Genomic DNA, 57671 nt, shown 5'->3' with positions numbered 1-57671 from the left:
GAGACGCGTTCGTCGACGCGATCGGGTGGCTCGCGACACGCGGGGCCATCGCGTTGGCCGACGGTGACGCGAGCGGCTGGGCGAACAACCCGTCCGCGGGCGAGGCGCTCTACGACATCGACCGTCCCGTCGTCGTTGCCATGTTCAGGCCGCCCCGCGCCGTGCAGCATCTGCGATCGATTCGCGGTTTGCTGGCCGGCTCGGACGCCGCGATCGACCCCGAGGAATCCGATGCGGGACAGACCGATTCCGGGCGTGAGGCAGATCCGAAGGAAACGCTGCGTGCGGTACGCCGTGCGTTGGTGGAGCAACCGGTGGTCTATTTCGACGATGTCGACCCGGACGGCCGCACGGCCCTCGCCGCGTCGCGCACCGTTGCCGACGTCGAGTTGCTGACCGGCCTCGTCGCCGAGCGTCGCGCCGAGGGAGTGGCCCTCATCGACACCTCGGGACGACTCTCGGACTACCGATTCCCCAGCACCGGAACCATTGCCCAGGTCGCATTGCTGATCGCGGGCGAGATCTCGGACCGGGTGATCGATCCGGATGCACCCGCGCTGGCGACCTACCCCCTTCCCGACGGTGACGCCCTGATCGAGCAGTTGGACGGTGCAATTCCCGACGGTGGAGTCTTCGGTGATCTCGCAGAATTCGGGTTCGGTTCCGATGCAGGGACATTAGACGATGCGGTGGGCAAGAAGCAGTATCCGCTGATCGAGGACAGTTGGTTGGTCTCGGTGGTCGACGATCTCGTCGAACGGTTCGGTCGTACGTTCGCCGCGCAGTGGCAGACCGATCGCGACGGCCTGCGGCTCCGAGCGATCGCGATGCTGCATCGACTTCGATTGATACACAGCGTGTCCGGCGGCGTGCTGGTGCTGCCGGTGATCGCGCGCTACCGCGACGTGATGGTCAGCGTGCGCGATCGGACCCCGCAGGATTCGCTGTTCGGTACCGAACAGTCCCCCAGTACCGACCAGTCAAGCAGCACCGATCCGTCCGAAGTAGAGGCTTGAGTAGATGACCGCACACTCGTCACGTTTCCGGCCGACGCGAGCAGGGATCGTCAACCTGTGGGACTACCGTGATCAGGAGTTCTCCTTCGCCGACGGTCGTCTGGTGTTGCGTGGGCCCAACGGTTCCGGCAAGACCAAGGCTCTCGAAGTGCTGTTCCCGTTCGTCCTCGACGGTCGTATCGAACCGCGCCGGCTCAATCCGTTCGCCGGAGAAGAGCGGACGATGAAGTCGAATCTTCTCTACCGAGGGCAGGAAAGCGCGCACTCGTACGTATGGATGGAGTTCGGCCGCGGGTCACGCGAGGACCCCGAATCGGTGACGGTCGGAATCGGTATGCGGGCGAGCCGCCACAACGACAAGGTGACCCGCTGGTACTTCGTGGCCGACGGCCGAGTGGGCGTCGACTTCTCGTTGTTGGGATCCGACGACCGTCCGTTGACGAAGAAGCAACTTGCGGAGCAGCTGGGCACCGACGCGTTGACCGATCGCCCGGTGGACTATCGCGCCGCGATCGACGCCCGCATGTTCGGGCTCGGGGCGCAGCGCTACGACCAGTTGATCAATCTCATTCTGACACTTCGCCGTCCACAGTTGGCCAAGAACCTCGACCCGAAGGGGCTCTCGCAGGCGTTGACCGACGGCCTGCGTCCGTTGGACGAGCAGCTGGTGCTCGAAGCAGCGCGCTCCTTCAGCGACATGGAAGAGGTGGGCCGGGCGCTCGAAGGACTGGCGCAGGCCGATCACGCCGCCAAGAACTTCGTCTCGGTGTACTCCAAATACCTTCGGGTGCAGACCCGTTCGGATGTCGAGCAGGTCTCGCGCCGGCTCGAGGCGGTCACGCATGCGACCACCGCACACTTCGCCGCTGCCGCTCTGAGGGACCGACGTCTGCTCGAACGTGCGGCTGCGGAAACCCGATTCGACGAGGCCGAACGCGCACTGGATCAGGCCGTCGCAGACCGCGAGACCCTACAGCGCTCGAGCGCGTACGAGGGCAAGCAGCAACTCGACGATCTGGCCGAATCCGCTGCGAAACTGGAGATCTCGACCGCCCAGCAGGCCGACCGCGCCCGCAAGGCTCGAGTAGAACTGGAGCAGCGCACCACCGAAGCGGCTCGGGCCGATTCCGCACACCGGGATTCCGTTGCCGGGGTCACCCGCGCCGAGGAGGAACTGCAGACTGCAGCCGAGGACGCGGGGATCGTCTGGACACCACTGCCGGGAACGGCCCGTAGCGACCAGATCAGCACCGCGCTGCGTGGCCACGCCGAGGAACGCGACGGCGACGTGCGGGCGGTTCGCGAGGCGCTGGGAACCGTCGAGAAGGCGTCGACGGAACGCGCTCGTGCAGAGAAGTCCGCGTCGAAGGCCAGAGAGATGCTCGAGGCCGCGTCGGCTGCGGTCACCGAGGCCGAGGCGACCGTGGACCTGGAGAAGGCGCAGGTCGCTTCGGGACTGCGAGCCTGGTGGTCGAACAATTCGGCGCTCTACTCTGCTGCGGGCATCACCTCCGCCGCGTTCGAGGCCCTCGACGCGGCGTTGGCACACGTCGGCGACGACGACGCCCCGAGCCTGGAATCGGTGCTGGCCGAACAGACCGCGGACGGTATCGACGCGCTTCGTGCCCGGCAGGCACAGGCCCGCGTGAACGTATCGACCCGCACGGCCGAGCTGAACGCGCTGCGCGACGAACTGTCCCTGGTGCGGGCCCAGCACGATGACGCGCCGCCGCCGTTCGCCGCGCGGACCGACTCGCGTGCGGATCTGTCGGGAGCGCCACTGTGGCAGCTGGTTCGGTTCGCGGATTCGGTCTCCCCTGCCGACGCCGCCGGAATCGAATCCGCGCTGCAGGCGGCGAATCTGCTCGACGGCTGGATCCATCCGATCGCGGATTTACCCGTCGACTCGAACTCGGAGCAGTATCTGTCGCCGCTGCCGGAGGCCTCGAGGCCGACCGGGACCACGTTGGCGTCCGTCCTCGAACCCGAGCCCGGCACCGCCGTATCGGAATCGCGCATACTCGACGTGCTGAATTCGGTTGCACTGCAACAGGACCAGAGCGCAGTCTCCGGCGGTGCCGTCTCGGTGGGCGTCGACGGTCGGTACTGGCAGGGTGTGCAGCAGGGTCGCCACACCAAGGCCGATGCCGAGTACATCGGTGCGACGGCGCGGGCTCGTCGGCGTGAGCAACGCATCGCCGAGCTCGGTGCCGCGATCGATACCGCAACGGCCGCGCTGGAGACCGCGACGGCCGACGAACGATCTGCGCGCGAATCGGTGCAGGCACTGGGTGCGGCCGCCAAGCAGCTCCCCCGGGTCTCGGCCATCGTGAGAGCGCAACGCGCCGTCACCGCTGCCGCTGGAGCGCTACGCACCTCCACGGAGGGTGCTGCCGCGGCGGACCGTGAGTTCGACCAGGCGATCGCAGACCTGTCGGCGAAGGAGAAGCAGCTGCGCACCGTCGCCGTGGCTCACCGCACCCCCCACATCGGTCGCGACATCGATGCCCTCGCCGCTGCGATTCGTCATTTCGAGCATCAGGGCTCGGTGGTGATCCGCAAGCGTGGCGATCACACGCGCGAAGCAGAACGCGCCCGCGAAGCAACCAACCGGCTCGAAGAGGCGACCGGCCTGGCCGAGGAGCTCGCCGAGGAAGCGGCGATAGCCGAAGAGAACTACCGACAGCAGGTGCAACGGCTCGAGCTCCTGAGCGAGAAGCTCGGTGCCACCGCCGAACAGATCGACACCGATCTCGAGAACGCACGCGAACGCATCGAGAAATGCCGCGCCGAGCAGCGGGCCGCGCGCAAAGCGGACAAGGAAGCCGGCGAAGCGATCGGCAAGGCCGAGGGTGCCTGCAACACAGCGCTGGAAAGCCTGCGCGGTGCCGTCACCGAAACCCTGGGCGACGCCGTGCGGCTGGCGCCCTACGCTCGCAAGGACCTGCTCGGCATCCTCGGTGTCCACGAGGCGTACGCCTGGCCGGCCAGTGATTCTGCCTGGTTGACCGTGGAGCAGATTCTGTATCGAGTTCAGCAGGCCGACGGTCCCGACGACGAGGTTCCGGTACTACCGCCGGTCGTGAGCGCACTGCATTCGGCACTCGACGCAGCGACGGCGTCGGTGAAAGTCAGTGACTCGAGCCGCAAGTCGACCCGGACGGCGCTGACGAGTGCGCTGCAGGAGTTCGACTCGCAACTCGCCGCATCGGGTCAGGACTACCGTTTGCAGTGGGATGCGCCGGACGGTTTGACCGTCGTACGAGTTCAGGACGAGCAGGGCTATTCGTCGGTCGGAGATTTCGCCGACCGCATCGGTGCGGCGAGGGCCGATCAGGAGTTGCTGCTGACCGAGCAGGAGCGCCGAATACTCGAAGATGCACTGCTGACCGGCCTGGCGCAGCAGATTCACGAGCGCACCGTCGACGCACGCGAGCTGATCGCCCAGATGTCTGCGGAGATGAAGCAGCGCCGCATGTCGTCGGGCAACACGATCGGTGTGCACTGGGTGCTCGCGGACAACCTCGACGACGGGGCCCGGGCGGTGTCCAAACTGCTCGACCGTGACGCCTCGGCGTTGAACCAGGACGATCTGGCCGCGATGCGCGCCCACTTCGCGTCGGAGATCAGGATCGCTCGCGCGGCGCATCCGGAACGGTCCTACCCCGAGATCCTGTCCATTACACTGGACTATCGCCGCTGGCGCGTGTTCGCCTTCACACTCATCAGCGGCGACGGCAACGAGGATCGTCTCACCGTCGCACGCCACAGTGCGCTCTCGGGCGGTGAGCAATCGGTGTCGCTGCACCTGCCGCTGTTCGCCGCGGCGCACGTGATGCTGTCCTCCGCCGATCCACATTCACCTCGGCTGCTGGCGCTGGACGAGGCGTTCGCCGGTGTCGACGACAACGGCCGCAGCGAATTGCTCGGCCTGAGTGTGCAATTCGATCTCGACCTGTTCATGACCGGATACGACCTGTGGATCACCTACGGGGACGTCCCCGGCTGCGCGCACTACGACCTGGCGCATTCGACGGCCGAGAACACCGTCAGCGCAGCACTTCTGGTGTGGGAGAACGGCGAACTGTTCGCCGAACACGACGGTACCGACCTCGCTGCCGCACTCGGTTCACCGCTGACGCGTCGTGTGCCGACCCGAACCGAAGGTGGGCTGGAGTTTGAACGGTAACAGCGAATGGCGCGGTAGCGCGGAACTGGATGCGTTGCTCGATGCGGCACGAAAGAAGTTGGAGTCCAACTGGCTTCGCGTCGGCGGCAACATCACCGTCGATCTGAGCGACGCCCAGGAGCTGTGGCGTCTGTGCAGCGCGATCTCTCGGTCCAACTCCAGTCTGCATTCTCGGGCGCGCAGCACAAGGCTCGACCTCGAGCGGTTCGACGCATGGTTGAGCCATCCACTCAACGGCGGGCTCGGACTGATCGACACCCTCACGCGGCAGGCCCCGTTGCAGGACAAGAAACGGATCGCCGCCGACAAGGCTCAGGTGCGTGCCGATGCACTCGATCGGGCCAGGGAGGTGCTCGGCGGCGGCACCGACCGAGAATGGATCGAGCACTGGATCGCATCGTTGCTCAACCAGGACGGCACCCTCGGCGGCCGCGTCGCGGTCGACGCGCTCGAGGTGGCCACGAAGGTCCTCGCAATGCTGCCGGTGGACGGAATGGAGCTCACGAAGCTTGCGGACCAGGCATGCGGGGACACCAAGGCGCTCTCGGCCGGCGGTGCCCCGAAACTTGTTCTGGATGCACTGTCGTTGCGCGAGAACGTCCCTCGGCCCGTCGATCCGGTCGGTATCAGGGCGCTGTGGGAGACCGCGGGTGTGTCGGTCGACGCAGTGTCCAGCCGGGTGCTGGTGCTCGGCTACCGAGTCGACGAGACCCACACGGTGGCGGGGTGGCTGAACCAGGCTGCCGACGAGGGCATCCCCTTCCCCGTCACCGTGAACATGCTCATGCGCGGGACGCTCACTAACACCTCATCCACGGTGTTTGTCTGCGAGAACGCCGCCGTGCTCTCTACCGCAGCCCGGATCCTCGGCTCGAACTGCGCGAGCCTGATCTGCACGGACGGCCAACCCTCCGCAGCGGTACACCGACTGCTGGCCTCCCGCGCACCCGGCACCACGATTCGCTGGCGTGCCGACTTCGACTGGGCCGGACTGCACATGGTGAAACGAGCACTCTCCCGGTACGACGCGGTGCCGTGGCGCATGGACGTCGACTCCTATCGACATGCGCTCGACGCACGAAATTCCGAACCGCTGAAGGGCCATCCGACGGACAGTCCGTGGGACACGGAACTGGCTGTCGCCCTGCGTGACTCGGGCCGGGCAGTCATGGAGGAACGACTCGTCCCGGATCTGTTGATGGATCTGCGAGCCGGGGATTCGTCCTAACGCAGCGGAACTCCGAGCAACGCGTCGACTGCATCGGCGAAGGCGGCGGGTGCACCCGCATCCGATCCGCCGCGCTCGACTGCGAAACTCGCCCACGCGTCGAGCGCATCGAGGGCCTTGGGGGTGTCCAGATCGTCGGCCAGATGCTGCCGCAACCGATTGATCACATCGTCGGCCGACGCTGCGTTCTCGAGCGCAGCGGCCCGACGCCACAGTGCGAGCCGAGTGTGAGCCCGTTCGAGAACCTCGTCGGACCACGGCCGATCCTGCCGGTAGTGCCCGGCCAGCAGACCGAGTCGCACGGCTGCGGGGTCGACGTTCTCGGCCCGGAGCTTGGAGACGAACACCAGATTGCCGCGGCTCTTGGACATCTTCTCGCCGTCGAGCCCGATCATTCCGGTGTGCACGTAGTGCCGCGCGAAACGCGGATCACCGGTCGCCGCCTCCGCGTGGGCGGCCGAGAATTCGTGGTGCGGGAAGATGAGATCGCTTCCGCCGCCCTGGATGTCGAAGCCGGTACCGATGCGGTTGAGCGCGATCGCCGCGCATTCGATGTGCCACCCGGGCCTGCCGGGACCCCACGGCGACGGCCACGACGGCTCGCCCGGCCGAACCGCGCGCCAGAGCAACGCATCGAGCGGATCCCCCTTACCGACCCGATCGGGGTCACCTCCGCGTTCGGCGAAGAACGTGTCCATCGTGGCGCGGTCGTAGCCGGACTCGTAACCGAACTGCTCGGTGGCATCGGCACGGAAGTACACATCCGGGTACTCGGCATCGTCGACGACGTACGCGGCACCGGACGCGACGAGCTTGCCCACCAGTTCGACGACCTCGTCGACGGACTCGACGGCGCCGATGTAGTCGCGCGGAGGGAGCACGCGCAGCGCTTCCATGTCGGCACGGAAGAGCTCGATCTCACGCGCTCCCAGATCGCGCCAGTCCTCACCGTCGCGGTCGGCGCGCTCGAACAGTGGGTCGTCGACATCGGTGACGTTCTGGACGTAATGCACGTCCAGGCCCGCGTCTCGCCACAGTCGGTTGATCAGGTCGAACGTCAGATACGTCGCTGCGTGTCCGAGGTGGGTGGCGTCGTACGGGGTAATTCCACAGACGTACATCCGAGCCGTCGAACCCGGGGTGACGGGTCGAACCTGACGGTCTGCGGTATCGAACAATCGAAGCGCTGGACCCTGTCCTGGAATTGTCGGGATCTCCGGGCTCGACCAAGAATGCATGCAACCGAGCCTATCCGAGCCCGATCAGAAGGCGGGCCAGGGTATGGGTCTGCTCGAGCGCGGCTCCGGCATGACCGGCCGCGCGATCAGCGCCTGCGCCCGATCGAGAACCGCGACCGTTTCGGTCAGGGTGATCTTGTCGACCAATCGTGGTGCGATGACCGCGTCGAACGTCTCGACGAACCGCACGACGTCGGTCATCAACGCGTCGTCCACCGCCTGGCCTGCCCACCCCCACAGCACAGTGCGCAGCTTGTTCTCGGCGTGCAGGCAGATACCGTGATCGACTCCGTACACGTAGCCGTCCAGACCTTCGAGGGCGTGCCCGCCCTTGCGATCGGCGTTGTTGAGGATCACGTCGAGAACCGCCATCCGCTGCAGTCGCGGATCGTCGGCGTGGATCAGCGCGATCTCCTCGCCCTCGCCGTCGTACGCCTGCAGTACCGGAATCCATCCAGCCGGTACGAGATCGGGACGGCAGATATCGACGAGGTCGACGCGTCCCTCGGCATGATCGTCGGGCGTATCGATCCACTTCTGCACCATGCCGGGACCGAACGGCCCGTCGCGCAGAACCGTCGGCGGGATGACTCCCCAACCGAGGGCCTCGGAGATTTCGTAGGATGCCACTTCGCGGCCCGCGAGAGTGCCGTCCGGAAAATCCCACAGCGGAACTTCCCCGCGAACGGGTTTGTACACGCACCGCACGGCCGAGTCGCCCTCGCCCGCCTCGCACACCAGCGTGGCGTTGCTGGCCGACACCACCCGACCGACGATCGTCAGGTCGCCGGTCTCCATGGTTTCGCGGCCCTCGAACGGCGGCAGTTCGACGGTCAAGACTCGTCGACCTCGGTCACCGGTCCGAACGTCGCACCGCGGCGGTAGCCGTTGGTTCTGATGCACACGTGTCCCTCGGGGGCCAGTGGCTGTCCGCACAGCGGGCACGGCGCACGGCCGGCCGCGATGACGCGCTCGGACCGCACCGCGAACTCGCGGGCCTGCACCGGAGTGAGGAACACCCGGACGGCATCCGGGCCCTCGTCGGTGTCGTCGAGAACGACCGATTCGTCCACCTCGACTTCGCTGACGGCGAGAAGTTCCACCACGACGGCGTTGGCGTCGGCATCCCAGCCGAGTCCCATCGTTCCGACGCGGAATTCTGTGTCGATCGGAGTCAGCAGCGGACTGGTGTCGACCGAATCGGTCTCCTCGGCCGGAACGTCGGCTCCGAACCGGCGGTGCACTTCTTCGAGTAGCAGCCCCATCCTGTCTGCGAGTACCTGGACCTGCTGCTTCTCCAGCGCGACCGACACCACGCGGGCGTCGTGCACCGCCTGGAGGAAGAACGTTCGGTCGCCCGGTTCCCCAACGGTCCCGGCAACGAAACGATCAGGGGTGCGAAAAACGTGTATGGCGCGCGGCATTGCACCTCCTAACGACTCGAACAGCTCCGCGAAGTGATTCTCGGAACTTTCATTATCGGCCACGGATCGACCGTGGACGGTATTGCTTGCCCTCCAGCCTGCCACCGATAGGGGTGTCAGCGCCGAAAGGGCGCTCTAGCTGCCTGCCCCACCACCGACGACCGCGTCGGAAGAGTCCGCATCGACCGATTCCGGCGTGGCGGGCTCCTCGGCCTTCGGCACGAACGCACTCAGATCGGACCCGGTGTCGTTGGTCCGTAGTACGAACGGCCGCGTCGAGGTGTAGCGGACGACGCTGATCGAGGCCGGGTCGGCGACTATCCGCTGAAAGGAATCGAGGTGGGCCCCCATGGCGTCCGAGAGCACCGACTTGATGACGTCACCGTGCGAGCACGCCACCCACAGCACGTCGCGGCCGTGCTGCGCGGCCAACCGGGCGTCATGTTCACGCACGGCCTGCACCGCGCGTTGCTGCACCGTCGCCAAGCCCTCGCCCTCCGGGAACACCGCAGCCGACGGGTGCTGCTGCACCACCTTCCACAGCGGTTCGGCCAGCAACTCCTTGATCGTCCGGCCGGTCCACTGTCCGTAGTCGACCTCGACCAACCGGTCCTCTACCACCGGCGAGAGCCCGAGCTTGGCCGCCAACGGCTCCACTGTCTGCTCGCACCGCAGTAACGGCGAGCGCACGATCTCGGCCACGGGAAGCTCGCCGAGACGATCCGCCACCGCCTGCGCCTGCTCACGCCCCCGATCATCGAGTTCGACTCCCGCGCTTCGACCCGCGAGCGTGCCTGCGGTGTTCGACGTCGAGCGGCCGTGCCGAAGCAAGATGACTGTCATTGCATCGAGCCTAATGAGGGTGAACCTACGTTGCCGACACGACCCCGCCGGCCAGCAGCCCGAGCACGACGACACCCAGCACGATGCGGTATCCGACGAACCAGTACAGCGAGTGGTTCGCGACGAACTTCAGCAGCCAGGCGATCGAGGCGTAGCCGAGACCGAAGGCGACGATCGTGGCGACCAGCAGCTGCGGGCCCGACGCGGCCAGCCCCGTGCCGACCGGCTCGAAGGCGTCCGGCAGCGAGAAGAGACCGGAGGCGGTGACCGCCGGGATGGCGAGCAGGAACGAGAAGCGCACAGCCGCTTCTCGTTCGAGTCCGAGAAACAGGCCTGCGCTGGTCGTCGCCCCGGAACGGGACACTCCGGGGATCAACGCGAGGCACTGCGCCAGACCCATGACGATGCCGTCGCGGGTGGTCAGCTTCTCGATGGGACGTTCCTTGCGGCCGACCTTCTCCGCGATCGCGATGACGACGGCGAACGCGATCAACATGAACGCGATGAGGTAGAGGTTCCGGGCACCGGTTCGGATCTGATCCTTGAACAGCAGGCCGAGAACGCCGATGGGGATGGTGGCGATGATCACGTACCACCCCATTCGGTAGTCGAGTCCGCGTTCGTCCTTCTGCTTCAGTCCGACGAACCAGGCCTTGACGATTCTGACGATGTCGCGCCAGAAGAACAGCAGCACAGCGGCTTCGGTGCCGAGCTGGGTCACGGCGGTGAAGGACGCGCCCGCATCCTCGTTCCAGAACACGCTGGACACGATGCGCAGGTGCCCGGACGAAGAGATCGGCAGGAATTCGGTGATGCCCTGCACCGCACCGAGGATGATCGCCTGCAGCCACGTCATGTCGATCATGCGGGGCCACCCTCCGAGATGAGCGTCGATGGACTGTCCACTGTCGATGCGCGGCCGCCGGCCTGCCCCCTGAATTCGCGATTCACGGGCACGACCGTACCCGGCGCGGCACGTACGCACCGAGCGGCGCGGCGCACTACTGTGCACTGGCGGCAGTGCAGTTCGACACCGACGATCACACGTAAAAGGACATTCGGCACATATGAAGCAGAGATCGGTCGGCACCAGCGGACTTCGAGTCTCGAGACTCGGCCTCGGCACCCTCGGATGGGGTAGCGGAACCGACGGTGACGACGCCGCAGCACAGTTGTCGGCGTTCGCCGAGGCCGGCGGCACGCTCGTCGACACGTCTCCGGCGTACGGCGACGGACGGGCACAACGAGTACTCGCCGAGTTGCTCGACGACGTCGTCCCGCGGCACGAATTGGTGATCAGCAGCGCAGCGGGCCTGAGTTCACGCTACGGCCGCTATCACGTGGATTGCTCGCGGCGCGGACTGCTCGGCCAACTCGACGCCACGCTGCGCGAACTGGGAACCGACTACCTGGACCTGTGGCAGGTCGCGACCTGGGACCCGATGACTCCGGTCGACGAGGTCGCCGCAACGCTCGACTACGCCGTGACCAGCGGACGGGTTCGCTATACCGGAGCCCGCGGATACCTCGGCTGGCAACTGGCGACGGCAGCGGGCGCAGCCGGTACCGGGCGCATCGTGGCCACTCAGGCCGAGTACTCACTGCTCGCGCGCGGAATCGAGGACGAACTGGTTCCCGCCGCGCACCACCACGGCATCGGCATCCTCGCGGCGGTACCCCTGGCAGGCGGCGTCCTGACGGGCAAGTACCGCAGCGGAGTACCCGCGGACTCCCGCGGGGCCGACGAGCTGCACGCCGAGGCCGTGCACGCGTACCTGACCGATTCCGCCGTGGGCGTCGTCGACGCGGCCGTCACCGCTGCAGACGGTCTGGCCACCTCTCCCCTGGTGGTCGCACTCGCGTGGGCGCGGGACCGACCGGGAGTGAGCAGCGCGATCGTGGGAGCGCGGGACCTCGCACAATTGATGGGCGCACTGATGGCCGAGGAACTCGAGCTGCCGCCAGCGATCGCGTCGGCTCTGGACGACGTCAGCGCCTGATCACGCACAAACATCGGACAGGCTAACCTTCCGTGGTGACCGTCAACCGTCTCGCCGCCGTGCTCCTCGTCGCCGGAGTCCTGGTCGCCTGCTCGGCGAACACCCCCGGCACCGCATCCTCGGACTCCGTCGGCCCCCGCACCGCCGTCGTCGACGATCCCAATCCGGAACCCGTCGTCGACGATCCGGCGGAGGTGCTTCCCGTGACCGTGACCGGATTCGACGGCGTCCCCGTCACGGTGACGGACAACAGCCGCATCGTCGCCGCCGACCAGTACGGCACGCTGGCCGAGACCGTCTTCGCGCTCGGACTCGGCGACAACCTCGTCGGGCGTGACACCTCGGCTGCATTCCCCGCGGCCGAGAACGTGCCCGACGTCACCCCGACCGGCCATTCGCTGAGCGCCGAGGGAATTCTGGCGCTGTCGCCGACCGTCGTACTGACCGATACCAGCATCGGTCCACGTGCCGTGCAGGATCAGATCCGAGCCGCGGGCATTCCGCTCGTGTACTTCGATCCCACGCGCACTCTGGCCGGCGTCGCCCCTCAGATCGAGGCCGTCGCAGCTGCCCTGGGTGTGCCCGATGCCGGTGCCGCACTCGCCGAACGAACGCACACCGAGATCTCGGCAGCGGAGAACGCCGCACCCGAGTCCTCGGAACCGCCGAAGATCGCGTTTCTGTACATGCGCGGTCCGGCGACCAAGATGCTCGCCGGACCCGGCTCGGGAGCGGATGCACTGATCGAGGCTCTCGGTGCAAGGGACGCCGGTGTCGAATCGGGTCTGACCGAACAATTCGTGCCGGTCACCAGCGAGGCGTTGATCGCCGCGGCACCCGACGTCATTCTGATGATGACCAAGGGCCTGGAATCGATCGGCGGAATCGAGGGGCTCGAGCAGATCCCCGGAATCGCGCAGACCCCAGCAGGCCGAGATCGCCGGGTGGTGGACATGGACGACGGCACCATCCTCAGTTTCGGCCCGAACACCGGAAAGGTGTTGGGCGCACTGTCGAAGGCCGTGTACGACCCGGCGTCATGACCGACCGCGCACTCGCCGAAACGCGCTCGGGCCGAGGGCGGGTTCTTGCAACATTCGGAGCCCTGGTCGTGGCACTGGTGTGTCTGGCCCTGATTTCGGCCGTCGTGGGGCAGGTGCCGACGACACCGCTGGAAGTGTTGGGCAGCCTCGCGCATCGGGTGGGACTCGACATCGGCCCGATGCCCGCACACCCCAGTGGCGAGGTGACGTTGTGGCAGGTCCGATTCCCGCGCCTGACTCTGGCAATCGTCGTCGGCGCGTGTCTGGGGTGCGCGGGTGCGCTGCTCCAGGGGGTGTTCGCCAATCCGTTGGCCGAGCCGGGTGTCGTCGGGGTCTCCTCGGGCGCTGCCGTCGGTGCCAGCTCGGTCATCGTGCTCGGCGGCAGCTTCGCCGGAGTCTGGAGTGTGGCGTTCGCAGCATTCGTCGGCGGGCTCGTCACCACGATCGCCGTGTATTTCCTGGCCCGCAACGCGGGACGCACCGAGGTGGTGACGCTCATCCTCACCGGCGTTGCAGTCAATGCATTCGCCGGCGGTGCCATCGCGTTCTTCACGTTCGTCGCCAGTCCCGCAGCCCGCGATCAGATCGTGTTCTGGCAACTGGGGTCACTCGCGGGCGCGACCTGGCAGTCGGTGGCCGTGGTCGGCCCGCTCGCACTGCTCGGAATCGGAGCTTCCCTGGCGATCGCGCGCCGACTCGACCTGCTTGCGCTCGGAGAGAACGTCGCACGCCATCTGGGAGTAAACGTCGAACGCCTCAGACAGTTCGCCATCGTCGTCGTCGCCCTGCTGGTCGCGTCCGGCGTCGCCTTCACCGGAATCATTCTGTTCGTGGGGCTGGTGGTTCCGCACGCCGTGCGGATGGTGCTCGGTCCCGCCCATCTACTCCTGATCCCGGCCAGCGCCCTCGCCGGCTCCGTCGTGCTGCTCGCTGCCGATCTCGTCACCCGCACCCTCGTCGCGAACGTCGACCTGCCGCTCGGCATGGTGACCTCACTGGCGGGTGCCCCGTTCTTCTTCTGGCTGCTCCGCCGTACCCGTGCTCGCCAGGGCGGCTGGGCGTGACGAAGCGAATCGGCACGGCACGCAACGACATCCCGGTCATCCCGAAACCGGGTTCGAAGACCCTGGTCGCCCGCGGAGTCTCCGCACGGCGCGGGAACGCGACGGTGTTGTCCGACGTCCACCTCGACGTGGTCGCCGGCGAGATACTGGCGCTGGTGGGCCCCAACGGCGCGGGCAAATCCACGCTGCTGTCGGTCATGGCGGGAGACACCGAGCCCAGCGCCGGGTCGGTTCTACTGGACGAGAAGCACCTGAACCGCCTCCGCACGGTCGACGTGGCCAGGCGGCGTGCGGTGCTGCCTCAGCAACACAGCGTCGGGTTCGCGTTCACGGCCGGACAGATCGTTCGAATGGGTCGAGCCCCCTGGGTCGGTACGTCAGCGGCGCGCAACGACGACGACCGCGTCGCCGCAGCCATGTCCGCGTGCGACGTAGCGGACTTCTCTGATCGACCGTTCGCGTCGCTCTCCGGTGGCGAGCAGGCCAGAGTTGCGCTGGCGCGCGTCATAGCCCAGGACACCGCGACGATCATGCTGGACGAGCCCACTGCCGCACTCGACCTGGGACATCAGGAGTCGGTCATGGCTGTGGTGCGCTCACTCGCGGCCGCCGGCCGCGCTGTAGTCGTCGTGCTGCACGATCTCGGCCTCGCGGCGGCCTACGCCGACCGCGTCGCGATCCTGGACTCGGGTGAACTGGTCGCAACCGGTCCGCCGCGGGAGGTGCTCACCGCCGAACGGCTGGCCCGGGTCTACCGACACCCCGTCGACGTGTTCGACCATCCCGTGACGGGCGAACAGCTGGTGGTTCCCCACCGTGTCAGAAACCCTCCAGCACGGAATTGACCCGGTTGAAGAAGGCTCGAACTGCGGTGGTGTCCCGCTGTGACGCATCGGACAGCTGCTGCGCATGGGCGACCGCGTCACGAACCACACCGACGATGCTGCGCTCGTCCGTCAGATCGACCTCGGTGACCGAATGCTCGGCAACCGCCTCGACCTCGGACCGATCCGGTACCGGAGATTGCACATCGGCGCGGTATATCTCCACGTACAGGGTGCTTCGATGCACACGAAACGCGAACGCCCGACCGTCATCGGTGCGTCCGAAGCCGTTCGGGTGCGTTCCCGCGTTCACTTCCTCGACGACGAAGTGTGTTTCCTCGGTTCCCACGTCCACTCCCATGTCGTGTACTCACCTCGCCCGATCACGCTACCGCCTGTTCGGGCGAGACCGAACGACAACCGATCCGGCGCGGTCGATTTCGCCGAGGTCGCTGCACGCTGGTACAGATGTGGCAACGCCTCCACAGGCAGCGTCTTCTCGAGGAAGTAGGTTCGGCCTCATGCGAACACCGTCGGCTCGGTCCGTTCGAGCGGCAGTCGCGTCCGCGCTCGCCGTCGTCACAGTCCTGTCGGTCGGCGGGTGTTCCAGCGACGACGAGAACGCCGACGACATCTCCGTCGACCCCCGACCGCCGGCCGAGTCCCCCGAAGCCACTGTCACCCCCGCCGGAACCGTCAGCGCGTTCGCGCCCGTGGACGCCCTCACGTTCGACCCCGTCACCCGCACCCTCGTGGCGCTGACCGACGCATCGACAACCGTGACCCTGGCCCGAGACGGAGCCGCAGCGCAGACCCAGGTGGTCGATCTGGGCGCCACGGGAGCAGCACTCGTCGCCGGACGGGACTCGACAGTGTTGGTGCCCATGGACGGTTCCGTCGCGAGGATCTCCGTGGTGGACGGACAGCGGACTGCCCTGCCTGTCGACGGCGACGCGCTGTCCGCAGCAGACCTACCCGACGGCACGACGGCTGTCGGGGACGACACCGGAGCGGTCCGTGTACTCGACACGAACGGTGACGTCACCACCACGGTCTCCGGCGGCAGCGTGACCTCTGCCGATGCTCTGGCCAGTACACCGAACGGGGTCTCGGTTCTCGATCGTCGCCAGACGTCGGTGACCGACCTGAATCTGGACGACGGCACACTCGGAGTGGCCTTGCGCGCAGGCGAAGGTGCCGCGGAGATGACCAGCGACGAGTTCGGCCGCTTGCTGGTCACCGATTCGACGGGGACCGAGTTGCTCGTCTTCACCTCGCACGATCTGCTGATGCGGCAACGCTTTCCGGTCGGGTCGCAGCCGTGGGCGATCGCCTACGATGAGCAGTCCGGTGTCGTGTGGGTGACGCTTCCCGCTCTCAACGAGGTGGTGGGGTACACACTCGATACCGGAATTCCGGTCGAGGCCGGGCGGTTGGCCACTGTGCGGCAGCCGAATTCGGTCGCTGTCGACGCCGACACCGGCGACCTGTACGTGGGATCGGCAACCGGTGACGGTCTGCAGCGCATCCCTGCTGCCGGTCGTTGACCCGCGTGGACGCGGGAGTGGAGCCTGCAGGAACGACCCGTACGTACGGAGGAGGCATATGAACGCGCATGACAATTCGGCACCGGGGCGCGCGAAGATGCCCGTCGGATGGGAAGTGTCTGCGTCCGACGATTGGGAGTACGTGCCGTTGCGGCTGCCGCCGGATGTGACCCGGGTGACGGCCTCGATGCGGCTGGCGATTCAGGCGGAGTTCGGCGGCTGGGAACTGTCGCGGGTTCGGCTGTACACCGATGGCAGCAGGCGTGTGTTGCTCAAACGCAAGAAAACCGCGCATCACATCCCCGAGCCCGGAATCTGAGCCCGTCGCAGTACTGTTCGACCGCACGATCGTTGACACCACCGCATGAGTTCGACCGAGCCAGATCGACCGGAGAGAAGACCGTGGGAGACCGTCTGTACCGAGTTCTGTTGCGCCTGATGTTCCTCGTGCCACCGGAGAGGATCCATCACCTGGCGTTTCGGGTGCTCCGCGTCGTCGCCGTCGTGCCGCCGCTCCGCTACCTGGCCGAGAAGGCGTTCGTGGTCGACGATCCACGACTGCGCTCGACGGTGTTCGGCGTCGACTTCCCGGCTCCGCTCGGCCTCGCGGCTGGGTTCGACAAGAATGCCGACGGAATCGACGCATGGGGGCCGATCGGATTCGGTTTCGCCGAGATCGGCACCGTGACAGCGCAGAGCCAGCCGGGCAATCCGACGCCGCGGCTGTTCCGATTGCCTCAGGACCGCGCCATCGTCAACCGCATGGGCTTCAACAACCACGGTGCCGAGCACGCCGCCCAGCGTGTCCGCGCCAGGCGCACGGGTATCCCGATCGGTGCCAACATCGGCAAGACCAAGATCGTGGAGCCGGTGGATGCCGCCGCGGACTACACGGCCAGCGCCCGGCTTCTGGGCCCGTTGGCGGACTTCGTGGTCGTCAACGTCAGCTCCCCCAACACCCCTGGGTTACGTGACCTTCAGGCCGTCGAATCGCTGCGGCCGATCCTCGAGGCGGTTCAGTCCGTGGTGACGGTGCCGGTATTGGTCAAGATCGCCCCGGACCTGTCCGACGAGGACATCGACGCCCTGGCCGATCTGGCCGTCGAACTCGGTCTCGACGGAATCGTGGCCACCAACACGACGATCTCCCGCACCGGGCTGCGCACCGACGCCGACGTGGTCGCCACAGCAGGAGCAGGTGGCCTGTCCGGTGCTCCGCTGGCAGACCGCTCGCTCGAGGTGCTGCGACGTCTCTACCGCCGAGTGGGCACCCGGCTGACGCTGATTTCCGTCGGCGGAATCGAGACCGAGGCGCAGGCGTGGGAACGCATCACCGCGGGCGCGTCACTGGTGCAGGGTTACACCGGGTTCATCTACGGTGGCCCGCTGTGGATCAAGAACATTCACCGGGGACTGGCAACTCGGCTCGAGGAACACGGCTTCGCCACGATCACCGATGCGGTGGGCTCGGCGAACAAGCCCTGAACCGTCGGGTGTCGGAACCGGTGTTCCGACACCCGACGTTCGAGCTCAGGCCTCGTAGATGCCGGTGAGGACCGCACGACCGATGGCGTGCGAGAACAGATTGAAGCCGAGGTACGCCGGGGTGGCCGTCTCGTCCACTTCGAGCCGTTCGACGTCCACCGCGTGAACCACGATGAAGTAGCGGTGCGGGCCGTGGCCTGCGGGTGGAGCAGCACCGATGTAGCGGAACAGGCCGGCGTCATTCTTGAGCGTCACCGCGGTGCTCGGTACCCCGGTCCCGCCGTCGTCGCCCGCGCCCGAGACCAGCGATGTCGTCTCGACGGGGATGTTCGCCACTGCCCAGTGCCAGAAGCCGGATGCCGTCGGCGCGTCGGGGTCGTAGACGGTGACGGCGAAGCTCTTGGTGCCCTCGGGGAATCCGGACCAGGACAGCTGCGGAGAGTTGTCGTGCCCACCGGCTCCCATGATTCCACTGACCTGCTGAGCGGCCAATGTCTGGCCGTCCTCGACGTCCTCGGACGTCAACTCGAAGGATGGTAGGTCCGGAAGCGAGTCGTATGGGTTGTACGCCACGATGGTTCCTTTCGTATCAGCTGTGCAACAAGAAGTGTTCGAGTACCTGTGTACCGAACTCCAACGATTCCACGGGTACTCGTTCGTCGATGCCGTGAAACAACGCCGCGAAATCCAGTTCCGGTGGCAACTTCAGCGGAGCGAAGCCGAAGCAGCGAATTCCGATGCGCGCGAACGCTTTTGCGTCGGTTCCGCCGGACAGCATGTAGGGAACGGTTCGACCGTTCGGGTCGTGTGCCAGGACTGCGTCGTTCATCGCGTCGACGAGATCGCCGTCGAACGTGGTCTCGTACGGTTCGAGTTTCGTGATCCATTCGCGTTCGACGTTCGGGCCGATCAACTCGTCGACCTCCTTCTCGAAGGCCGCCTGCCGCCCCGGCAGCACTCGGCAGTCCACCACTGCCGTCGCCGTCTGCGGAATCACGTTCGCCTTGTAGCCGGCCGAGAGCATCGTCGGGTTCGCGGTGTCGCGAAGGGTCGCTCCGACGATGCGGGCGATGCTGCCGAGTTTGAGCAGGGTGCCGTCGATGTCCGGTGACGTCGGGTCGAAATCGAGACCCGATTCCTCCGAGACAGCCTGCAGAAATTGCGAGACCGATTCGGTGAGCACCAGCGGAAACGTGTGATTGCCCAATTTGGCCACTGCCTCGGCGAGGTACGTCACGGCGTTGTCGTCGTGCAGGAAGGATCCGTGTCCGGCGCGGGCCTTGGCCGTCAGCCGCATCCAGGCCAGGCTCTTCTCCGCCGTCTCGACCATGTAGAGCCGCTTCTCGGTGCCGTCCGGACGAGCGACGGTGAGCGAGAACCCGCCGACCTCACCGACCGCCTCGGTGACGCCCTCGAACAGATCGGGTCGGTTGTCGACCAACCAGTGCGATCCGTACTTGCCGCCCGCCTCCTCGTCCGCCAGGAACGCGAACAGAATGTCGCGGGGTGGGACGGTTCCGTTGGACTTGAACTGGCGGGCCAGCGCGAGAGCCATGCCGACCATGTCCTTCATGTCCACCGCGCCGCGGCCCCACACGTAACCGTCCTCGACGGCCCCGGAGAACGGATGCACGCTCCAGTCGGCGGGTTCGGCCGGTACGACATCCAGGTGTCCGTGGACCAGCAGCGCACCGCGAGAGGAGTCCGCTCCGCGCAGCCACGCGAACACGTTGCCTCGACCCGGGGCACCGGACTCGACGTACTCCGTCTCGTAGCCCACTTCCTCGAGCTTGCTCGCCACCCACTCGGCGCATTCCTTCTCGCCGACGGTCGTGTCGAGCTCCCCCGTGTTCGAGGTATCGAACCGGATGAGGGAACTGACGAGATCCACGACTTCGTCGAGGGCAACGGTGGCGTCGATATCGGTTGTGTTTCCGGGATTGCTCACATCGTTGGGCACACGTCGTTCCTACCACCAGAATCCGCTCCGGGCACCATGAGAAACGGCCTCGAGCATGAACTGACGTGGGGATTTGGGTTATCGGGAACCCGTCGGATAATCTTACGCAGCACACAGCGGCCGGCTGTGAAAGCAACAAAAGAATATGCGGCAGAGGTCGCACTTGTCCGAGTGGCGGAATGGCAGACGCGCTAGCTTGAGGTGCTAGTGTCCTATTAACGGACGTGGGGGTTCAAGTCCCCCCTCGGACACCGTCTGAAAGATGTAGTCAGACAAAGATTTTCACAGATCTGAGTTGAGACAGACGAAACTGACCCTGATTCTTCGGAATCGGGGTCTTTTTCGTTCTGCACTCGCTTTCGTTCGGCTCGAAGGGGCCGATGCTAGGAGACCGACGATGGACGCGATCGACCCGACCGATCTCGAGACGTGCCTGCGCGTGCTGAAGCAGGCCGCAGAGCTGGACAAGAACCATCCGGATTCGATCGCTGTGCAGCGCGCATCCGGTGCCATGTTCAAAGATCTCAAGCGTGCTCGACGCGTCGCGGCGCGCAACGCCGTCAACGCGGCCGACCGTGCCGTCGTCGCCGCCACCGCAACCGGATCCCCGGACCGGATCGACGACGAGACCGCAGGACTGTCCCTGACCTCCCGCGCCGAGGGAGACATCGCAGGCACGTTGATCAAGGCTCGTCCCTGCTATATCTGCAAGCAGCGCTACACCCACGTCGACTCGTTCTATCACCAGCTGTGCCCGGAGTGCGCGACGCTCAATCGAGGCAAGCGCAACGCTCGAACCGATCTGTCCGGCCGGCGGGCGTTGCTGACCGGTGGTCGGGCGAAGATCGGGATGTACATCGCACTTCGACTGCTGCGCGACGGTGCACACACGACCATCACCACCCGATTCCCCAACGATGCCGTGCGTCGCTTCGCCGCGATGGACGACAGTGACCAGTGGCTGCACCGTCTGCGCGTCGTCGGCATCGATCTTCGCGATCCGGCTCAGGTTGTGGCGCTTGCCGATTCGGTCGCGGCCGAGGGACCTCTGGACATCCTGATCAACAACGCCGCACAGACCGTCAAACGCTCCCCCGGTTCCTACAGCGCACTGGCCGATGCGGAGGCCGAACCATTGCCCGCAGCCCTGACCGAGGGCGCAGGACCGGAGCGGATCACGTTCGGCAAGACCAGTGATGCGCACCCCGCGTCACTGGCGAGCTCGTTGCCCGCCACCGCGATCGGCGGCCGATCGACTGCTGCCCTGAGCGCGGACGACGTGGCCTCGCTCGCCATGGTCGCCGGCTCGGTCACGGCCGAGAGGATCGAGAGCGGGCTCGCCATCGATGCCGGCGGCCTGGTACCCGATCTCGCCGAGACCAACAGCTGGATCCACACCGTCGAGCAAGTCGACCCGGTCGAACTGCTCGAGGTGCAGCTCTGCAACTCCGTCGCACCCTTCATCCTGGTCTCGCGGCTACGCACCGCGATGGAGGCCTCGGACGCGCGGCGCAAGTACGTCGTCAACGTCTCGGCCATGGAAGGCCAGTTCGGCCGTGCATACAAGGGGCCGGGCCATCCCCACACCAACATGGCCAAGGCCGCACTGAACATGCTGACGCGCACCAGCGCGAAGGAGATGCTCGAGAGCGGAATCCTGATGACGGCCGTCGACACCGGCTGGATCACCGACGAACGGCCACACCCCACCAAGATGCGGCTCGCCGACGAAGGTTTCCACGCTCCACTCGACCTGGTCGACGGTGCCGCCCGGGTGTACGACCCGATCGTGCAGGGCGAACTCGGAGTCGATCTGTACGGCTCGTTCCTCAAGGACTACCAGCCGTCACCCTGGTGATTTTCGCGTGCGTGCCCGTCGGTGAACGTGGGCTGCGATACTCGTAAGCCGAAGTCGTTGCGCGCGAGCGAACGGCCCTTCTTCACGCACCGATAGGCGGGCACCATGGGCGAGGACGTCGAGCGCCGTAAGTTCACCAGGCAGGACCGGCACGAGTTTCGCCAGAAGGTACAGGACTGTCTCGATGCCCTGGCGATCATGTTGGCCGACGAGACCTTCCACGTCGGTGAACCGCAGATCGGCATGGAGATCGAGCTCAATCTCGTCGACGACGACATGGAGCCGTCGATGGCCAACGCGGCGGTGCTCGACGCCATCGCCGACCCCGACTATCAAACCGAGCTCGGCCAGTTCAACATCGAGATCAACGTCGACCCTCGGCCACTGCGCGGTGCCTCGATCGCCGAGTTGGAGACGGACCTGCGCAGATCGCTGAATGCAGCGGACGAACGCGCCCGCACCTCGGGTAGTCGTCTCGCCATGATCGGCATGCTCCCGACTCTGGACGAGGAGCACTTCGAGCATCGGTGGCTCTCGGCGAATCCGCGCTACGACCTCCTCAATCAACAGATCTTCGCCGCGCGCGGCGAGGACATCGAACTGAAGATCGGCGGAGTTCGGCTGCCGGGTGCCGCTGCCGCCGAGGACCTGGACATCGTGACCGACACGATCCTGCCCGAGGCGGCCTGCACGTCGGTTCAGCTGCACCTACAGGTGGCTCCGGACGAGTTCGCGTCGTATTGGAATGCAGCGCAAGCCCTTTCGGGTGTACAGGTGGCGCTCGCCGCCAACTCGCCGTTCTTCGCCGGACGCGCGCTGTGGCACGAAACCCGTATTCCGTTGTTCGAGCAGGCCACCGACACCAGGCCGCAGGAGCTCAAGAATCAGGGAGTCCGGCCGCGGGTGTGGTTCGGCGAACGGTGGATCACGTCGATCTTCGATCTGTTCGAGGAGAATTCGCGTTACTTCCCTGCGTTGCTGCCCGTCTGCAGCGAGGAGGATCCCAAGGCTGCGCTGGCCGAGGGCAAGACACCGTCGCTGTCCGAACTGCGCATGCACAACGGAACCGTCTACCGGTGGAACCGGCCGATCTACGACCGGTCCGGCGACGGCCACCACATCCGGCTCGAGAATCGCGTTCTGCCGGCCGGACCGTCGGTGGTCGACACCCTCGCGGACGCGGCGTTCTACTACGGAACCGTCCGCGCGCTGGCCGATGCCGACCGCCCGCTGTGGTCGCAGATGTCGTTCGACGCCGCCGAGGAGAACGTGCACTCCGCCGCCCGCGGCGGATTCGATTCGATGCTCTACTGGCCCGAGGTGGGCTGGGTGAGTCCGCAGGAACTGGTGCTGCGTCGGCTGCTGCCCCTGGCCGACGCCGGATTGGCCGCCTACGGCGTGGACGCGGCGGTCCGCGACCGCTATCTGGGGGTGATCGAGGCGCGGTGCCTGGCCAAGCAGTCCGGCTCGGTATGGCAGCGCAACGCCGTCGTCGCCCGTGAACGCGCCGGTGAGAAGCGCGATCGCGCACTCGCAGGAATGCTCGGTGATTACGTCACCCTCATGAATGCCGGAGAACCCGTGCACACCTGGACGAACTGACGGCGCGTCGACTCGCCGGGGTGACCCGCGTTAGTGTCGCTGGTATGAATTCGCCTGCATCCGACTCGACCATCGGCCCCGATCGCACTCACGACATCGTCGTCTACGGCGTCACCGGCTTCGTCGGGAAATTGACGGCGAAGTACCTCGCCGAGCATGCACCGGCAGACACCCGCATCGCCCTCGCCGGGCGCTCTACGGCGAGGGTGGAGGCCGCCAGGAAAGAACTGGGCTCCAGGGCTCAGCAGTGGTCCGTTCTCGAGGCCGACGCCACCGACCTCGCATCGCTCGAGGACATGGCCCGATCGACCCGAGTCGTCATCACCACGGTCGGTCCCTACGCCAAGTACGGCTTGGAATTGGCAACGGCGTGCGCCGAGGCCGGGACGGACTACGTCGACCTCACCGGCGAGGTCCTGTTCGCTCGCGAGAGCATCGATGCCAACCACGAGATCGCTCAGCGCACCGGGGCCCGCATCGTTCACTCGTGCGGCTTCGATTCCATCCCGTCCGACATCGGCGTACACGCGCTGTACGAGGCCGTCACCGCAGACAACGCCGGTGAGCTGACCGACACGACCCTGGTGGTGACGTCGATGTCCGGTGGGGTCAGCGGCGGCACCATCGACTCGCTGCGCGGGCAGATCGAGGCGATGAAGAAGGACAAGCGGGCCCGACGCATCGCCGCGCGGCCGTACTCGCTCAGTCCCGATCGCGGCCTCGAGCCGCAACTCGGTCGCCAACTCGACACCGTGCTGATCGACGGCAAGAAGATCGACCCGAGCCTGCGTGGCTGGAAAGCTCCCTTCGTGATGGCCTCGTACAACACACGAGTCGTCCGGCGCACCAATGCACTCCGCGACTGGGCCTACGGCAAGCAGTTTCGCTACAGCGAGGTGATGAGCGTTGGCTCGTCGTTCGCCAGCCCTGTCCTCGCCGGTGCTCTGTCTGCCGGGCTGTTCGTCGGCGTGTCTGCGATGACTGTGCTTCCGGCCAAGGTGCTCGACCGCATTCTGCCCAAGCCGGGCACCGGCCCCAGTGAAAAAGCCCGCGAGAAGGGACATTTCACGGTCGACCTGTACACCCTCACCACGTCGGGGGCTCGCTACCGGGCCCGGGTCAAGGCCTCGGGAGACCCCGGCTACAAGGCCACCGCCGTCATGCTGGCGGAGTCGGCACTCGCGCTCGTGTACGGCGGCGACGCCTTGCCGAAGGCCGCAGGAGTTCTCACTCCCGCCACTGCGATCGGCGACGTTCTCGTCGATCGTCTCAATGCTGCCGGAATGGAGATCTGGGCCAAGCGGAACTGATCGACCGCGAACTACGACCGCGGGGAGGCCGAGGACAGCTCGGAGTAGAGCTCCTCGGCCTCCGCGGTCGAGTCGACCTGTGGCGGTGAGCCTTCCAACGGTTGGGTGGCGGACTCGCGCAGAAACCCGACCGCGACGAGGCCGATAACACCGCTCACGACGAGGTAGTACGCAGGGATCATCGGGCTACCCGTTGCGCTGACCAACGCAGAGGTGACCAGCGGCGTCGTACCACCGAAGATCGACACCGACAGATTGAACCCGATCGACAGCGCCGCGTAGCGAATCCGGGTGGGAAACAGGGCCGGTAGCGTCGATGCGCTCGGTGCCGCGAAACAGGCCAGGACGAGGCCCAGCAGCACGCATGCGATCAGCGGCCCCAGCAACCCACTGCTGCGCAGCAACAGGAAGCACGGCACTGCGAGAACGATCTGTCCGACGGCACCGAAGACGAACACCGGTTTGCGGCCGATTCGATCGGTCAGCCTGCCGACACCCACGATGACACTCACCACGACGACCATCGCCGACAGGACGAGCAAGTCGGCGCTGAGCTGACTGCGGCCGACGACCTCGGTGAAGTACGTGGGTAGATACGACGTCACCATGTAGTTGGTCACGTTGTACAGCAACACGATTCCCATGCAGATCAACAGAGCCCGCCAATGGTCGGTGAAGATCTTTCCGATCGACCTCCGACCGCTCTCCTGCGCCTTGACCTTGCTGTCGTGTTCGTCGAGTTGTTTGCGGAACGCAGGCGTGTCTTCCAGCTTGAGCCGCAGGTACAGCCCGATCAGACCCATCGGTCCTGCGACGAAGAACGGTATGCGCCAGCCCCATTCGACCATCGTGGCGTCACCCAACACCGCGTTGAGGATCGTCACCAAGCCCGAGCCCATGGCATAACCGACGAAAGTGCCGAAGTCGAGCCAACTACCGAGAAAACCACGACGCTTGTCCGGGGAGTACTCGGCGATGAACGTCGTGGCACCGCCGTACTCGCCGCCGGTGGAAAAGCCTTGGACCAGGCGCGCGACGAGTAGAAGAATCGGTGCCCAGATCCCGATGGTCGCGTAACTGGGGATGAGTCCGACGGCCAGCGTGCCGATCGCCATCATGATCATCGTCGCGGCGAGTACCTTCTGCCGCCCGATTCGGTCCCCCAGTGGTCCGAAGAACAGGCCTCCGAGTGGACGGACGACGAACGCTGCCGCGAACGTGGCGAATGTCGAGATGAGCTGCACTGCGGGCGTGGCGTCGGGGTAGAACACCTTGCCCAATGTCGCGGCCAGGTAGCCGTACACACCGAAGTCGAACCACTCCATCGTGTTGCCGAGAGCAGCTGCCGACACCGCACGCTTGAGCATCGGCTGATCGACGACGGTGATGCTCTCCTGCGACAGCGCCGGCTTCCTGCGCATTCGGTTCGTGAACGCGTCGCGTCGAAGAAGCTGGACGTGTCGATGTCCCCACCGCGTGTGCTGCGGGGTTGTCTCAGGCTCTCGGGCTACGGTCATTCCAGCAACGTTAGCCAGACAAACGATGTGATTTCAAACGACCGAACTCGGTCTACCGATGTTCCTCCAGGTGAACGGCAGGACGTCGAATGTGCCACACCACGTTGACAATTGGAGCAATTCGGCCAATCCGGACAGAGACCGTCGCGGGGCAACGACACCGATCGACGCACAGCTGGCAGGATGGACCCGTGCCGAACCACAACTACGGACTCACGGTGAACTGGACGGGCAACCGCGGCGTCGGTACCACCGGTGCCGCCGCCTACGACCGCGATCACATCGTCTCGGCACCCGGCAAGCCCGACCTCCACGCGAGCTCCGATCCGAGCTTTCGCGGCAACCCCGCACGCTGGAATCCCGAGGAGATGCTCGTCGCCTCGCTGTCCAGTTGCCACATGCTGTGGTACCTCGGGCTCGCCGCCGCCTCGGGAGTGGTCGTCACCGACTACACCGACTCCCCCACCGGAGTGATGACCGAGCAATCCGACGGTTCGGGTCAGTTCGTCGAGGTCACCCTCGCTCCGGTCGTGACCGTCGTGGACCCGTCGATGGTGCCGCGCGCCGAGAAACTGCACGCATCGGCGTCTTCGAAGTGCTTCATCGCGCGATCGGTCAACTTTCCGGTGCGGCACACCCCGACGACGGAGGTGGCGTCGTGACCGTCCCCTTGATCGTCGACGTGGACACCGGAATCGACGATTCTCTCGCCTTGCTCTACTTGCTCGCCAGCGAGGATGCCGAGGTCCTCGGCATCGCATCCACCGCGGGCAATGTGCCGGTGAACCAGGTTGCCGCGAACAATCTCGCCTGGCTCGACCTGTGCCGCGCGGGCGATGTCGAGGTCTCGCTCGGCGCACAGGTACCCCTCGTGGCACCACTGATGACCACCGAGGACACCCACGGTCCGCAGGGCATCGGGTACGCGGAGCTTATGGTGTCGACGCGGCCGCTGTCCGACCGGGACGCCACCACGATGTGGGTGGAGCTGGTTCGTTCGCGGCCGGGCGAGATCACCGGACTGGTCACCGGTCCGCTGACCAATCTCGCTCTGGCGATCCGTCGGGATCCCGAGCTACCTCGACTGTTGAAGCGACTGGTGTTGATGGGCGGCGCATTTCAGCACCAGGGCAACACGACGCCGACCAGCGAGTGGAACATCGCCGTCGACCCCGAGGCCGCCGCGGAGGTGTTCGCGGCCTTCTCCGGACTACCGCCGGAACGCCATCCCATCGTCTGCGCGCTCGACATCACCGAGACCGTCGAAATGACCCCCGAACACATCCGGCGTCTTGCCGAACGCGCCGGAAGCGTTCCGGCCGAATCGATCTCGTCGAGCGATGCTCCGGGTGTCCGATCGATCGCGTCGAACCCGATCGTGCGGCACTTCTCCGACGCGGTGCGGTTCTACCTGGAATTCCATCGCGATCACGATCAAGGCTTCCTGGCGCACATGCACGATCCGTTTGCGGCCGCTGTCGCGCTGGACGCGGACATCGCCACCTACCGGCACGCGACCGTCGACGTCGAACTCGTCGGAACCCTCACACGGGGAACGACAGTGGCCGACTGGCGCGGGATGTGGGGCAAGGCCCCCAATGCCGCGATCGCCATGCACACCGATCCCGAGGCATTCTTCGACCGCTTGATCGAACGGGTCGGAGCGCTCGCCGCCCGGCTCTACCCCGCGGTATCGGCGGGCGGAGGAGATTCAGGAATCGAAGGCGTCGAGTAGTTCCTGCGCGGCCAACGCGGCGGTCAGCGAACCGTCTCGCACCCGGGCCTCGACGTCGCCGCGTATCGCCTTGACGGAGGGATTCTGCGCCAGCCTTCGTAGCAGTTGGTCGTTGACCATCGTCCACGTCCAATCGACCTGCTGCTTGCGACGCTTCTCGGCGAATTTGCCTGCGTCACTGAGTACTTGCTGATGACGCAGCACGGTGTCCCAGTACTCGTCGAGTCCGGTGCCCTCGATGGCACTCATCGTCAACACCGGGGGCTTCCAGATCGCGTCGTGCGGATAGATCAGCCGCAGCGCGCCCGCCAGTTCCCGCGCCGCGTTCTTCGCGTCGGTCGCGTGCTTGCCGTCGGCCTTGTTGACGGCCACCAGATCGGCGAGTTCGAGAACGCCCTTCTTGATGCCCTGCAACTGATCTCCGGTGCGCGCGAGCGTCAGGAACGTGAAGCAGTCGACCATGTTCGCGACCGTCACCTCGGACTGCCCGACGCCCACCGTCTCCACCAGAATGACGTCGAAACCTGCCGCTTCGAGGAGCACGATCGTCTCTCGCGTCGCACGTGCGACCCCGCCCAGGGTTCCCGACGTCGGAGACGGCCGAATGTATGCGTTCTCCTGCACGGCGAGACGCGACATCCGGGTCTTGTCACCCAGGATGGAACCACCGGTCCGCGTCGACGACGGATCGACGGCCAGCACCGCGACTCGGTGCCCCTTCTCGATCAACCGCATTCCGAGCGCGTCGATGAAGGTCGATTTGCCGACCCCCGGCACGCCGGTGATGCCGACTCGATGGGAGCCACCGGCATCGGGCAGAACCCGCAGCAGCAACTGCTGAGCCAGGTCTCGATGATCCGATCGGGTCGACTCGACCAAGGTGATAGCACGCGCCAAACCGGATCGCTCGTTCGCTCGGACAGCGTCGGCCACCGCATCGATGTCGATGATTCGGCCTCTCGGCGACGCTGCACCGGTCGAGGAACTCGTGTTGCCGTTCGGAGAACCCATGCTCAGGCGTTGGCCTCGCGTGGTGCGTGCCCGAGCGCAACGGACAGCTTCTCCACCAGGCCGATCGCTGCGTCGGCGATGACGGTGCCCGGAGGGAAGATCGCCGCGGCACCCGCGGCGTACAGCTCGTCGAAATCGCCGGGCGGGATGACGCCACCGACGACGATCATGATGTCCTCGCGCCCGACGTCGGCCAAGGCCTGCCGCAGGGCGGGCACCAGCGTCAGGTGGCCTGCCGCCAGTGACGACACTCCGACGACGTGAACGTCGTTGTCGGCGGCCTGGCGGGCCACCTCCTCGGGGGTCTGGAACAGCGGGCCGACGTCCACGTCGAAGCCGATGTCCGCGAACGCCGTGGCGATCACCTTCTGACCGCGGTCGTGTCCGTCCTGACCCATCTTGCACACCAGGACGCGAGGCCGACGGCCCTCGTCCTCGGCGAACTGCTCGACCAGCGCGGTGGCGCGGGTGATGTTCTCGGATTTGCCTGCCTCGTCGCGATACACACCACTGATTGTCCGGATTTCGGCCTGATGGCGCCCGTAGACCTTCTCGAGCGCGTCGGAGATCTCGCCGACGGTGGCCATCTTGCGTGCCGCGTCGATGGCGAGGGCCAGCAGATTGTTCTCCATACCCGGCTGATCCGACGCCGCAGCTCTGGTCAGGTTCGCCAGAGCGGCTTCGACCTCGGCGGTGTCCCGCTCGGCCCGCAGCCGCTCGAGCTTCTCGATCTGCTCACGTCGAACCTTGGAGTTCTCGACCTTGAGCACCTCGATGGTGTCGGGCTCGTCGGGCACGTACTTGTTGACGCCCACCAGGGGCTGACGACCGGAGTCGATGCGCGCCTGCGTGCGGGCCGCGGCCTCCTCGATGCGCAGCTTGGGGATGCCCTCGCCGATGGCCTGAGCCATGCCGCCTGCTTCCTCGACCTCGGCGATGTGTGCCCGGGCCCGATTCGCGAGCTGGTGGGTGAGCCATTCGACGTAGTGCGAGCCGCCCCACGGATCGATCGGGCGAACGGTGTTGGACTCCTGAGCGATGAGCAGCTGGGTGTTGCGGGCGATTCGCGCCGAGAAGTCCGTCGGCAGGGCGAGTGCCTCGTCGAGGGCGTTGGTGTGCAGCGACTGAGTGTGGCCCTGGGTTGCGGCCATCGCCTCCACACAGGTGCGGGCGACGTTGTTGAACACGTCCTGTGCCGTCAACGACCAACCCGACGTCTGCGAATGAGTGCGCAGCGAACGGGATTTGGCGCTCTTGGGCTCGAACTGTTGGACGAGCTCGGCCCACAGCAGACGCCCGGCCCGCAGCTTGGCGACCTCCATGAAGAAGTTCATTCCGATGGCCCAGAAGAACGACAGACGCGGTGCGAACGTATCGATGTCCATGCCCGCATCCAGACCGGCCCGGATGTACTCCACACCGTCCGCGAGGGTGTACGCGAGTTCGAGATCGGCTGTGGCACCTGCTTCTTGGATGTGGTAGCCCGAGATGGAGATCGAGTTGTACTTGGGCATCTTCTCGCTGGTGTACGCGAAGATGTCCGAGATGATGCGCATCGACGGCTTGGGCGGATAGATGTAGGTGTTGCGCACCATGAACTCTTTGAGAATGTCGTTCTGGATGGTGCCGGCGAGCTTCTCCGGCCCGACGCCCTGCTCCTCGGCGGCCGCGACGTACAGCGCCAGGATCGGCAGCACCGCACCGTTCATGGTCATCGAGACCGAGACGCTGCCCAGGTCGATGCCGTCGAAAAGCTGACGCATGTCGTAGATGGAATCGATGGCGACACCGGCCATTCCGACGTCGCCCTGCACTCGCGGGTGATCGGAGTCGTAGCCGCGGTGGGTGGCCAGGTCGAACGCAACCGACAGACCCTTCTGGCCGGCCGCGAGGTTCCGACGGTAGAACGCGTTGGACTCGGCGGCGGTGGAGAAGCCCGCGTACTGACGAATCGTCCACGGCTGGTTGACGTACATCGTGGGATACGGCCCGCGAAGGAACGGCGGGGCACCCGGGTAACTGTGCAGCGGGTAGCCCTCGGCCTCGGCGGCGGCTCGATCGGCCTCGGTGAACACGGGCTTGACGTCGATGCCCTCGGGGGTGGACCACACCACCTGCTCGGGTGTGTAGAAGTTGGCCTTCGCACCCTTCTCCACGTGAGCGGCGACGTCCTCGGCCGACGGCGGCGGCGGAGTCGGCTCGTCGGGATCGACCAGTGTCACCTCGGCGAAACTGCCGATGGTGTGCGAGATTCTGCGCTCGTCGGTATTCACTTCAGGCTCGCTCATCTCAGGCTCCCAGGGTGTCGAGAAGTTCGGTCAGCACGGCGACGGCGTCGACCTTCGCGGTCAGGAATCCATCGGGACGCGAGTCACCCTCGACGCCGGTGAAGATCTTCTCGGGGCCGGCGAGCAGCACCTGCGTGACGCCTGCTGCCCGCAGTGCCTCCACGGCAGTGGCGGCCTCGTCGGCGTACCTCTTGTCGGTTCCACACACCACCGCTATAGGAGTTCCGGACGCCTCCACTGCTCCGGCAACAGCCTCGACGGTCAGCGGACCCGGGTTGACGGCCTCGATCCCGCCCGACGCCAACAGATTCGACGCGAATGTCGTCCGGACGTTGTGTTCGGCAACGCTGCCCAGCGGTACCAGAAGCACGGTCGGCCTTGAATCATGCTGAGCCAGATGAGCATCCGAGCGATCCCGCAAAGCTTCGAAAGCCCTGGCGTACCTGTACACGGTTGCCGAATCCTGCGGCTCGGTCTGCTCCGGGGTCAGTGGTGCCTCGGCCAGGTTGGGAAATTCGTTGACGCCGGTCAGCGGGGTCACTCGGTGAGCGATGTCGGAATCGCGTTCGGCGCGGGTCTTCTCGATCGCGGCCACGAGCGAACCGTCGGCGACAGCGGCACGGAATCCGCCCGACGCTTCGATGGTCTGGAAGAACTCCCAGGCCTTCGCGGCGACCGCAGCGGTCAGTTCTTCGATGTACCAGGACCCGGCACCCGGATCCAGGACCCGTCCGAGATGCGCCTCTTCGAGCAGCAGCAGCTGGGTGTTCCGGGCGATGCGTGCCGCGAACGTCTTCGACACCCCGGCTGCGCCGCCGTCGAGTGCCGCATCGAACGGGAGCACGGTCACCGCATCGGCACCGCCGACTCCCGCGCCGAACGACGCCAGCGTGGTCCGCAGCATGTTCACCCACGGATCCCGCTGCGACATCATCGCCTCCGAGGTCACCGCGTGTTGAGGAGCGTCACCGGCGTCGGGGGCTCCGCAGACCTGCGCGATGCGTGCCCACAACGTGCGAGCGGCCCGGAACTTGGCGATGGTCTGGAACTGGTCGTCGGTGGCGGAGAATCGGAACTCGATCTGTCTCAGGGCATCCGAGATGCCCGTACCGGCATCGGTCATGGACCGGAGGTACTCGAGGCCTGCGGCGATCGCAGCACCGAGCTCCTGCGCGTCGCCGCCTCCGAGATTGTGGAACACGGTGCCGTCGACGGTGATCGCACGAACTGTCTCGGTGCGACCGATCGATTCACGAACCAGTTCGAGTGCCTCGTCCATCTCGATCGACTCGGTTCCACCCAACGGCGCTGTGAGAGTGGCCGCGCCGAGTCGGATGTCGACTGCGGCGCGATCGTCGATATCGGCCGAGTCGAGCACCCCGAACACTGCTGCAGCTGCTGCCCGAACATCCCCGCGCGCATCGAGCGTCAGCGGTGCGAGCTCGAGAAACACTCCACCGAGAACCTCCGGGAGCGCAGTCGGATCCACACCACCGGTGCCGACCGTCAACCACAGAGCGCTGGTGCCGTTGGAGAGGGAATCGAGTATCTGCGTGTTGAGGGTCGACGCGTCGTCGGCACCGTCGCCGCGGACCGAGCCGTGGCGGGTGCACACCTTCCAGCCGGCGTTGACGTCGCGGTGGGGGTCGCGGCCCCGCAAGTAGGGAAATTGCCCCGGCAGTGGACCTTCCGGGCGCTCGTCGAACGCGGTGTACAGCGGGGACACGGTGACCCCGTCGTACGTCGTCGAATCGAGTAGATGTTCGGCGTCGGCGGGCAGATCGGCCACCTCGACCCGACGAGATTTGGCCAGGACACCGGCCACTGCCTTCTGCCAGGCCGCATGAGCGCTGCGTGCGGCATCTTCGTGCGACGCGATGGACACGTGTGCTGCTCCCTCGGTTCGGCGGGTAGTCCTGCGCCCGACTTGAAGTGATGCTAACCCCACCGCCTTGCAGGTTATCGTGAGGATCACCTCACGTTCGGTAGGACGGCTCAGCTCTCGCACTCGCCGAAACACCGAGGTGTCGTCTCGCGCCGGTACGCTGGTCTCTCGTGACCCGGCACCTGCGTGACGTTCGACTGATCGCGCTGCTGGCGGTTGTTGCCGTCTTCGCTCTCGTGGCGGTGTTCGCTCCCCATCCGAGTGTCGAACAGATTCGCGATTGGGGCACCTCCGTCGGCCCGGCATTCCCGCTCGTGTTCTTCGGCGTGCACGCGATCGTGACCGTCGCACCCGTCCCGAGAACACTGTTCACGCTCAGCGCAGGAGTGCTGTTCGGGCCCCTGACCGGATTGGCGGTCACCATCGGCGCGTCGACGGTCAGTGCGATTCTGGCTCTGCTGTTGGTCCGCGCGATAGGTCGAGAAGCCGTGGCAGCGCGGATGTCGCACTCGGTCCTGGATTCGGTGGACGAGAGTCTGCGGCGGCGCGGATGGCTGGCCGTCGGCTCTCTACGCCTGATAGCGCCGGTGCCGTTCTCGGTGGTGAACTACGCGTGTGGCGTGTCGGCGGTTCGGCCCGTCCCGTTCGCGCTGGCGACGGCCGTCGGGATGCTGCCGGGCACTCTCGGAATCGTCGTGATCGGCGGAGCGATCGGGGGCGAGACACATCCGGCGCTGCTGGTGCTGTCCGCGGTCTGTATCGCGATCGGCCTCAGTGGGCTGGTCGTGGATTGGCGTCTGTCGCGCGGTTCGCGACCCGAGCCCACACCCGCGGGCAGTCGACAGGCCGGGAACCTTGATTCTGACTAATCAAGCCTTGAAGCTTGACTGGTTCACATCAACGATCTAGCCTTGTCCGATGTTCGTACTGACCGTGGACCAGCGCCGCAGTAGGCGCGATATCGATCGCGTACCCGAACTGCTCGATCGCTACCGCGACCACGAGTTGATCCGTCCCTTCGAGCGAACCGCAGGAGACGAAGTGCAAGCCGTCTGCGAGGAGGCCGCCATCGTCGTCTCGATCGCCCTCGAACTGGTGTCCACCCCGCACTGGAGCGTCGGCATCGGCATCGGCTCCGTCGAACTTCCGCTGCCCGAGACCACGCGCGCCGGACGCGGACCGGCGTTCGAGGCAGCCCGAGACGCCGTGACCAGAGCCAAGAACGCACCGGCTGCACTCGCCGTCAGCGGCCCCGACGCCGCTGCCGCCGAGGATGCGGAGACCGCATCGACCCTGGTTGCGCTGCTCGTCGGCAGGCGCTCGGACCAGGGCCGAGAAGCAGTCGAACTCATGGCTCGCGGGTTGTCGCAGACCGACGCGGCCGAACGACTGAAGATCAGCAAACAAGCCATGTCGCAACGACTCTCGGTAGCCGGCTGGCACGTCGAGAACGCGGGCCGCACCCTGGCGACTCGCTTGCTCGACACCGCGAACACGACGGAAAGCCATCGGTCATGACCGTCGCCACCCTCGTGCTGCTTGCACTGACCGCAATCGCCGCTACGGTCCCCGCCGGCACCGGAATTCGCCGATGGTTGCCCACCGCCGCCGCGTCGAGTCTGCTCGCGGCAGCGGCAGTCCTGGCCACTGTCGCCGGACCGGCCTACGGTCTCGGCCACGCCATCGGAGTGGTCCTGAGCGTCGTCGCTGCGGCCTTGGGTGGAACAGCGATGGTGCCCACCGTTTTTCGCGTCGCACGACGACGAAGCGACTCGACCGGAGAAGATCCGGTCGAGCCGCTTCGTGGTGGACTGACCATCGGCATCCTCGAACGCGTGGCCGTTGCCGTGTCGATTCTCGCCGGTTGGCCGGAAGGGATCGCCATCGTGCTGGCAGTCAAGGGACTCGCGCGCTATCCCGAACTGCGCGAATCCCATGCCTCCGAACAGTTCATCATCGGCACCTTCGCCAGCGTGCTGTGGGCCCTGGCCGCTGCCGGCGTCGGAACTGCCCTGATCAGCTGATCAAGGCGGACCTCAGCGCTGTTCCGGCTCCGCCTCGGGTGACGCCGCCAGGGCACCGAGGTCCAGCCCTTTGGAGAGTTCGGGAGACGCAGCCAGCGACGTGTCGACCGGCTTGCGCGCCACTGCTTCTGCCGCCTTGACCGCCTCGGCGACCGCCGGATCGGTCTTGGTCTCGAACCATTCGGCGACCTCGTCGGAGTCGTCCTCCGGCTTGGGCTCGTTGCCCGCCGACTCGTTGGGCTCGTAGCGGAAGACACCGTCCTCGCCGGGCGCACCGAGGGTCTTGGCGAAGCCCTTGAGCGCATCGCCGAAATCGCTCGGAATCATCCACACCTTGTTCGCATCGCCCTGCGCCATCTGCGGCAGGGTCTGCATGTACTGGTACGCGAGCAACTCGGGGGTCGGCTTGCCGGCCTTGATGGCACCGAACACCTTCTCGATGGCCTTGGCCTGGCCCTGGGCCTCGAGATACTTCGCAGCTCGATCACCCTGCGCCCGCAGGATGCGGGACTGCCGCTCACCCTCGGCGGTGAGGATGGACGCTTGCTTGCCACCCTCTGCCGCGAGAATCCGACTCTGCTTGTCGCCCTCGGCGGTCTTGATCGCCGATTCGCGATGGCCCTCGGCAGTGAGGATGGTCGCTCGCTTCTCGCGATCGGCCTTCATCTGCTTCTCCATCGATTCCTGGATCGAGGGCGGCGGATCGATGCTCTTGAGCTCCACTCGGGCCACTCGCAGACCCCAGCGGCCGGTCGCCTCGTCCAGCACGACGCGGAGTTGACCGTTGATCGAATCACGCGAGGTGAGCGTCTCCTCCAGCGTCATTCCGCCGACGACGTTACGCAGTGTGGTGGTCGTCAACTGCTCGACGCCGACGATGTAGTTGTTGATCTCGTACACGGCCGATTGCGGGTTCGTCACCTGGAAGTACACGACGGTGTCGATCGACACGGTCAGGTTGTCCTTGGTGATCACCGGCTGCGGGGGAAACGACACGACCCGCTCGCGCAGGTCGACCTTGGCGCGGATGCGGTCGACGAACGGCACGAGGAACGTGAGCTGTCCGGACACGGTGCGTGTGTAGCGGCCCAGCCGTTCGATGACGGCGGCCTCGGCTTGCGGGACGATCGAGATGGACTTGGCCATCAACACCGCAACGAACGCGACGATGACAGCCAGTGCGATGAGTGCTTCCACTGGCTACGGTCCCTTCCATACGACGGCGGTAGCGCCGTCAATTTCCATCACGGTCACGGTGGTGCCAGGGGCATAGACCTCGGTCTCGTCGAGAGGACGAGCCGTCCACACCTCACCACCGAGCTTGATCTGGCCTTCGTGGGCAGTGACCTGTTCGAGAACGACCGCACTCTTACCGGTGAGCGCCGCCATGCCCATCGGGGTATCGGGCGGATTCGCGAAGCGCCGCAACAGAATCGGCCTCAACCCGAGCACCAACGCCAGTGACAGGACACCGAAGACGATCGCATCGGCCCACACCGGGAAATCCGTCAGAGCAGAGACACCGGCAGTGCCGAGCGCACCGCCGGCAATCATCAGAAGAAAGAAGTCGCCCGTCAGTGCCTCGGCACCGGCGAGCACCACTGCCGCTATGAGCCAAATGATCGCTGCCACAGCCTCCATACAATCATGAATCGGACAATTGCCGGTGCGTTGCTGGACACAGCCCTACTCGGTCACGAAGTCGACCAATTGTTCGACGGCACCGATCAACGGTGCCTCGAGATCCCGAAAGCTCGACACCGACGAATACACCCGACGCCACCCCTCCCTGGGAGTACCCCACCCCAGCTCTCGGCAGATCCCGGTCTTCCAATCCTCGCCGCGCGGAATCTTCGGCCACGCAGCGATTCCCACGGCCGCAGGCTTCACCGCTTCCCAGACGTCGATGAACGGATGACCGGTGACCAACACGTGCTCACCCAGCGACCTCGTCAGCTTCGACTCCTTGGACCCGGTCACCAGATGATCCACCAGCACTCCGACGCGACGGCCGGGGCCAGGACCGAAATCGGCCAACCGCTCCCCCAGATTGTCCAGACCCTCCAGATGTTCGACGACCACGCCCTCCACCCGAAGATCGTGTCCCCACACACTTTCCACCAGGGCCGCGTCGTGCACGCCCTCGACCCAGATGCGGCTGGCACGGGCCGTCCGTGCCCGCAGCCCCTCGACTTTTGTCGACCCGGACGCGGAGCGCGTCTGCTGCGGCGTTGCAGCGGCAGGCTTCGGACGCACCAGAGTCACCCGGCGTCCGTCGATCAGGAATGCCGCCTCGCGCAGGGCGAACAGCCGCGTCGTTCGGGCACCGTCCTCGAGACGGACGAAATCTCCGTCGTAGGTGCGCTCGAAGCCGACCACGGCACCGCAGTACCCGGTACCGGCATCTTCGACGACCAATCCACGGTCGGCCGACACCTCCGGTGCCGGAACCTTGCGCATGCGACTGTGCCCTCTGAGAATGTCTCCGCCGTACATGTCGTTCACGGCGACCAACGCTAGCGACACCGGCGTCTCCAGCACGGTTCGCCACGCCGACCTATGCTCGTGAGTCGTGTGTTCCTCTAGCGCAAGTCTCGCCCTGTGGGCCGGTTCCTGGCTGGCCGGTTCCAGCTCGCCCGACGACGTCATCGACGCGATGTCCGAGTGGGCACCGATGCATCTCGTCGGTGCGGGTGATCCGGACGCTGCCAACGATTTCGGGCTGCAGTACCCCGGCTACGCCGAGGGAATAGCGGGCTTGCTGCATGCGATCAGAGCGGCCGCAACTGCGTCGACGCCCACGGCCGGGGACGATCGGATCAAGCTCGTTCTGCCCGCCCCGGGCGCGGTGAGCGGCCTCCCCGCCAACACGGACTGCTCCCGAGCTGCCCTGAACACCGGTCAAGCGGTGGTGATCGGTACCTCGGGCAACACCGGGATCGGGTTGGTACCCGTCGTCGAGGGGCCGGATGTGTTGCGCTGGACCGTCTACTCGATCGTCGTCCCCGAGCACGGTCATCGGGATCGGGGGTTGGGTGAGGCCGAGTACGAGATGCGTGAGGCCGTCCGCGGTGCGGCCGACGCTCTCGCACGGATGCAGTCGCTACCCACCCGAACCCTCGACGCCGATCCGCGCACTCGTATCGCCGAGTTGATCGCCGACGCGGCGCGGCATCGCTACCCCGCAGACATGTCCGACAGGGCGTTCCGCGTCCTCGAATCGGCGGATCGGGTGGCCGCCATTCTGACGGTCGCGGCGGGATCGGCTCCGTCGGAGGCACCGACCGCGTCGGCAGCTGCAGCACGGGAAGAACTCGTTCGACCGCTCTGGGCTGCGGTGCGCACCGCACGCACCATCGCGGTCGCGACGAGCATCGAAGCGGCGATGCATTCCGCCTGACACCGACGTCCGGACGCGGTGTCAGGCGGCAACGTTCACGACGTGGCAGCGGCGGGCCGGGAGGGCCTGGTGGGCTGCTCACAGCAACCGACGGCGCAGCGACTGCCGTCCAGTGTCGAGCCGTAGCCGGGCACACTGCCGAGACCGCGGCATCGGCCGCCTACTCGGTATTCGTCCACCAGCTCGCGGATCATCCGTGGGAAACGCGCGTCGGATCCGGGAGTGCCTGCGCGCGCGAAGGCCATGCCGAGTTCGCGGGCCTTCTCCTCCGCTTCGGTGTCCAGATCCCACACGACCTCGAGATGGTCGGACACGAATCCGATCGGACACACGATCACGGCGTCGACGGACTTCTCCGACAGCGCTTCGAGATGATCACAGATGTCGGGGTCGAGCCACGGCACCTGCGGGGGCCCGGAGCGGGACTGCCAGACCAGGTCGTAGTCGTCGACGCCCGACGCGGCTGCGACCAGCCTCGAGGCCTCTGCCACCTGACGGCTGTAGAGGTGACCGCCGTCCTCGGGCGGGCCGGCGTTGGCGTCGGCGGCCGAGGGAATGGAGTGTGCGGTGAACACCAGACGCGCGCCGGCGCGGTGCTCCTCGGGCAGTGTGGCTCGCGCCGATGCGACGGCGTCGCTGAACGCGTCGACCATCAGCGGGTGATCGTAGTACTGCCGGATCTTGAGCAGATGCGGCGCATCGTCACCGACGGCGGCGCGGGCCCGGGCGATGTCCTCGTGGTACTGCCTGCATCCGGAGTATCCGCCCCACGCGGAGGTGGGAAACACGAGTGCGTTCCTGATTCCGTCCGACTTCATGGTCGCGACGGTGTCCTCGATCATCGGATGCCAGTTGCGGTTTCCGAAGTAGATCGGCAGATCCACTCCGGCGGAATCGAATTCGACACGGAGGGCGTCGATGATGTCTCGGTTGAGCCGGTTGATCGGCGAGACGCCCCCGAAGTGCATGTAATGCTCGACGACCGCGTCGAGCCGCTCGGGCGGCACTCCACGTCCGCGAGTGACGTTCTCCAGGAAAGGGCGTACGTCGGCGGGCTGTTCCGGCCCGCCGAACGAGAGCACCAACAATGCGTCGAAGTCTCCAGGGGTGGTCATGTGTCCATTGTGCCCCCGTCGCCGACCGGCCCCGGTGGGGGTCCGATCGGCGATCGAAACCTCTCGGTGGGCGAAACCACGTGCGGTTCCGCCCACCGCGGTGTCACATGTTCTCGGGGAGGTACGTGTTGTGGCTGGCTCCACCGTCGACGTACACGATGGATCCGGTGGTGCCGGGCAGCCAATCGGACAGCAACGCGACGATCGACTTCGCGACGACGGTCGGATCGTTGACGTCCCAACCGATGGGAGCGGCGCCGTCCCAGTAGACGTTGAGCTGGTCCATCTTGGCGGCATCACCGGTCGCGGTACCCGCAATCGCCTTGGCGGCGAGAGTCCTGATAGGCCCTGCTGCAACAAGATTGGAGCGGATGCGCTTGGCTGCGCCCACTTCCCGTGCCACGTAACGGTTCACCGACTCGAGGGCGGCCTTCGCCACACCCATCCAGTTGTAGTACGGCATCGAGGTGCGCGGATCGAAGTCCATTCCGACGATGGAGCCACCCTCGTTCATGACCGGGAGCACGGCGCGCGCAAGCGACGCGTAACTCCACGCAGAGATCTCGAATGCCCTCGCGGCATCGGGTCCGGGGCCGTCGAGGAACGGCTTCGCATCGGGGCCCATGAGGGTGCGGGGCGCGAATGCGATCGAGTGCAGAACCCCGTCGATACCTTCCGGTGCCACTTCGCGTACGCGGTCGGCCAGCGCCGCGAGGTGCTCTTCGTTGGTGGCGTCGAGCTCGATCGCCGGGGGCACCTCCTTGGGCAGACGCTGCGCGATGCGGTCGATGAGTCGGAGTCGATCGAACCCGGTGATGATCACCTTGGCACCCTGCTCCTGCGCCATGGCTGCAGCGTGAAAAGCGATCGAGGCGTCGGTGATGATGCCGGTGATGAGAATGGTCTTGCCTTCGAGCAATCCGCCCATAGTGCTGTATTCCTTAATTCGGAGGTGTACGTCTGTCGAAATCGTTGTGCGAGTAGGACTTCAGTGCCCCATGCCCATACCACCGTCGACGGGAATGACCGCACCGGACACGTACGACGAGTCAGGTCCGGCAAGGAAGCTCACCACTGCCGCGACGTCCTCGGGCTGACCGAGACGCTGGAGGGGGATGTATTCCTTTGCCTTGCCGCGCAAGTCGTCCGAGAGTTCTGCCGTCATGTCGGTTTCGATGAAACCCGGGGACACGACGTTCGCCGTGATGGAACGCGAACCCAGTTCCCTCGTGATCGATCGAGCCATTCCGATGACGCCCGCCTTGGACGCTGCGTAGTTGATCTGCCCCGGTCCGCCGGCCATGGCCACGACAGAACTCAGGAAGATCATCCGACCCCAGCGCGCGCGCAACATGGCTCGGTTGGCGCGCTTGGCGACGCGGAAGGCTCCGGTCAGGTTCGCGTCGATCACACGCTGGAACTGGTCCTCGGTCATACGCATCAGCAGCGTGTCGTCGGTGATGCCGGCGTTGGCCACGAGCACCTCGACCGGTCCCTGCTTCTCTTCGACCTCCTTGAAGGCCGCGTCCACCGAGGCGGAGTCGGTGACGTCGCAGACGACTCCGAACAGCCCGTCGGGAGCGCCGGAGCCACGGTGGGTGACGGCCACCTTGTGGCCGTCGGCTTGGAGCCGCTGGGCGATGGCAAGACCGATTCCCCGGTTACCTCCGGTGACGAGTACCGATCGCGCGATGAAGTCAGGTGTGGACATGCCTAGCAACCTATCTGTTCGTCCTGGAATGACAAAGCGAAACTTACTGGTGAGTAAGAACAACGATCACGGGAGACGTTGCCGCATCACCAATGCCGAACCGAGGCCAGCCGATATGCACAGGACGCCGAGTATCAGCCACGGACGCGACGCGTCTCCGCGGGTGATCTCGAACCCGATCTGTTCCTCGAGGGTGTCGTAGACGTCTCTGAGATCCTCGAGCGACGACGCGGAGAAGAAGCTGCCGCCGGACAGATTCGCGATCTCCCGCAATGACGGATCGTCGACCGGTACGGGTACACGTTCGACGCCGTTCTCGTCCTCGATCTCGACGGAGCCGTAGCTCGTGCCGAACGAGATGGTCGAGATGGGCACGTTCTTGTCCTTGGCGGCACGCGCCGCGGTGTACCCGCCGCGGGGGTCGTCGAGGTTCTGCGGAACGGTCTGCTTACCGTCCGAGAGCAGCACGATGCGCGCAGGCGGCGCCGCGTCGCCGCCGCCGAGTATCGCGCCGAGAGTGTCGATCGACTGGAGCGAGGTGAAGATCGACTCGCCGGTGGCCGTTCGTTCGCTGAGTTGCAACCTGTCGATGGCGGATTTGGTGGCCTCGCGGTTGGCCGTGGGCGAGACCAGGACGGACGCCGTTCCGGCGAACGCGACCAACCCGAGATTGATGCCGGGCGTCAGACCGTCGGCGAAGGATTTGGCTGCTTCCTGCGCGGCTGCCAACCGAGTCGGCTCCACGTCGGTGGCCTCCATCGACAGCGACACGTCGATGACGAGCATGACGGTCGCTCGGTTCCGTGGCACCCGCTGGTCCGCCGTGGGACCGGCCAACGCGACGGTCAGGAACATCAGGCCGACCAGAACCAGTGCCGTCGGCAGGTGTCGCAGTCGATTGGGCCGATCCGGCGCAACGGACTCGAGCAGTTCCATGTTGGAGAACCGCAGCACGTGCTTCTGCTTGCGCCGCTGGATCACGACGTAGCCGACCGTCAGTGCGATGACGACGAGGAGAAAGCCCAGCCACCACGGCGAGGCGAAATCGGTCAGGCTCATCGCGGTGCCCGCGCAGTGTTGGTGAACCCGGACCCGATGGTGTGCCTGCGTGCGGTCACGAACCGAACGACGTCTGCGATCCAGTCACCGTCGGTGCGGAGCGTCAATCGGGGTGCACCGCACCGACGTAGCGCCTTCTCGACATCGTCGCGGTGTGCTGCAGCTGCGCGCGCGAAATCTGCACGCAGCCGAGGCGTGGTACTGAATTCGCGAGTGCGGCCGGATTCCGGATCGTGGAGAACCACGTCACCGACGTCGGGCAGTTCCAGATCACGTGGGTCGAGTACCTCGACGGCCAGCACGTCGTGTCGAGCGGAGATGGCCCGAAGCGAGCGCTCCCAATCGATCGGCCCGAGGAAGTCACTGATAACCACAGCCATACCGCGGCGGCGTTCGGGCCGTCGCAGCGCCTCGATGGCAGCGCGCAGGTCACCGCGCACACCGTCGGCCGCAGCCGGCGTCGTGGCAATGGCACGGAGCATCGACTGAGTGTGCACGCGGCCGCCGCGTGCCGGAATGCGGTTGGTCTCGGAACCGGTGGCCACCACCGCGCCGATTCGATTACCGCCGCCGCCGGAAAGATGAGTGATGGCGGCCGAGGCCGCGACCGCGAGATCGCGCTTCTCGCACCCGGTGGTGCCGAAGTCGAGGCTGGCCGACAAGTCGACGACGAGCCAGGTCTCCAGCTCGCGGTCGGCCACGGACTGCCGCACGTGCGGATGCGTCGTACGCGCGGTGACCGACCAGTCCATTTGGCGGACGTCGTCGCCCGGCTGGTATTCCCTGGCGTCGCCCGGTTCCGAACCGGGACCGGGAATCAGCCCGAGATGATCGCCGTGCAGCACCCCGTCCAATCGGCGGCGGACGGTCAGCTCCAAGGTCCGCAGCGCGGCAGCCAGTTTCGGATCGCGCAGTTCACCCGATCGGAAGGACGGCGGCCGAGAGACGACGGCACGGGATGCGGTCACGGGAGCGGTGTCGGATCCGCTCACTGCCCCGGCGTACCGATCGCCGATCCGTCACCCGACGGCTTCTGCAACGACGGTGCCGGCTGACCGTACTGACCGCCCTGTGGCTGCTGAGGTCCCGGCTGCTGCTGAGGTCCCGGCTGCTGCTGGGGTCCGGGCTGCTGCGACGGAGGCATCTGGCCCTGCGCGGGAAACTGCCCCGGAGCGGGAAACTGGCCGGGATGCTGACCCTGGCTCGGGTAGGGGCCCTGTGGCTGACGTCCGTCGAAGTGCGGGCCGTCCGGAGCGGCTCCGTTGCTCTGCGGCACCGGTACCGCCTGCGGTGACACCTGCGGTAACCCGACGGTCTGCAGCACCCGGGAGATGACCGTCTCCGGGGTCACCTCGTCGGCCAGAGCGTCGTAGGACAGCACGAGACGGTGCCGGAGCACATCGGGGATGACCTCGAGAACGTCCTGGGGAACGACGTAGTCGCGACCACGGAGCAGAGCCAGTGCGCGGGAGGCGGCGATGATGCCGAGCGTCGCACGCGGCGATGCACCGTAGGCGATCCAGCTGGCCACGTCGTCCATGCCGAACTGCTCGGGAGTTCGAGTAGCAGAGATGACCCGGACCACGTAGTCGACGAGCGCATGGTGCACGAACACCGAGCTGGCCAGATTCTGCAGGCGAACCAACTCGACCGGGTCCAGGATCTGCTTGGGCTCGGGGGCTTTGATTCCCATGCGGTAGACGATCTCGCGCTCTTCCTCGACCGTCGGGTAGTCGACCACGATCTTGAACAGGAATCGGTCTCGCTGCGCTTCGGGAAGGGGGTAGACACCCTCGTTCTCGATGGGGTTCTGCGTTGCCATCACCAGGAACGGATCCGGCATCGGAAACGTCTTGCCGCCGATGGTCACGTGTCGTTCTGCCATGACCTCGAGCAGAGCGGACTGAACCTTGGCCGGTGCACGGTTGATCTCGTCGGCCAGCACGAAGTTGGCCACGACGGGTCCGAGTTCGGTGTCGAACTCCTCACGGCCCTGACGGTAGATGCGAGTGCCGACGAGGTCGGTGGGAACCAGGTCGGGCGTGAACTGAACTCGCGAGAACGAGCCACCGACCACACGTGCGAACGTCTCGACGGCAAGGGTCTTCGCGACGCCGGGAACACCCTCGAGCAACACGTGTCCGCGGGCGAGCAACCCCACCAGAATGCGCTCGACCAGCCGATCCTGACCGACGATCACGCGCTTGACCTCGTACACGGCTTTCTCGAGAAGCTGGACGTCCTCGGCCAAGGCCGGACTGTCCACCCGCTTCGGCTCCACACCCGGTGGATTCGACGTCTCGGACTCGACTCGCGTCGACCCCTCGTCGTTCGAAATCCGGCCGTCACGTGATGTCACCAAGAATTCACCGCTTTCAGTCGATCGTCGTCGGGCACGTTTCATACCGCCGCAATCAACTATTCCAGGTGTTCGGCACGCGCGCCGAAAGGCACCCCCGACGCGCGCGCCGGATCCGCGCTCAGGACACCATGCGCACGGCGTACGGCGTCATTCCGCTGTATCGCACGTCGGACACCTTGACCACCGAACCCGACTGCGGAGCTTCGAGCATCTTGCCGTCGCCGAGGTAGAGCGCGACGTGTTGGCTGGCGTTGGGTCCGTAGAAGATCATGTCGCCCCGCTTCATCTCCGAGGACGGCACCTGCTTACCCGCTGTGTACTGGTAACCGGTGTAGTGCGGCAGCGAGATCCCCAGGCCCGCGAAGGCGTAGATCATCAGCCCCGAGCAATCGAAGCCGACCTTGTTGTAGTCGCCGTAGCTGTCCGCGACTCCGCCGTCCCTGATGCCCTTGGTCGGTCCGTTCTCGTCGCCGCCACCCCACGAGTACGGCACGCCGAGTTGACTCATGCCGCGGTCGATCGCCAACTCGACGGCTGCGCTTCCGGTCACCGACGGGGTCGTGGACGTCTTCGGTTTGGCGGGCGTCTTCGGCGTGGTGGGAGTGCTCGGCGTGGTCGGGGTGGTCGCGGTGGAACTGTCCGAGTCGGTCGATGCGCTCGAATCCTCGTCCACGTCCACGTGTGAACGCTGGCCCTCGGCGATGGCCGCCGCGCGTTGCTGCGCCGCCAGGTTGGCCGATACTCGCGCCGCTGCCTGCACGGCGGCTTCCTTCGCTGCGGCCGTGGCGGCGGCGATGGCCGCGTCCTCGGCCGCCTTCTGCGCCTCCCAGGTGCCGTACGCCGCACGCTGATCCTGCAGACCGGCGACGTTGCTGCGGGCGGCGTCGAGTTCGGACTGCGCCGAGTCGCGCTGTGATTCGATCGTGGCCTTCCGGTCGGCCTCTGCCTGCAGCGCTGCCTGCGCCTCGGCGATGGCCTGTTCGGCCTCTGCTTTCTTGGCCTCGGCTTCCGAGGCGGCCGCGTCGGCCTGCTGCTTGGATTCACGCGCCGCCGAATCGCGGTTCGCCTGCTCGGTACGGGCCCGTTGCAAGCCGTCGAGTACCGCGTTCTGGCTGTTGGAGAGCACCTTGAGGACCTGGGCGCGGTCCAGGACATCGTCGGGTCCGCTGGATCCGAGGAACGATGCCATCGAGGCAACCCCGGAGCCCTGGGTGTAGCTGGATTTGGCGAACTCGTCGAACTTCTTCTGGGCTGCCTGGATCTGGGTGCCCGCATCGGCAAGAGCCTGCTGCGCGGCACCGACGACGGCCGCAGCGACATCGGCCGCGTCACGCGCATTCTGCAGATCGACGAGGGCCTTGTTGACGCCTTCCCGCTTCGACGCCACCTCGTCGTCGAGTTGGGCGAGTTGCTGGTTGGCCGACGCGATCGCGTCGATCAGCTGACCCACCTGGCCGAGGCTCGAATCGACGGCGCTGCCTGCGGCGGCGAGATCGGTGTCCGAGGGGTTGGGCGGTGGCGGAGGTACCGCGGCGGCAACCCCGGGAAGGGTCGCCGTCAACGCGAGAACGAGGCCTACGCCCACCAGCACGAATCGGGTACGGACGAGTGCACGGCGGTGAGTTCCGCGGACTTGACGTCGGCTCACAAATGTCTCCCTCGGGTCCGGCACTCACTCGGGTTCGCGTCGAACCGTCGTGCCGTCGAGGTGCTCTCCGTCCTCCACCCCGATCGCAGGTGACGGTGAGCGTTCTCGCCGGGCAGGAAAGAAACACGCAGCGATACGACAGGTGCGAACCACGTCAGTCACACCCGAAGCAGTGGCCTCCCGAGTTCCCCACGGATGACAACCGCCTTCTGCGACACTCCTTCCCCAGCAGTGCCAATGGCACCGTACGACACTTCGCACCCTAAGGAAACTCCAGTCACAAATGACACATTGGTAATTCCACCAGGCACAACGCCGTGAACTCGGGGTTTACCGGAAACAATTTTTCCGACTTTTTCGGACGACCTCACGGTCACGATCGCGACCGGGTCCGACAGTGCGGGTGTCGGTCACTCGAACGACACGCGCAGGAGAGTGCTCAGTCGCTGACGGACTCGCTGTGAGCGTGATCCTTCGACTCCGAACGAGAACGGTATCTGCGGACCTTAACGGCAGCGGTCAGGGTCGCAACCGCGGCGACGACGATGACCAGGCCGCCGGTGAGCAGGCCCCACGGCGTCTGGTCCTCGACGAGGGTGTCGACGAAGTTGTCCGCGGCGACGACGTGGTTGCCGGTGTAGGTACGGTCCTGGCCTGCTTCGAGGGTCACCCGACTGATCGAGTCGCTGAACGTGCCCACCTGACCGGGACTGAGCACGAGAACCGTGCCACCCTCACGCGCTCCGATAGCGGTGGCGAGGTCGCGAAGTTGCGAGTCGTGGCGAGGTTCGGTCGGCACGATCACGATGCTCAGGTCGATGCCGTGGTCCTCGGCGCGCGCAACGGCCGCAGACAACCCTGCTTCTTCGTCGGCGGGGGCACTGACACCGGACTCGCGGACCGTGGCGACGATGCTGTCGACGTCCAGACCTGCCGGTATGTCGGTGGCAAGTGGGGAAACGGCGTGAATCGGCTCAGGCATCTCTCGTCCAGTCGGTAGGAACCAGTCGGATCGAACCCTACGTCACCGCCGCGCCCGTACCTGGTAGGCCCGCAGGTCCGACGCAACTACTGAGGTCGCCCTTCATTGCGCAGCCGGGAGCACTACGTGAGGATCGTCCTGTGGATCGGTCTCGCGACACCCACCGAGGACCGGACCGCAGGTTTTCACAGGACAAGCGTACTGTTAGACTTCCATCGAGACACCGACTGTGCGTCCGCCTCGAACTCTCGTTACCGAGATTCGAGGCCGAGGCCCGCAGTCGGAGCCTCGCTTCAACCGTCGACACAGCCCCGTCGGCGGTGTGCCTCATAGACGAGTGGAGCTGAAGTGACCGCAAGTAAAGATTCATTCGGTGCAAAGGGCACCCTCGAAGTCGGCGAGAACTCGTACGAGATCTTCCGACTGTCGGCTTTGCCCGGTGCCGAGAAGTTGCCCTACGCACTGAAGGTCCTCGCGGAGAACCTCCTTCGCACCGAGGACGGTGCGAACATCACCGCCGACCACATTCGTTCGATTGCCTCGTGGGATCCGTCCGCAGAGCCGAGCTTCGAAATCCAGTTCACCCCTGCACGCGTCATCATGCAGGACTTCACCGGTGTTCCGTGCATCGTCGACCTCGCCACCATGCGTGAAGCCGTCACCACCCTGGGCGGCGACCCCAACAAGGTCAACCCCCTCTCCCCCGCCGACATGGTCATCGACCACTCGGTCATCCTCGACGTCTTCGGCCGCGCCGATGCTCTCGAGCGCAACGTCGACCTCGAGTACGAGCGCAACGGTGAGCGCTACCAGTTCCTGCGTTGGGGACAGGGCGCATTCGACGACTTCAAGGTCGTCCCCCCGGGCATGGGCATCGTGCACCAGGTCAACATCGAGTACCTCGCACCGACGATCATGACCCGCAAGGGCCAGGCCTACCCCGACACCTGCGTCGGCACCGACTCGCACACCACGATGGTCAACGGCCTCGGCGTGTTGGGCTGGGGCGTCGGCGGCATCGAAGCAGAGGCGGCCATGCTCGGCCAGCCCGTCTCGATGCTCATCCCCCGCGTCGTCGGCTTCAAGCTCTCCGGCGAGATCCAGCCCGGCGTCACCGCGACCGACGTGGTGCTGACCGCAACCGAGATGCTGCGCAAGCACGGCGTCGTCGGCAAGTTCGTGGAGTTCTACGGCGAAGGCGTGGCCGAGGTTCCGCTGGCGAACCGCGCCACCCTGGGCAACATGAGCCCCGAGTTCGGTTCCACCGCAGCGATCTTCCCGATCGACGAGGAAACCATCAACTACCTGCGCCTGACCGGCCGCAGCGACGAGCAGCTCGCTCTCGTCGAGGCGTACGCCAAGGAACAGGGCATGTGGCACGACCCGAAGAACGAGGCCGTGTACTCCGAGTACATCGAACTCGACCTCAACACGGTCGTGCCGTCCATCGCAGGCCCGAAGCGCCCGCAGGACCGAATCCTGTTGTCCGAGTCCAAGGTTGCGTTCCGCAAGGACATCCACAACTACGTCGAGGAGAACCACCCCAAGCACGAGGGTGACAGCAAGCTCGACGAGGCCCTCGACGAATCCTTCCCGGCCAGCGACTCCGCTTCGCTGAGCTTCGCCGAAGAGGATTCCGTCGACGTTCGTTCTGCCGCATACGGCTCCGAGGGTCGTCCGAGCAAGCCGGTTCGCGTCACCACCGACGAGGCAGGCGAATTCGTGCTCGATCACGGCGCCGTCGTGGTCGCGGGCATCACCTCCTGCACCAATACCTCGAACCCGTCGGTCATGCTCGGCGCGGCACTGCTCGCCCGCAACGCCGTCGAGAAGGGCCTGTCCACCAAGCCCTGGGTCAAGACCAACATGGCACCCGGCTCGCAGGTCGTCACCGACTACTACGAGAAGGCCGGCCTCTGGCCGTACCTCGAGAAGCTCGGCTACTACCTCGGCGGTTACGGCTGCACCACGTGCATCGGCAACACCGGTCCCTTGCTCGAGCCGATCTCGAAGGCGATCAACGACAACGACCTCTCGGTCACCGCTGTGCTGTCGGGTAACCGCAACTTCGAGGGCCGCATCTCCCCCGACGTCAAGATGAACTACCTGGCCTCACCGCCGCTGGTCATCGCCTACGGCCTCGCGGGCACGATGGACTTCGACTTCGAGACCGACGCCCTCGGTGAGGATCACGAGGGCAACCCGGTGTTCCTGAAGGACATCTGGCCGTCCACGCAGGAGATCGAAGAGACCATCCAGTCCTCGATCAGCCGGGACATGTTCACCAAGTCCTACGACACCATCTTCGCCGGCGACAGCCGCTGGCAGAATCTCTCCACCCCCGAGGGCGACACGTTCGAGTGGGATCCCAACTCCACGTACGTGCGCAAGCCTCCGTACTTCGACGGCATGACGATGGATCCGGCTCCGGTCGAGGACATCAAGGGCGCACGCGTCTTGGCCCTGCTCGGCGATTCGGTCACCACCGACCACATCAGCCCGGCAGGCCCCATCAAGGCAGGCACGCCTGCCGCGCAGTACCTCGATTCACACGGTGTCGAGCGCAAGGACTACAACTCGCTCGGTTCGCGTCGTGGAAACCACGAGGTCATGATTCGCGGAACGTTCGCGAACATTCGCCTGAAGAACCAGCTCCTCGACGACGTCTCGGGCGGTTACACCCGTGACTTCACGCAGGACGGTGGACCGCAGTCCTTCATCTACGACGCGTCGCAGAACTACCAGAAGGCCGGCATCCCGCTGGTCGTGCTGGGCGGCAAGGAGTACGGCAGCGGCTCCTCGCGCGACTGGGCGGCCAAGGGCACCTCGCTCCTCGGAGTCAAGGCCGTCATCACCGAGTCGTTCGAGCGCATCCACCGCTCCAACCTCATCGGCATGGGCGTCGTTCCCCTGCAGTTCCCGGCCGGTGAGAGCGCAGCGTCGCTCAAGCTGGACGGCACCGAGACGTTCGACATCGTCGGCGTCGCGAAGCTGAACGAAGGCACCACCCCGAAGACGATGACCGTCATCGCCACCAAGGAAGACGGCACGAAGGTCGAATTCGAGGCCGTGGTTCGCATCGACACCCCGGGTGAAGCGGACTACTACCGCAACGGCGGCATCCTGCAGTACGTGCTGCGCAACATGATCAGAGGCTGAGTGCGCGTCGTCTGACGTATGCCTCGAACGGCGATGGGCCCGGAACCGACAACGTGTTTCCGGGCCCATCGCCGTATCGGTCGAGGCCCTCATCGAAAGTAGGAAACCCACACGTGCCCAAGGTCAGCGAAGACCACCTGGCCGCCCGTCGAAGCGAAATTCTCGACGGCGCGCGCAAGTGCTTCGGCGAGTTCGGTTACGAGGGCGCGACGGTACGGCGCCTGGAAGAGGCCACCGGCCTGTCGCGCGGAGCCATATTCCACCACTTCAAGGACAAGGACGGTCTCTTCCTCGCGCTGGCGCAGGAAGATGCCCGACGCATGGCCGAGGTCGCGTCCACCCAGGGCCTGGTGCAGGTGATGCGAGACATGTTGGCGCAACCCGAACAATTCGAGTGGCTCGGAACGCGGCTCGAGATCACCCGACGACTACGCACGGACGCGGACTTCCGGAGCAGCTGGGCCGAACGGTCTGCAGAGCTGACCGACGCGACGCTGGGGCGACTCGAGCGTCAGAAGACCGCAGGAAGACTGCGCGACGACATTCCCAACGACGTCCTCGCCGACTACCTGGATCTCGTGCTGGACGGCCTGGTGGCGCGCATCGCGTCGGGCCACGGTAGGTCCAACCTCTCGGCGATCCTGGACTTGGTCGAGGAGTCGGTTCGCAGGCAAGACCGATCGGAATGACCCTGGCGAGCAGGTCAGGCCAACTGGATCAGTTCCAGGTACTCCTGCGACCAGTGGTCCTCGGTACCGTCGGGAAGCAGAATCACCCGCTCGGGTGAGAGCGCTTCGGCGGCACCGGGATCGTGGGTGACCAGTACGACGGCACCCTTGTAGCTGCGGAGTGCGTCGAGGACCTGCTCGCGTGAGATCGGGTCGAGGTTGTTGGTCGGTTCGTCGAGCAGCAACACGTTCGCCGCCGAGGACACCAAGCCGGCGAGTGCCAGGCGGGTCTTCTCACCGCCCGAGAGTGTTCCTGCCGGCTGCTCGAGCTGGGGCCCGGTGAACATGAAGGCACCGAGAAGCGATCTGAGCTCCTGCTCGCCGGTGTCGGGTGCCGCATGCCGGATGTTCTCCCATACCGACGCGTGATCGTCGAGGGTGTCGTGCTCCTGGGCGAAGTAGCCCACACGCATGCCGTGGCCCGGCTCGATCTCGCCGGTGTCGGCTTTCTCGGTGCCCGCGAGGATCCGCAGCAGCGTCGTCTTGCCCGCACCGTTGAGGCCGAGCACGACAACTCGACTTCCTCGGTCGATGGCCAGGTCGACGCCGGCAAAGATCTCCAGCGACCCGTACATCTTGGTGAGGTTCTTGGCCATCAACGGTGTCTTGCCGCACGGAGCCGGCTCGGGAAAGCGAATGTGCGCAACCTTGTCGGATACGCGCTCCGCATCGAGGTTGGCCATCAGCTTGTCTGCGCGCTTCGCCATGTTCTGTGCCGCAACGGCTTTCGTCGCCTTGGCCCCCATCTTGGCGGCCTGGACGCGTAGTGCGCCCGCCTTCTTCTCGGCGTTGGCGCGCTCGCGACGACGCCGTTGCTCGTCCGTGGCGCGGGCGTCGAGGTACTTCTTCCAGTTCATGTTGTAGATGTCGGCTTCGCCGCGCACTGCGTCGAGGAACCACACCCGATTCACCACGTCTCCGAGCAGTTCGACATCGTGACTGATCACGATGAGTCCGCCCTCGTGGCTCTGCAGGAATCCGCGCAACCAGGTGATGGAATCGGCGTCGAGGTGGTTGGTGGGCTCGTCGAGCAGCAATGTGGTGTTCGAGCGTCCGCCACTGCCGTCGGACGCGGCGAACAGAATTCGAGCCAGTTCGACGCGTCGGCGCTGACCACCGGAGAGGGTCCGCAGCGGCTGACCGAGGATGCGGTCGGCCAGACCGAGGCTGTTGCAGATTCGGGCCGCCTCGCTCTCGGCCTCGTAGCCGCCGAGGGATGCGAACCGCTCTTCGAGTTCGCCGTACTTGCGCACGGCCTTGTCGAGCAGCGCCTCGTCGGCCACCTCGGCCATCAGTGCCTGCTGCTTCTCCATGCTGTGCAGGAGGGTGTCCAGGCCCCGGGCCGAGAGCACTCGATCCTTGGCCAGCACGTCGAGGTCGCCTTCTTTGGGATCCTGTGGAAGGTAGCCGAGCTCTCCGGTACGTACGACCTCGCCCGCATACGGCTCTCCCTCACCTGCCAGGATGCGCAGCGTGGTGGTCTTGCCTGCCCCGTTGCGGCCCACCAACCCGATGCGGTCGCCTGCCTGTACGCGGAGCGCGGGCCCCTCGGTGGACAGAAGGGTCCGCACACCGGCACGAACTTCCAGGTCGGTGGCGGTGATCACGCGTGCGCTCCTAGCGATTGCCGAACAAGACCGTTGCCCGTCGACCGACGAGCGAACTCAGGTGTGCCGTCGAACGGCACAGCAAACTCCCATTTTAGCTCAGCATTCACGTGCCCTCACCCAGGAACGACGGTGACACCGGTAACGTCTGATCGATGACCGACGCCCCCGAAACCGTCAGCCCGTCCAGCGCGCCGATCCCCGACCTCGCCGGGCGCACCGCACTCGTCACCGGCGGCAGCCGAGGCATCGGCAAGGCCATCGCCGCGGAACTGCTCGCTCGCGGCGCGAACGTCGCCATCACCGCACGCAAGCGCGAACCACTCGTTGCGGCGGCAGCAGAGCTCGGCGATTCCGTGCTCGCGATCGACGGCAACGCAGGCGACCCGGAGCACCGACGCACCGCGGTGGCGAGCACGGTGGAGACCTTCGGTTCGCTGGACATCCTGGTCAACAACACCGGTATCAATCCCGTCTACGGCTCGCTGATGGATGCCGACCTGGCGGGTGTGAGCAAGATCTTCGACACGAACGTGGTGGGGACTCTCGGCTTCGTCCAGCAGGCGTTCCATGCCTGGATGGGCGAGCACGGCGGCGCGGTCGTCAACATCGCGAGCGTGGCCGGCATCCGCTCGACCGGGGTGATCGCCGCGTACGGCGCATCCAAGGCCGCTCTGATCCGCCTCACCGAGGAGCTCGCCTGGCAGCTCGGTCCGAACATTCGCGTCAATGCCGTGGCACCGGGCGTGGTGAAAACCAAATTCGCCGAGGCCCTCGTCGCCAACGGAGAAGACGCGGCAGCGGCCGGCTACCCGATGAAGCGTCTGGGAAACCCGGAGGACGTGGCTGCGTTGGTGGCCTTCCTGGTCTCGGACGCCTCCTCCTGGATCACCGGCGAGACCGTGCGCGTGGACGGTGGTTTGCTCGCCACCGGCGGAATGTGAACGATTTCTCGGCCGACGTCGCGGTCGTCGGACTCGGTCCAGCCGGGCGGGCGGTCGCCCATCGATGTGCCGAGGCCGGACTCGATGTGATCGCAGTCGATCCACACCCGTCGCGCACGTGGACACCGACGTACTCCGCCTGGGCCGACGAGTTGCCGTCGTGGTTGCCCGAGACCGCGGTCGCCTCGACTGCGCGCAAACCCGCGGTGTGGACCGATCACCAGCGGATCATCGACCGGACGTACTGCGTGCTGGACACACCTGCGCTGCAAGCGGCCTTGTCTGTCGACCGCGTGCGGGTGCTGGCCGCGACAGCTGTCGACGTCACCGGTTCCCGGGTGACGACCGCCGACGGCTCGATCGTCGATGCCCGTCACGTCGTCGACGCCCGTGGCACACTCGACTCGCGCGACCTCGCCCAGCAGACCGCCTACGGGATCGTCGTCGAACGCGACCGCGCCGAACCGATCCTCGAAGGGGCCGACGCGTGGTTCATGGACTGGCGCACCGACAACGGGGCTCGGCACGGTGAAGCCCCGAGTTTTCTGTACGCCGTGGCACTCGACGACGATCGAATCCTCCTCGAAGAGACATGCTTGGTGGGCCGACCCCCGCTGGAACTCGCAGTTCTTCGATCGCGGCTGCACCACCGTCTGACCCATCGCAATCTGGAACCGACCGGCCACGAGGATGTCGAACGAGTCCGCTTCTCGGTCGAACCGCCGCCTCGGTCCCGACTGCACACCGGGCGAGGCGGTCCGGTGCTGTTCGGCTCTCGCTCGAATCTGATGCATCCCGCCACCGGGTACAGCGTCGCGGCGTCGCTGGCGTCGGCGGATCACCTCGTCGAGCGATTCCGAGGTGGCGGTCGGTCGCGCCCGATCCGCCCGGTGCACGTCTGGACGGTCCAGAAGCTTCGTAACCTCGGACTGCGCACGGCACTGGCTCTCGAACCCGAGATGGTCCCCCAGTTCTTCTCCAGCTTCTTCTCGCTCCCGGTCGAACTGCAACGCTCGTACCTGTCCGGCCACGACGACGCATTCGGGACGATGACCGCGATGCTGAAGATGTTTCCGACGCTTCCGGCGTCGGCCAGGCTCGCGATCGCGCGCACGATAGTGCGCACGCCGGGCCGCGGCTGAGTTTCTCGCCAACGGTCGACACGCGGGCGCCCGGTCGGCGATCATGGACAGATGCGCAGCATTTGGAAGGGCTCGATCGCCTTCGGACTGGTCAATGTTCCGGTGAAGGTCTACTCGGCCACCGAGCAGCACGACATTCGGTTCCATCAGGTGCATGCGAAGGACGGCGGTCGCATCAAGTACGACCGGATCTGTCAGGAATGCGGCAAGTCGGTGCAGTTCGCCGATATCGACAAGGCCTACGACTCCCCCGACGGTGAACGCGTCATTCTCACGGACGACGACTTCGACAAGCTGCCTGCGGCGGAGAAACACGAGATTCCGGTTCTGGAATTCGTGCCGACCGAGCAGATCGATCCGATCCTGTACGACAAGAGCTACTTCCTCGAGCCGGACTCTGCCTCACCGAAGGCCTATGTGCTGCTGCGCGAGACTCTCGAAGAAACAGAGCGCACCGCGTTGGTGCATTTCACTCTGCGACAGAAGACCCGCCTGGCCGCACTGCGTGTGCGCGACGACGTCCTGGTGATCCAGACACTGCTGTGGCCGGACGAAGTCAGGGCAGCTGAATTTCCTTCGCTCGAGGACGCGCCGTCCGCGCGCCCGCAGGAAGTGAAAATGGCGACGTCCCTGGTGGAAAGCATGTCCTCGGAATTCGATCCGACCGAGTACACGGACGACTATCAGACCGAACTGCGCAAGCTGATCGACGAGACGCTCGCCAACGGCGGTGAGAAGGTCATCCACACCGAAACGGAAAAAGACGACGACGGCGAGGACGCCGAGGTCGTCGATCTCGTGGCGGCCTTGCAGCGGAGCGTCGAGGCGGCCGGCAAGAACGCGAAGTCCGGGTCGGCCGCATCGGCTCCGGCGAAGAAGGCACCCGCCAAGAAGGCAGCAGCGAAGAAGGCTCCGGCCAAGAAGGCGGCTGCGAAGAAAGCCTCGGCCAAGTCCGCCGACTCGAAAGCCGACGAAGCGAAGGGTGCGTGAGGGGGCCGATTCGGCCGTGCGTCAGACGGTGAAGCCGAGGGCCCTGAGCTGCTCGCGACCGTCGTCGGTGATCTTGTCCGGGCCCCATGGCGGCATCCAGACCCAGTTGATCTTGAGATCGGCGGCCAGTCCGCTGCGCACGAGCGCGCCCCGCGCCTGATCCTCGATGACGTCCGTCAACGGGCATGCCGCCGAGGTGAGCGTCATGTCGACGGTCACGATGTCGTCGGCGTCGATCTTGATGTCGTACACCAGTCCCAGATCGACGACATTGATTCCGAGCTCGGGATCGACGACGTCGCGCATCGCTTCTTCGAGGTCCTCGAGCACCTTGATCTCGTCGGCGGTCAATTCCACCGGCGTGGTCTCGGCTGTAGTCGTCACTGCCTGCGTCGTCTCTGTTGCTTCGGTCATGATTGCTGTCCTCCGGAAAGTGCCGACTGGGCGGTCTCGCCCGTCGTGGCTGTCGAATCTGCGTCCACTACTTGAACAACCGCGTCCTTGAAAGCCATCCAACCCAGCAATGCGCACTTCACGCGAGCCGGATACTTGGCCACACCGGCGAACGCAATGCCATCGCCGATGACGTCCTCGTCACCCTCGACGGTACCTCTGCTGCCGACCATGTCGCTGAACGCGTCGACCGTCTTCAGCGCGTCGGCCACGCTCAGGCCGACGACCTGATCGGTGAGAACGGACGTCGCTGCCTGACTGATCGAGCAACCCTGGCCGTCGTACGAGACGTCTGCAACGGCGCCATCCTCGATCTGCACGCGCAGGGTGACCTCGTCGCCGCAGGTGGGGTTGACGTGGTGGACCTCCGCGCCGAACGGCTCACGCAGTCCGCGGCCGTGCGGGTGCTTGTAGTGATCGAGGATCACTTCCTGATACATCTGTTCCATCCGCATCTAGAGCTGCCCTCCCCCGCCGTGATCGTCGGAGCGAGCGGTTCCGAAGAACGATTGTGCGCGGCGAATCGCCTGTGCGAGAACCTGCACTTCCTCGACCGTGTTGTACAGCGCGAACGAGGCACGCGCTGTCGCAGCCACACCGAACCGTCGGTGCAAGGGCCACGCGCAGTGATGCCCGACGCGAATGGCGACGCCCTCGTCGTCCAGGATCTGTCCGAGGTCGTGGGCGTGAATGCCGTCGACCACGAACGACACTGCCGAACCGCGGTCGACGTTCTCGGTCGGGCCGATCACGCGAACACCGTCGATTTTTGCGAACTCAGCGAGAGTTGCTGCGACCAAAGCCTTTTCGTGCGCGGCGATGACGTCGATGCCGATGTTCTCCAGGTACCGCACAGCGGCCCCGAGTCCGACGACCTGCGAGGTCATGGGAACCCCGGCCTCGAATCGTTGCGGAGGCGCTGCGAACGTCGTCTTCTCCATGGTGACGGTCTCGATCATCGAACCGCCGGTGATGAACGGAGGCATCGCCGCGAGGAGCGCAGCCTTGCCGTAGAGCACGCCCACTCCCGAGGGACCGAGCATCTTGTGACCCGAGAACGCGGCGTAGTCGACATCGAGCGCGTGAAAATCGACCTTCATGTGTGGCACCGATTGGCATGCGTCGAGGACGACGAGCGCACCGACCGCCCTGGCTCGACGGACCAATTCCTCGACCGGGGCCACCGCGCCGGTCACGTTCGATTGATGCGTGAAGGCGAGAACCTTGACGGCGGAAGACAATTCGAGCGAGTCGAGATCGATGCGTCCGTCGTCGGTCAC

General features: G+C 65.9%; 51 protein-coding genes and 1 tRNA gene (2 of these 52 only partly in view). 25 read left to right on the top strand and 27 right to left on the bottom strand.

Translation table 11 applies throughout. The features are described 5' to 3' along the window. The 3 genes in view from AB0362_RS03015 to AB0362_RS03005 are tightly spaced (at most 4 nt apart) and all read left to right on the top strand, a layout consistent with a single transcriptional unit that may run on beyond the window. On the top strand, positions 1 to 1016 hold the 3' portion of the coding sequence (locus tag AB0362_RS03015) for a DUF2398 family protein (RefSeq protein WP_317784710.1). The gene continues 418 nt to the left of window position 1, outside the view; the window shows 1016 of its 1434 coding nt (coding positions 419-1434); its start codon lies off the left edge, out of view; its stop codon occupies positions 1014 to 1016. A gap of 4 nt (positions 1017 to 1020) precedes the next feature. Then, positions 1021 to 5205 carry a TIGR02680 family protein gene (locus AB0362_RS03010; protein WP_366234785.1) on the top strand — a complete coding sequence of 1395 codons (4185 nt, stop codon included), beginning with the start codon at positions 1021 to 1023 and terminating at the stop codon, positions 5203 to 5205. Further along, positions 5195 to 6433, top strand: coding sequence for a DUF2399 domain-containing protein (locus tag AB0362_RS03005; RefSeq protein ID WP_366234784.1), 1239 nt, complete (start codon positions 5195 to 5197; stop codon positions 6431 to 6433). Before AB0362_RS03010 ends, AB0362_RS03005 begins: the two co-directional genes overlap by 11 nt. On the opposite strand, the gene mshC is transcribed toward AB0362_RS03005, so the two are convergent. The 5 genes from mshC to AB0362_RS02980 form a co-directional block, all read right to left on the bottom strand. Beyond that, positions 6430 to 7671, bottom strand: a complete 1242-nt coding sequence (gene mshC / locus AB0362_RS03000; RefSeq protein WP_366234783.1) for a cysteine--1-D-myo-inosityl 2-amino-2-deoxy-alpha-D-glucopyranoside ligase — start codon at positions 7669 to 7671, stop codon at positions 6430 to 6432. The genes AB0362_RS03005 and mshC overlap by 4 nt on opposite strands. Positions 7672 to 7695: 24 nt before the next feature. After that, on the bottom strand, positions 7696 to 8469 hold the full coding sequence (locus AB0362_RS02995; RefSeq protein ID WP_269594231.1) for an SCO1664 family protein: 774 nt from the start codon (positions 8467 to 8469) through the stop codon (positions 7696 to 7698). 35 nt (positions 8470 to 8504) lie between these two features. Then, on the bottom strand, positions 8505 to 9095 hold the full coding sequence (locus AB0362_RS02990) for a DUF3090 domain-containing protein (protein ID WP_269594121.1): 591 nt from the start codon (positions 9093 to 9095) through the stop codon (positions 8505 to 8507). Positions 9096 to 9230: 135 nt separating this feature from the next. After that, positions 9231 to 9938, bottom strand: a complete 708-nt coding sequence (locus AB0362_RS02985; protein ID WP_149405798.1) for a histidine phosphatase family protein — start codon at positions 9936 to 9938, stop codon at positions 9231 to 9233. Positions 9939 to 9963: 25 nt separating this feature from the next. Beyond that, the gene (locus tag AB0362_RS02980) at positions 9964 to 10803 is read right to left on the bottom strand and encodes an undecaprenyl-diphosphate phosphatase (RefSeq protein ID WP_269594122.1); all 840 of its coding nucleotides are present in this window, start codon (positions 10801 to 10803) and stop codon (positions 9964 to 9966) included. Between the two features lie 202 nt (positions 10804 to 11005). Here AB0362_RS02980 and AB0362_RS02975 point away from each other — a divergent pair, with 202 nt between their 5' ends. From AB0362_RS02975 to AB0362_RS02960, 4 genes are read left to right on the top strand one after another with little or no spacing between them, the layout of a single operon-like run. Next, complete coding sequence (locus tag AB0362_RS02975) at positions 11006 to 11938, top strand: aldo/keto reductase (RefSeq protein WP_094641830.1); 933 nt, start codon at positions 11006 to 11008, stop codon at positions 11936 to 11938. 35 nt (positions 11939 to 11973) lie between these two features. After that, positions 11974 to 12981 carry an ABC transporter substrate-binding protein gene (locus tag AB0362_RS02970; protein WP_317810366.1) on the top strand — a complete coding sequence of 336 codons (1008 nt, stop codon included), beginning with the start codon at positions 11974 to 11976 and terminating at the stop codon, positions 12979 to 12981. Next, positions 12978 to 14045, top strand: coding sequence for an iron ABC transporter permease (locus AB0362_RS02965; protein ID WP_317810367.1), 1068 nt, complete (start codon positions 12978 to 12980; stop codon positions 14043 to 14045). Before AB0362_RS02970 ends, AB0362_RS02965 begins: the two co-directional genes overlap by 4 nt. Continuing rightward, entirely contained in the window at positions 14042 to 14890 is an 849-nt protein-coding gene (locus AB0362_RS02960; protein WP_366234782.1) for a heme ABC transporter ATP-binding protein, read from the top strand. Before AB0362_RS02965 ends, AB0362_RS02960 begins: the two co-directional genes overlap by 4 nt. Here AB0362_RS02960 and AB0362_RS02955 read toward each other — a convergent pair. Next, complete coding sequence (locus AB0362_RS02955; protein WP_149405801.1) at positions 14865 to 15230, bottom strand: hypothetical protein; 366 nt, start codon at positions 15228 to 15230, stop codon at positions 14865 to 14867. The genes AB0362_RS02960 and AB0362_RS02955 overlap by 26 nt on opposite strands. Positions 15231 to 15390: 160 nt before the next feature. On the opposite strand from AB0362_RS02955, the gene AB0362_RS02950 reads away from it, so the two are divergent. The 3 genes from AB0362_RS02950 to AB0362_RS02940 all read left to right on the top strand — a co-directional run bounded on the left by AB0362_RS02950 (position 15391) and on the right by AB0362_RS02940 (position 17901). Continuing rightward, positions 15391 to 16416 (top strand): hypothetical protein, encoded by a 1026-nt coding sequence (locus AB0362_RS02950; RefSeq protein ID WP_366234781.1) that lies wholly within the window; start codon positions 15391 to 15393, stop codon positions 16414 to 16416. A 58-nt stretch (positions 16417 to 16474) separates the two neighbouring features. Beyond that, the gene (locus tag AB0362_RS02945; RefSeq protein ID WP_269594126.1) at positions 16475 to 16735 is read left to right on the top strand and encodes a DUF5703 family protein; all 261 of its coding nucleotides are present in this window, start codon (positions 16475 to 16477) and stop codon (positions 16733 to 16735) included. A gap of 95 nt (positions 16736 to 16830) precedes the next feature. Next, entirely contained in the window at positions 16831 to 17901 is a 1071-nt protein-coding gene (locus tag AB0362_RS02940) for a quinone-dependent dihydroorotate dehydrogenase (protein WP_366234976.1), read from the top strand. Positions 17902 to 17946: 45 nt separating this feature from the next. Here the strand turns inward: AB0362_RS02940 and AB0362_RS02935 are convergent, their stop codons facing one another. After that, positions 17947 to 18474 (bottom strand): YbhB/YbcL family Raf kinase inhibitor-like protein, encoded by a 528-nt coding sequence (locus AB0362_RS02935; protein ID WP_068050809.1) that lies wholly within the window; start codon positions 18472 to 18474, stop codon positions 17947 to 17949. A 16-nt stretch (positions 18475 to 18490) separates the two neighbouring features. After that, a complete protein-coding gene (locus AB0362_RS02930; RefSeq protein WP_082898618.1) occupies positions 18491 to 19822 on the bottom strand; it encodes a M20/M25/M40 family metallo-hydrolase in 1332 nt (443 codons plus the stop codon). Positions 19823 to 20026: 204 nt separating this feature from the next. On the opposite strand from AB0362_RS02930, the gene AB0362_RS02925 reads away from it, so the two are divergent. The 4 genes from AB0362_RS02925 (at position 20027) to AB0362_RS02910 (ending at position 24631) form a co-directional block, all read left to right on the top strand. Next, positions 20027 to 20112: transfer RNA gene (locus AB0362_RS02925), tRNA-Leu, on the top strand. A 146-nt stretch (positions 20113 to 20258) separates the two neighbouring features. Further along, on the top strand, positions 20259 to 21719 hold the full coding sequence (locus tag AB0362_RS02920) for an SDR family NAD(P)-dependent oxidoreductase (RefSeq protein WP_149405804.1): 1461 nt from the start codon (positions 20259 to 20261) through the stop codon (positions 21717 to 21719). Positions 21720 to 21824: 105 nt separating this feature from the next. Next, on the top strand, positions 21825 to 23321 hold the full coding sequence (locus tag AB0362_RS02915) for a glutamate-cysteine ligase family protein (protein ID WP_094670049.1): 1497 nt from the start codon (positions 21825 to 21827) through the stop codon (positions 23319 to 23321). Between the two features lie 44 nt (positions 23322 to 23365). Then, positions 23366 to 24631: a saccharopine dehydrogenase NADP-binding domain-containing protein gene (locus tag AB0362_RS02910; protein WP_366234780.1), complete on the top strand. Its 1266-nt coding sequence runs from the start codon at positions 23366 to 23368 to the stop codon at positions 24629 to 24631. An 11-nt stretch (positions 24632 to 24642) separates the two neighbouring features. Here AB0362_RS02910 and proP read toward each other — a convergent pair whose 3' ends face one another. Beyond that, positions 24643 to 26052, bottom strand: coding sequence for a glycine betaine/L-proline transporter ProP (gene proP / locus AB0362_RS02905; RefSeq protein WP_366234779.1), 1410 nt, complete (start codon positions 26050 to 26052; stop codon positions 24643 to 24645). 287 nt (positions 26053 to 26339) lie between these two features. Between proP and AB0362_RS02900 the strand changes: the two genes are divergently transcribed. Both AB0362_RS02900 and AB0362_RS02895 read left to right on the top strand, forming a co-directional pair. Continuing rightward, on the top strand, positions 26340 to 26810 hold the full coding sequence (locus AB0362_RS02900; RefSeq protein ID WP_149405807.1) for an OsmC family protein: 471 nt from the start codon (positions 26340 to 26342) through the stop codon (positions 26808 to 26810). Next, the gene (locus tag AB0362_RS02895; RefSeq protein WP_149405808.1) at positions 26807 to 27883 is read left to right on the top strand and encodes a nucleoside hydrolase; all 1077 of its coding nucleotides are present in this window, start codon (positions 26807 to 26809) and stop codon (positions 27881 to 27883) included. The genes AB0362_RS02900 and AB0362_RS02895 overlap by 4 nt, the downstream gene beginning before the upstream one ends. Here the strand turns inward: AB0362_RS02895 and meaB are convergent. The 3 genes from meaB to mutA are packed head-to-tail and all read right to left on the bottom strand — an operon-like array spanning position 27860 to position 33067. Beyond that, positions 27860 to 28894 carry a methylmalonyl Co-A mutase-associated GTPase MeaB gene (gene meaB, locus AB0362_RS02890; protein WP_366234778.1) on the bottom strand — a complete coding sequence of 345 codons (1035 nt, stop codon included), beginning with the start codon at positions 28892 to 28894 and terminating at the stop codon, positions 27860 to 27862. The two genes, AB0362_RS02895 and meaB, sit on opposite strands and share 24 nt — an antisense overlap. A gap of 2 nt (positions 28895 to 28896) precedes the next feature. Continuing rightward, a complete protein-coding gene (gene scpA, locus AB0362_RS02885; protein ID WP_366234777.1) occupies positions 28897 to 31182 on the bottom strand; it encodes a methylmalonyl-CoA mutase in 2286 nt (761 codons plus the stop codon). A 1-nt stretch (position 31183) separates the two neighbouring features. Further along, positions 31184 to 33067, bottom strand: coding sequence for a methylmalonyl-CoA mutase small subunit (gene mutA, locus AB0362_RS02880; protein ID WP_366234776.1), 1884 nt, complete (start codon positions 33065 to 33067; stop codon positions 31184 to 31186). A 170-nt stretch (positions 33068 to 33237) separates the two neighbouring features. Between mutA and AB0362_RS02875 the strand changes: the two genes are divergently transcribed. The 3 genes from AB0362_RS02875 to AB0362_RS02865 are packed head-to-tail and all read left to right on the top strand — an operon-like array spanning position 33238 to position 35091. Next, positions 33238 to 33936, top strand: coding sequence for a TVP38/TMEM64 family protein (locus AB0362_RS02875; RefSeq protein ID WP_366234775.1), 699 nt, complete (start codon positions 33238 to 33240; stop codon positions 33934 to 33936). 49 nt (positions 33937 to 33985) lie between these two features. Beyond that, a complete protein-coding gene (locus AB0362_RS02870) occupies positions 33986 to 34585 on the top strand; it encodes a hypothetical protein (protein WP_094641852.1) in 600 nt (199 codons plus the stop codon). Next, entirely contained in the window at positions 34582 to 35091 is a 510-nt protein-coding gene (locus AB0362_RS02865; RefSeq protein ID WP_366234774.1) for a hypothetical protein, read from the top strand. Before AB0362_RS02870 ends, AB0362_RS02865 begins: the two co-directional genes overlap by 4 nt. A 12-nt stretch (positions 35092 to 35103) precedes the next feature. On the opposite strand, the gene AB0362_RS02860 is transcribed toward AB0362_RS02865, so the two are convergent. From AB0362_RS02860 to AB0362_RS02850, 3 genes are read right to left on the bottom strand one after another with little or no spacing between them, the layout of a single operon-like run. Next, positions 35104 to 36288 carry an SPFH domain-containing protein gene (locus AB0362_RS02860; RefSeq protein ID WP_068050491.1) on the bottom strand — a complete coding sequence of 395 codons (1185 nt, stop codon included), beginning with the start codon at positions 36286 to 36288 and terminating at the stop codon, positions 35104 to 35106. A 3-nt stretch (positions 36289 to 36291) separates the two neighbouring features. Further along, positions 36292 to 36723 carry an NfeD family protein gene (locus tag AB0362_RS02855; RefSeq protein ID WP_032378478.1) on the bottom strand — a complete coding sequence of 144 codons (432 nt, stop codon included), beginning with the start codon at positions 36721 to 36723 and terminating at the stop codon, positions 36292 to 36294. Between the two features lie 54 nt (positions 36724 to 36777). Beyond that, complete coding sequence (locus AB0362_RS02850) at positions 36778 to 37587, bottom strand: DUF3097 domain-containing protein (protein WP_149406020.1); 810 nt, start codon at positions 37585 to 37587, stop codon at positions 36778 to 36780. A gap of 76 nt (positions 37588 to 37663) precedes the next feature. Here AB0362_RS02850 and AB0362_RS02845 point away from each other — a divergent pair, with 76 nt between their 5' ends. Then, on the top strand, positions 37664 to 38491 hold the full coding sequence (locus tag AB0362_RS02845; protein ID WP_366234773.1) for a hypothetical protein: 828 nt from the start codon (positions 37664 to 37666) through the stop codon (positions 38489 to 38491). Positions 38492 to 38526: 35 nt separating this feature from the next. Here AB0362_RS02845 and AB0362_RS02840 read toward each other — a convergent pair whose 3' ends face one another. The 8 genes from AB0362_RS02840 to AB0362_RS02805 all read right to left on the bottom strand — a co-directional run bounded on the left by AB0362_RS02840 (position 38527) and on the right by AB0362_RS02805 (position 47368). Continuing rightward, complete coding sequence (locus AB0362_RS02840) at positions 38527 to 39606, bottom strand: ferrochelatase (protein ID WP_317784696.1); 1080 nt, start codon at positions 39604 to 39606, stop codon at positions 38527 to 38529. 103 nt (positions 39607 to 39709) lie between these two features. Continuing rightward, complete coding sequence (inhA, locus tag AB0362_RS02835) at positions 39710 to 40534, bottom strand: NADH-dependent enoyl-ACP reductase InhA (protein ID WP_032377850.1); 825 nt, start codon at positions 40532 to 40534, stop codon at positions 39710 to 39712. Between the two features lie 60 nt (positions 40535 to 40594). Beyond that, the gene (gene fabG1, locus AB0362_RS02830; protein ID WP_068050494.1) at positions 40595 to 41317 is read right to left on the bottom strand and encodes a 3-oxoacyl-ACP reductase FabG1; all 723 of its coding nucleotides are present in this window, start codon (positions 41315 to 41317) and stop codon (positions 40595 to 40597) included. A gap of 66 nt (positions 41318 to 41383) precedes the next feature. Continuing rightward, entirely contained in the window at positions 41384 to 42376 is a 993-nt protein-coding gene (locus AB0362_RS02825) for a VWA domain-containing protein (RefSeq protein WP_068050495.1), read from the bottom strand. Then, the gene (locus tag AB0362_RS02820; protein WP_231893710.1) at positions 42373 to 43368 is read right to left on the bottom strand and encodes a DUF58 domain-containing protein; all 996 of its coding nucleotides are present in this window, start codon (positions 43366 to 43368) and stop codon (positions 42373 to 42375) included. The genes AB0362_RS02825 and AB0362_RS02820 overlap by 4 nt, the downstream gene beginning before the upstream one ends. Continuing rightward, positions 43365 to 44735 (bottom strand): MoxR family ATPase, encoded by a 1371-nt coding sequence (locus AB0362_RS02815; RefSeq protein ID WP_366234772.1) that lies wholly within the window; start codon positions 44733 to 44735, stop codon positions 43365 to 43367. The genes AB0362_RS02820 and AB0362_RS02815 overlap by 4 nt, the downstream gene beginning before the upstream one ends. Before the next feature lie 121 nt (positions 44736 to 44856). Continuing rightward, positions 44857 to 46386 (bottom strand): NlpC/P60 family protein, encoded by a 1530-nt coding sequence (locus tag AB0362_RS02810; RefSeq protein ID WP_149405816.1) that lies wholly within the window; start codon positions 46384 to 46386, stop codon positions 44857 to 44859. A 439-nt stretch (positions 46387 to 46825) separates the two neighbouring features. Then, entirely contained in the window at positions 46826 to 47368 is a 543-nt protein-coding gene (locus tag AB0362_RS02805; protein WP_366234771.1) for a DUF6676 family protein, read from the bottom strand. 348 nt (positions 47369 to 47716) lie between these two features. Here AB0362_RS02805 and AB0362_RS02800 point away from each other — a divergent pair, with 348 nt between their 5' ends. Together AB0362_RS02800 and AB0362_RS02795 are read left to right on the top strand one after the other, a co-directional pair. Then, positions 47717 to 50527: an aconitate hydratase gene (locus AB0362_RS02800; RefSeq protein WP_283346929.1), complete on the top strand. Its 2811-nt coding sequence runs from the start codon at positions 47717 to 47719 to the stop codon at positions 50525 to 50527. 113 nt (positions 50528 to 50640) lie between these two features. Next, a complete protein-coding gene (locus AB0362_RS02795; RefSeq protein ID WP_068282405.1) occupies positions 50641 to 51216 on the top strand; it encodes a TetR/AcrR family transcriptional regulator in 576 nt (191 codons plus the stop codon). A 14-nt stretch (positions 51217 to 51230) separates the two neighbouring features. Here the strand turns inward: AB0362_RS02795 and AB0362_RS02790 are convergent, their stop codons facing one another. After that, entirely contained in the window at positions 51231 to 52862 is a 1632-nt protein-coding gene (locus AB0362_RS02790; RefSeq protein ID WP_317784693.1) for an ABC-F family ATP-binding cassette domain-containing protein, read from the bottom strand. A gap of 155 nt (positions 52863 to 53017) precedes the next feature. On the opposite strand from AB0362_RS02790, the gene AB0362_RS02785 reads away from it, so the two are divergent. The 3 genes from AB0362_RS02785 to AB0362_RS02775 are packed head-to-tail and all read left to right on the top strand — an operon-like array spanning position 53018 to position 55938. Beyond that, positions 53018 to 53806 carry an SDR family oxidoreductase gene (locus AB0362_RS02785; protein WP_269594141.1) on the top strand — a complete coding sequence of 263 codons (789 nt, stop codon included), beginning with the start codon at positions 53018 to 53020 and terminating at the stop codon, positions 53804 to 53806. Continuing rightward, a complete protein-coding gene (locus AB0362_RS02780; RefSeq protein WP_317784692.1) occupies positions 53803 to 54948 on the top strand; it encodes a lycopene cyclase family protein in 1146 nt (381 codons plus the stop codon). Before AB0362_RS02785 ends, AB0362_RS02780 begins: the two co-directional genes overlap by 4 nt. 51 nt (positions 54949 to 54999) lie before the next feature. After that, positions 55000 to 55938 carry a Ku protein gene (locus AB0362_RS02775; RefSeq protein WP_366234770.1) on the top strand — a complete coding sequence of 313 codons (939 nt, stop codon included), beginning with the start codon at positions 55000 to 55002 and terminating at the stop codon, positions 55936 to 55938. A gap of 21 nt (positions 55939 to 55959) precedes the next feature. Here AB0362_RS02775 and AB0362_RS02770 read toward each other — a convergent pair whose 3' ends face one another. The 3 genes in view from AB0362_RS02770 to AB0362_RS02760 are tightly spaced (each overlapping or abutting the next) and all read right to left on the bottom strand, a layout consistent with a single transcriptional unit that may run on beyond the window. Beyond that, on the bottom strand, positions 55960 to 56352 hold the full coding sequence (locus AB0362_RS02770) for a metal-sulfur cluster assembly factor (RefSeq protein WP_269594145.1): 393 nt from the start codon (positions 56350 to 56352) through the stop codon (positions 55960 to 55962). Then, positions 56349 to 56846 carry a Fe-S cluster assembly sulfur transfer protein SufU gene (gene sufU / locus AB0362_RS02765; RefSeq protein ID WP_366234769.1) on the bottom strand — a complete coding sequence of 166 codons (498 nt, stop codon included), beginning with the start codon at positions 56844 to 56846 and terminating at the stop codon, positions 56349 to 56351. The genes AB0362_RS02770 and sufU overlap by 4 nt, the downstream gene beginning before the upstream one ends. Continuing rightward, positions 56847 to 57671, bottom strand: partial view of a cysteine desulfurase gene (locus tag AB0362_RS02760; protein WP_317784691.1) — the 3' portion only. Its footprint extends 477 nt past the window's final position; only the last 825 of its 1302 coding nucleotides appear in the window; its start codon lies off the right edge, out of view; its stop codon occupies positions 56847 to 56849.

It is taken from the genome of Rhodococcus sp. NPDC079359, assembly GCF_040702585.1.
Lineage (GTDB): Bacteria > Actinomycetota > Actinomycetes > Mycobacteriales > Mycobacteriaceae > Rhodococcoides.
This window is presented reverse-complemented; position numbering and strand designations above follow the sequence as displayed.

Coding starts and splice junctions, on each gene's coding strand:
- AB0362_RS02825 (WP_068050495.1), bottom strand. CDS start 42,376: ATGAGCCTGACCGATTTCGCCTCGCCGTGGTGGCTGGGCTTTCTCCTC.
- AB0362_RS02945 (WP_269594126.1), top strand. CDS start 16,475: ATGAACGCGCATGACAATTCGGCACCGGGGCGCGCGAAGATGCCCGTC.
- AB0362_RS02985 (WP_149405798.1), bottom strand. CDS start 9,938: ATGACAGTCATCTTGCTTCGGCACGGCCGCTCGACGTCGAACACCGCA.
- AB0362_RS02965 (WP_317810367.1), top strand. CDS start 12,978: ATGACCGACCGCGCACTCGCCGAAACGCGCTCGGGCCGAGGGCGGGTT.
- meaB (WP_366234778.1), bottom strand. CDS start 28,894: ATGGGTTCTCCGAACGGCAACACGAGTTCCTCGACCGGTGCAGCGTCG.
- AB0362_RS03010 (WP_366234785.1), top strand. CDS start 1,021: ATGACCGCACACTCGTCACGTTTCCGGCCGACGCGAGCAGGGATCGTC.
- AB0362_RS02955 (WP_149405801.1), bottom strand. CDS start 15,230: ATGGGAGTGGACGTGGGAACCGAGGAAACACACTTCGTCGTCGAGGAA.
- AB0362_RS02975 (WP_094641830.1), top strand. CDS start 11,006: ATGAAGCAGAGATCGGTCGGCACCAGCGGACTTCGAGTCTCGAGACTC.
- proP (WP_366234779.1), bottom strand. CDS start 26,052: ATGCGCAGGAAGCCGGCGCTGTCGCAGGAGAGCATCACCGTCGTCGAT.
- AB0362_RS02995 (WP_269594231.1), bottom strand. CDS start 8,469: ATGGAGACCGGCGACCTGACGATCGTCGGTCGGGTGGTGTCGGCCAGC.
- AB0362_RS02990 (WP_269594121.1), bottom strand. CDS start 9,095: ATGCCGCGCGCCATACACGTTTTTCGCACCCCTGATCGTTTCGTTGCC.
- scpA (WP_366234777.1), bottom strand. CDS start 31,182: ATGAGCGAGCCTGAAGTGAATACCGACGAGCGCAGAATCTCGCACACC.
- AB0362_RS02785 (WP_269594141.1), top strand. CDS start 53,018: ATGACCGACGCCCCCGAAACCGTCAGCCCGTCCAGCGCGCCGATCCCC.
- AB0362_RS02980 (WP_269594122.1), bottom strand. CDS start 10,803: ATGATCGACATGACGTGGCTGCAGGCGATCATCCTCGGTGCGGTGCAG.
- AB0362_RS02770 (WP_269594145.1), bottom strand. CDS start 56,352: ATGACCGAAGCAACAGAGACGACGCAGGCAGTGACGACTACAGCCGAG.
- AB0362_RS02920 (WP_149405804.1), top strand. CDS start 20,259: ATGGACGCGATCGACCCGACCGATCTCGAGACGTGCCTGCGCGTGCTG.
- AB0362_RS02915 (WP_094670049.1), top strand. CDS start 21,825: ATGGGCGAGGACGTCGAGCGCCGTAAGTTCACCAGGCAGGACCGGCAC.
- AB0362_RS02775 (WP_366234770.1), top strand. CDS start 55,000: ATGCGCAGCATTTGGAAGGGCTCGATCGCCTTCGGACTGGTCAATGTT.
- AB0362_RS02870 (WP_094641852.1), top strand. CDS start 33,986: ATGTTCGTACTGACCGTGGACCAGCGCCGCAGTAGGCGCGATATCGAT.
- inhA (WP_032377850.1), bottom strand. CDS start 40,534: ATGGGCGGATTGCTCGAAGGCAAGACCATTCTCATCACCGGCATCATC.
- AB0362_RS02865 (WP_366234774.1), top strand. CDS start 34,582: ATGACCGTCGCCACCCTCGTGCTGCTTGCACTGACCGCAATCGCCGCT.
- sufU (WP_366234769.1), bottom strand. CDS start 56,846: ATGCGGATGGAACAGATGTATCAGGAAGTGATCCTCGATCACTACAAG.
- fabG1 (WP_068050494.1), bottom strand. CDS start 41,317: ATGTCCACACCTGACTTCATCGCGCGATCGGTACTCGTCACCGGAGGT.
- AB0362_RS02910 (WP_366234780.1), top strand. CDS start 23,366: ATGAATTCGCCTGCATCCGACTCGACCATCGGCCCCGATCGCACTCAC.
- mshC (WP_366234783.1), bottom strand. CDS start 7,671: ATGCATTCTTGGTCGAGCCCGGAGATCCCGACAATTCCAGGACAGGGT.
- AB0362_RS02850 (WP_149406020.1), bottom strand. CDS start 37,587: ATGTACGGCGGAGACATTCTCAGAGGGCACAGTCGCATGCGCAAGGTT.
- AB0362_RS02805 (WP_366234771.1), bottom strand. CDS start 47,368: ATGCCTGAGCCGATTCACGCCGTTTCCCCACTTGCCACCGACATACCG.
- AB0362_RS02950 (WP_366234781.1), top strand. CDS start 15,391: ATGCGAACACCGTCGGCTCGGTCCGTTCGAGCGGCAGTCGCGTCCGCG.
- AB0362_RS02840 (WP_317784696.1), bottom strand. CDS start 39,606: ATGACCACCCCTGGAGACTTCGACGCATTGTTGGTGCTCTCGTTCGGC.